The organism is Fictibacillus aquaticus (genome assembly GCF_002245695.1).
Taxonomy (GTDB): Bacteria; Bacillota; Bacilli; order Bacillales; family Fictibacillaceae; genus Fictibacillus; species Fictibacillus aquaticus.
The window spans coordinates 1-57,671 of sequence record NZ_NOII01000001.1 but is presented as its reverse complement, the minus strand read 5'-3'; the positions used below and the strand labels follow the sequence as shown (position 1 = coordinate 57,671).

Sequence of the window (57,671 nt, the reverse complement as noted above, 5' to 3'; positions counted from 1 at the left end):
ATTTTGAAAAAGAGATACTTTCAGCAAAAATTCATCCTTTAGCTTTGGCATGACAGATGGCTGCTCTAAAAGCCAGACAAGCAATGCTTCATATCCTTTATCCGTTATAGAGTAAATTTTTTTGTCAGGCGCTTCTACTTGATGGACATGCTTTGATAAGGTCAGGCCGTTCTCTTCCATCTTCAGCAGCTCCCTGTAGATCTGTGTATGATGAGCGCTCCAAAAATAAATCATCGTCTCTTTAAACTGCTGGTTCAATTCATAACCTGTCGCGTCATTCTTCGCCAGCAGCCCGAGCAATGCATAACGTAAGGCCATAATGCCCCTTCTTTCTTTGAAAAATGTTCTGTTTTGCATTGTAACATATTTTTCACAATTTCTCAGAGTATATTGCTTGATATATTATTGTCATATTTATTATATTAAACTTATACATATGTGAAAATACACATATAATTTTTTTTAGGAGGAAACCATGAACTGGCTAACGAAATTCAGTTTGAAAAATCCGTTTGCTGTATTTATTATTTCATTTTTGCTTATTGTCGGCGGCCTTTTTTCTTTCAGGTCACTTAAAGTAGACCTGCTGCCAAACGTCGAGTTCCCCCAGCTGACTGTTCAGACTGTCTATCCGGGCGCATCTCCGCAGGACGTCAACAAGCAAGTCACAGAGGAACTTGAAAAACAGTTTAAAGGTCTCGAAGATGTTAAATCGGTCAAAAGCTCTTCCCTTGAAAGCGTGTCGATCATCTCTATGGAGTTCCCGTTCACTGCAAATATGGACGATGTGGAAGATGAAGTAAACGCGCTTGTGAAAGAAGCTAAATTACCTGACACAGCCGATGTGGAAGTGAACCGGTTTTCTTTTGGTTCCGTTCCGATCTATAACATCTCTCTCTTTCCAGCTAAAGGGGATGAGAGCATCCAGCCGTTTGTTGAAGATGAGCTTGTTCCCGAACTGAAAAAGATTCAGGGCATCAATAATGTTTCCGTCGGAGGCATTAAAGAAACGTTCCTTTCTGTTATTGTCGATAAGGAAAAAGCGGCTCAGAACGGCATCACATTGAACGCTGTAAAAGAAGCCATACAAGGACGCGGGCTGTCATTCCCGGCCGGTACAGTAACAAAAGATTCAATCACGGTTCCTGTGAGAGTTGAAGAAAAAGTAGAAACGATCGATGAACTAAAATCGATCACCTTATCTTCTCAAGGCTCACAAGGGCAGATGCCTGCTGCCGAAGGACCGTCATCAGGCTCTGGACAGCCTGGAACTGCACCTGAAGGACCGCCTGCGGGTGCTGCTCCTCAGAGCCCATCACCTAAGAGCATCAAATTAAGTGATGTGGCCACTGTTAAAGAAGCTGAAGATGTTAACGAAATCACGCGATACAACCAGAAGCAGTCGCTCTCAATGGCGGTAACTAAAAAGCAGGATGCCAACACGGTTGAAGTCGCTGAGAAGGTCATCTCAGTTTTGAATAAAGACAAATATGACGAAAAGCTGGACTACGCGATCGGCTTCGGCCAAGCAGAAGGCATCGAGGATTCTGTTAACACTCTGATAAAAGAAGGATTGTTCGGGGCTCTTTTCGCTTCCATCGCTGTCTTGTTATTCTTGCGCAACGTGCGCGCGACGATTATCGCGATCATTTCAATCCCGCTTTCCTTATTGATCGCAGCGATCTTCCTTGCACGTCTTGATATCACGCTGAACATCATGACGCTCGGCGGAATGGCTGTAGCTGTTGGCCGTGTTGTCGATGACTCTATCGTCGTTATCGAGAACATCTTCCGCCGTATCAGAAAAGCTGAAGGTGGGTTTGACCGCAACGAGCTGGTAATCGACTCCACTCAGGAGATTTTAAAAGCGATCGTTTCTTCGACTCTCACGACCGTTGTCGTGTTCCTGCCGCTCGGGCTTGTAGGCGGAATCACCGGAGAATTCTTCCTTCCGTTTGCATTGACGATCGTGTTCTCTCTGCTCGCATCATTGCTAGTAGCCGTAACGATTGTGCCGATTCTTGCAAAATTCGCGTTTAAGACCGTTAAGCCTGAAAACAATGACGGACTGCTTCAGCGCTGGTATGAAAGAGCGATCTCTGCTTCTTTAAACCATAAGCTGCTGGTGCTCATCGTTTCGTTTGCTCTTCTCGGAGGTTCATTCTTCCTGGCTTCCGGTCTTGGCATGGTCTTCCTTCCGAATGAGGAACAAAAAACCTTGACCGCGAACATCGAGCTTCCAGCGAGCACGAACGTGGACAAAACAAACAAAATCGCACTTGAAGTGGAAGAAATGTTTGCCTCACGGGATTCGATCAAGGACGTTACGGCAGGCATCGGAAGCCGCGATTTCCAGACTGGATTAAAACGTGAGAATGTCGCCAACTATTTCATCAACCTTAAAAAAGGAACAAAAATTGAAGATGAAATAAAAGAACTTGAAAGTGAGATCAAGAATATCGTCAGCGCTGAGGAAAAGGATGCTGTGATCTCGCTGCAGGAACTTTCGTCCGGAGGGCCTCCTTCCAACAACGAAGTAACTATTGACCTGTACTCCAACGACCTCGATGCCCTTCAAAAGGCTGCTTCTGAAGTGGAAGACTACATGAAATCCAACGATGATTTAAAGGCAGTCACGAATAATTTCGAGGATAAACAGACTCAGTGGGCTGTTTCGATCGATACGAAAAAAGCAGCTGAAAAAGGTGTATCTGGTTTTGCACTGCTAGGCGCTGTTAGTGACGCGACTAAACCTGTTGATGCCGGAAGCCTTGAGATGGAAGGCAAAGAAAAGAAGCTGCGCCTTTCTTATGACCGCGAGATCACCTCGCTCGACGAGATCAAAGACATGACCGTTTTTGGCGCTGCTGGCCCTGTGAAAATCTCCGATGTGGCTGATGTTGAGGAAAAAGCAGCGGTTACAAGTGTTCAGAAACTTGACGGAAAAATTTACGCGCAAGTTTCGGCACAAGTGAAAGGAAACAACGTTCAAAAAGTAACGTCAGAAGTCATCGATGATGTAAAGAAAAAGGTTGACCTTCCTGATTCTGTTTCACTTGAAGGCGGAGGAGGAAGCGAAGAAACGATGGATACCTTTATGGACCTCGGACTCGCAATGCTTGTTGCAGTCGGGCTCGTCTATCTGACGATGCTTATCACGTTCGGAGCAGCTCGTATTCCGTTTATCATCCTGTCGTCACTGCTCTTCGTTCCTGTCGGAGCCATCGGCGGACTTTACCTGATCAATGAGCCGCTCTCTGTCAGCGCGATGATCGGTGTGCTCATGCTGATCGGAATCGTGACAACAAATGCAATCGTGCTTGTTGACCGCATCGGTCAAAACCGTGATATTAAAGGGATGCCAATCCGGGAAGCATTGCTTGAAGCAGGAAAGACACGGCTTCGCCCGATCCTGATGACAGCTTTTGCGACCATCGCTGCCCTCATCCCGCTCGCACTGACAACTTCATCGGGCACCCTTATCTCAAAAGGGCTCGCAGTAGTTGTAATCGGCGGACTGACAACCTCTACCCTGCTCACACTGATCATCGTTCCAGTCCTTTACGAGCTCTTCTATAGAAGACAAGTAAAGCGGGAGCTAAAAGCAAAATAAAGAAATAAACCCAGAACATCGTGATGATTTCACGATGTTCTGTTTTTTTGCTGATAACCTGCTTTCTTCCTTTAAAGAGCGTTTATCTAGGCATTTGGAAGGGTAGAAGTGACTAAGACGACTTTTTAGGAGGATTTTACCGTGAAAAACATCTCTTCAAGAAGCTATTCTGCTAATGGAAAAATTACCGCAGCAAAAGCCATGTCCATCTTGAAAACCGCACATAAATATAAAAACAAGGTCTTTATATCCAGAGAAGGAATGACACTGCCTGCCCAGCAGCTGGCGAGCCTCGTTTCTTTCTTCCTGACTCTTAAAGAGGGCGAATCGTTTCTTGTGATTGCAGAAGGCCGCGATGCGGATGCTTTTCTGGATCATCTGCATCATCAATTCCAATAATCAGCATAAAAAAACGCGCTGCCTCATTGCTGGGCAGCGCGTTTTAAAGACCAAGCTTTTTTTGCATTCTTTTTTTAAACAAAATCGGAACCCCTACCAGAACGAGCAGAACGCCTACTCCCGCCCAGATGGCTCCTTTGTTCCCGCTTGTTACAGACGTTCCGAAATACGTGTAAGCAAGTGTTCCCGGTATGATTCCAATCGCTGTTGCCAGCGCGTAATCTCGGAATTTCACTTTGGATACTGATGTCAGGTAGCTTACAAGATCATAGTTTAATACTGGCAGAAGCCTGAGCAGCAGAACATAGAGAAACCCTTCTTTTTTAATGTTCTCTCTCACTTTTCCGTATCTTCCCTCCCACTGATCAGCTTTCTTAAAAGAGCCGAACTTAGAAACCGCAATATACGTCATGAGCCCTCCTGCCAATGATCCGCAGTACGTATAAACACTGCCCCACCCAAACCCGAACGCGAGTCCTGCAGTCATGGCAAAAACAGATGAAGGGAACAGAACGAACGGCCTGAATGCATACAGAAGAATAAAAACTGCCGGCGCGGACCATCCCCATGAAAGGATCCACTCTTTAAACGTTTTCGGGGATATATGAAAATATTTTGTATGTATGAAATACAAGGCGCACCCTGCAGCGATAAGCAGCAGTGCCGCGAGCAGTCTTTTGTACTTTCTTTCCATTTGCTCAGCTCCAAGTCTTTTATGTGAAAACGGTTATAGATGACATTTTCCCTTCTTTTCAACATATCCATACATTGAGATATGCTCAAGGAGGCTGCCAAAATGAAAGTGATCTGCCGTACCCCGCTTTTTGCAGGAAATGCCGGAGATGTCGTTCGTTTTTTTGAGAAGTATGAAGAACGGGTTTATGTAAAAAAAGGCGGACATACCGCCAACGGAAAAAGCTTGCTCGGACTTATAGCTCTCTCCTGCTATCCAGACAGCGAGCTTGATGTTATTTGTGAACCCCACAATCCCTCATTTTATGAGGAACTGTTCACGATCGGCATCTTTCAGCGCCTGCCACAATAGTTTATCTTTATGATTTTGTTTCGTCCAGCCTTTTTTCCAGATTTTGTACGCGGTTTTTAAGCGGCTGCAGTACACTGTTTACCATCTGGCGGTGTATGTTCAGTATTTGCTGAGCATACTGTCCGCCGGGAACAGCCCATTTGCCATTCAGCTGCTTCCACGAAGGAGCGCTGCCTCTGGCTACATAGCGGAATCTCGGATCAACGAGTGGATACCCTGCCGGCAGAGGCTTTACGTTTGCATAGGCGTAAAGATGCTGTATATGAGCAAGAACACCTTCTTCTGGGTTTTTAAACGAAGCGGATTTTCCGTTCTCATAGGCACCGAGGCCTGCGTAGTTATGCTGGCCAGGCTTCACGCTTCCTTCAAACTTGAAATAGCCTGTCTCCTGTATCGCCTGCGCGAAAGCAACATCAGCACGTATGCCGTACACAGTTGCAATCTGCGTGTAAAGGCTGGCGAGCTTTGGAGCATCAGGGTTTACACTCCTTGCGAACCTGTCCATTTCATCTGCAGAAAGAACAGCAGTCCCTTCGATTGTAAAGCCGTCAGCCGGCTGCGGTTTTGGCTCTGGCTTCGGTTCTGGCTTTGACGGCTCGTTTTCGGCCTTGGTCAATATATAAGCATCCTGCACACCGGCTGCGCGGACTGCCTTCAGTTGCTCTTCTGCATAAACCCGTTCTGCAAATGCTCCCGCCTGGACGCGGTACAGTGTTTTTGCTCCTTCCTTAACGGTATCAACGAAGGAGCTTATTTTTTTGGCAGAAAGCATCTGTACTCTTTCTTCTCCATTGCTTTTTTCTTCAAAGGAACCAGCGATGACGAGATAGACGGTCTTGTGTTCTCTTTTGGGAAGCTTAAGTGCCTTAGCCGTCCCCTCTGCTGCAGCTTTTGCTATCTCGAGCTGAAAGTTTTCATTCTTTAATAATGCAAGGTTTTTTTCGTTGTCCAAAAACAATACTTCTAGCAGCACCGCTGGCATCACCGTTTCTCTTAATACATGAAAATCAGCCCGCTTCTTTCCTCTGTCTGCTGCCCCATATTTCTTTATTACCTCAGCCGCTTGTGCATGCACAGCATTTTGGAAGGCAATCGTTTCTTTTGAAACGCCGCCATTATACACATAGCTTTCAAAGCCCTCTCCTCCTCCGCTGTTTTGGTGAACAGAGAGATAGAAGTCTGTTTTCGCTTTGTTTGCTTTGTCCGTCCTTTCTTGCAGCTCCACTGTCACGTCGCTGCTTCTTGTCATCAGTACTTCTGCTTCAAAGTTTTTCTCTAAATAGTTTTTTATTTTTATTGCGATTGACAGGTTGAAGTTTTTTTCAAGCGCATTCTTGTTTACAGCACCTGGATCGCTTCCTCCATGGCCCGCATCAATCATAATTTTTTTCAAGTGCACGGCACCTCATTTCCAATTTCAGCAGTGAATACCGCTTACTTCTATTAAAGTGCAATTCGCGTTATACTAAAAGGGACAAGCACCCGTTTTTTAGAAAATGGGCATCTTTTAATTCAATGAGGCTGATACATATGGAATCTGTATTGCTTGGAAGCGTCCTTTCTGCTCTCGCCACAGGATTTGGAGCCCTTCCTGTTTTAGTCATGAAAAATGCGACCCACAAATGGCGCGACATCCTGCTTGCCTTTGCGGCCGGCATCATGGTGGCAGCGTCTACTTTCAGTTTGATTCCTCAAGCGCTGGACATGTCCGGCATCGGTGTCCTCACTGCTGGAATCGCACTTGGAACGCTCACGCTTCTTTTCTTAGAGCGGTTTGTTCCGCATCTGGATCTTGATCATTCTAAAACCTTTCAAGGAATCGATGCGAAAGCAATATTGATCATCGCGGCGATCACGCTGCACAACCTGCCTGAAGGTCTGGCAGTAGGAGTAAGCTACGCGACTGAGGATAGTTCGCTCGGCGGGCTGATTGCATTTTCCATCGGACTGCAAAATGCACCTGAAGGGCTGCTAGTCGCACTGTTTCTCGTTAACCAGAAAATGAACCGGATGAAAGCCTTTTTTATCGCCACCATGACAGGCGCCGTTGAGATCATCACATCACTCGGCGGCTACATGCTCACGTCTTATGTGAAAAATCTTGTCCCGTACGGCCTTTCGTTCGCCGCGGGTGCCATGCTCTTTATCGTATATAAAGAGCTGATTCCGGAAAGCCACGGCGACGGGCATGCCCGCTCCGCTACCCTTTCCTTCATCACCGGGCTTCTCGTCATGATTTACCTGATTCAGATCTTCGGATGATGCAGAACGGCATCAGAAAAATGAGGTTCAGCGTTTATTCGCTGAACCTCATTTCTGTTATGTGTGCGGTTTTTATAGCCGCACGCTGTCCCGAAGCTGTCACGATACGGATTTCTTTTTTAATTTCGTCGAGATAGTGGACGAAACCTTCTGTATAGCAGATCACACCGCCCGTATAATAGCCGAAGCGCAGTTCCCTGTTTTCCGCCATCGCCTCGCAAAGGAGTTCGTTCCATTCTTCCTGCTCTTGTTCGTCCATATGCGGCTGCTCAGCTCTGCCATCCTCCTCCTCGTGTGTTCTTAACAGCTTGACATGCTCAGGAAGCATCATAGATGTCCATTTAATATTCCCTCTGTCGCGGATCATGTTCTTTAAAAGCCCCCTTTACGCTTTATGGCCGCCAAGCAGGGTGCTCCGGTGGCGGGCCGTTCCGCCTTTCGTATATGATACAGCTCGCAAAAGCGCAGTAGAGCCATGTTTTTGCCTGATTTCATCCATCACGTAGCCGAGCTTCCGCTTTTTAGGCTGATCGAGCGCAAAAAGACTGAGCTGTGTTTCCGTGTCAGGGCATACATTTGATAGAGATATAGAAATCCTTCTGACCGTCTCGCCGCTGAAAAAGCATTCAAACAGTTCGAGACAGACACTGTACAGATCCATAGTAATGTTTGTCGGCTGTTCAATTGTTTTAGACCGGTAAAATCCTCCCCCGCCTTCATCCTTGCTGCGGCCGATCCCGAGGCTGACCGTGCGCCCGGCTTTTCCTGCGCGGCGGGCACGCCGGGCGACCTCCTCACACATTTCCAGGATGACATGTTTCACTTCTTGTGGATCGGTATAGTCACGGAGCAGGATCTGACTTTTGCCGTAGCTGATCTGTCCCTGCATGATTGGTGCCCCGATTTCCGAAAGATCGGCTCCCCATGCATGATAATAAAGCTGGCTTCCCATGATGCCGAATTTTTTTTCAAGCAGGTCAAGCGGATAATGAGCCAAATCCTTTACGTTCGTGATCCCCATCCGGTTCAGCGTCTTCTCGACCCTCGACCCGATGCCCCACATTTTGCTGAGCGGCGAAATGCTCCATATTTTTTTCGGCACATCGTCATATGTCCATTCAGCGATCCCCTTCTTTTTTGCTTCTAGATCAAGGCAGAGCTTTGACATGAGCATGTTCGGACCAATGCCGATCGCGCATGGAAGACCGAATTCCTGCCAGATGTCTTTGCGGATCCGGGCCGCAAGTTCCTGCGGGCTCCCCCATAGCCGTTCGGTTCCATCTGACTGAATGAAGCTTTCATCCACGCTGTAGGTGTGTATCGCTTCTTTCGGAACATACCGGCCCAGAAGCTTTGTAATTTCCATCGAGCGCTCTAAAAAGAAGGCCATCTGCGCGTTGACTACCACGATCCTCGAATCCTTCGGCAGCTCAAACAAGCGGTTTCCTGTCCGAATGCCAAAATCCTTTTTCATCATTGGAGAAGCAGCGAGTACGACACTGCCCTGGCGCCCTGTATCCCCGACCACTGCCAGATGGCATGTGAGCGGGTTTAAACCCAGACGCACTGCCGCACAGCTTGCATAAAAGCTTTTCATATCCAGGCAGAGAATCGAACGCTTTGGCAGTTTTCCGTAATCAACCACACCCTTCACTTCCTTTCACGAAGAGAACATTTGTTCTGTATTATGTATACCCATTCTAACCGAATATATGTTCTTATCACAATGGAAATTTTTTCAGCGTTCGTGTTGACGCAGCGGCTGATCTTTTTTAAAGTAAAGAAAACACTGGAGGCAGCACAAAGGGGGATATGCGGTTGAGCGGAAAATGGACCGAAAAAATGATCACAAAAGCACTCGCTGATTATTTTGGGAGCGAGGAAACCCTCCCTTTCTCGAAAGAAGAATACAAGGAGCTCGCACATAAGGTGCTGCAGGAATGGAACGGCGGAGAAAATGAGGAAGCTTTTTACTCGCTTGTTCATGATGCGGTATACGATATGCTGACCAATTAAAAAGAGGGTGTCCGTAGTATTTAGAGGCACTGAAAAACTTTTTGCTTTCTACGGTTTGCCTTTTTAAAAGGATGTTTTTGTAAACTATGTTGCTATTAGAAATCAGAGAAGAGGTTGATCTCCGTTTCAGGCGCACGCTTTCCGCGGGGCAGGCGGTGAGCCCACTCGTCGCTATGCGCCATTGAGTGGTCTCACCTTCCTGCTTGTCCCGCAGGATAAGGAAAGCAACGGAGCAAGACATCGCACGAAGAAAATGTGCAGTTCATTTTCGAGGAGTCGGCACCTTACACTCCGATCAACTTTATCAATGAAGGATTCAAGAAGATTAAGCGCGCGTAATAAAAGAATTAGCTAAAGCAATTAAGATTGTTCAGAGCAATCCCACTGAACTTTCTAAACAAACAAATCAATCAAAACTATCACCTTTTAAAAAAAGACTTAATAGAAAAGATCCAGGGCTTCACATGTGATTGTGCATGTGAAGCCCTGGATCTTAGCCATTTTTTTATGTTTGGTTTTTATTCATTTGTAATGAGATTTCGTTGTGATTGGAGCGGAAGAGTGCGAGACTCCTCGAAAATGAAATTCACATTTTCTTCGTGCGATGTCTTGCTGCCGAAGCCTTCCTTGTCCTGCAGAACGAGCGGGAAGGTGAGCACACGGGAGCGGAGATCACAGCTACATACTTATTAATAAAGGACTTTTTCAGTGCTCCCCGAGTATTTGGACACTCTCTTTTGACTTATTTTACATCGGCGATAATGACTCGCTGAAATAGTGCTTCCAGCCTTCGAGTATCCCGCCGGCGCATGGCCTTTTAGCTCGGTAGATCAAATCTCCCTGCACCGATTTCAGTTCATCTTGACAGTTGCCGACAATTACTGCGGGATAAGGAAGAGACAGCATATCCAGGTCATTGCCTGAATCGCCGGCTATGAGAATGTCTGCATCCGACCAGTCTTTTTGCTCTATTAAATAAGAAAGCGCATTTCCTTTGCCCGCCCCAAGCGGCAGTACATCAACATCGCGTCCAGAGCTGTAAATAAGATGATGCGGAATCCCTGTAGATCGGAGAGTCTGCTTCAGTTCGTTCACTGCAGCTTCCCCCTCTGCATAATAGGAGACCCTGCATGAAACGGGCAGTTCCTGCTCCTGTAGCCCTTTAATGTTCCGGGCAGCACGGCGGATGTCTTCCGGATTCCAGTCGTCTCCAAGCTTGTTCTTCCACATTAAGCTGACGTCGGGGTCTGAAAAATCATGAATCGCCGCGCCGACATCCGTGATAAGCACTTCAGGAAACGGAAGATTTTCCTGTTCGATCAGCTCGAGTGCAGATTCAAGATGGCGGCCTGTGACATATACGAGCGTGACTGTTTCATCCAGCCGCTCAAAATGGTCTAAAAGGCTTCGGAGTTCCTCGGCTTCTCCGACGAATGTGCCGTCAAGATCAGTAGCTAGTAGATGTGAAACGTTTTTTTGCGGCATGAGAGAGGACCTCCTTGTAGCTTTTCTCAATTTTCTGTGCGATAGCCGGCCAGCGGTATACTTGATCGGCAAACCTTGCTGCCTGCTTGCCAAGGCGGCTCGCGATCAGCTCGTTCTGAAGAAGGATCTCAAGCGTCAGTGCGAGGTCCTCTTCGTCGTTCGGACGAACGAGAAGACCTGTCTCTCCTTCCGCCACTACATCTTGAAGGCCTCCGACTCTTGAAGCGATAACCGGGCAGCCGCAAGCCTGTGCCTCGGCAGCCACCATGCCGAAGGATTCGTAATAAGAAGGGACGACGCTGCACGTTGCCGCACTGAAATAAAGAGCGAGCTCCTCTTGGTTTTTAGGGCCAAGGAACGATACTCTCTGCTCGATCCCTTTCACGAGCGAGCGGTACTCCTCGTTAACGGGAAGGCCGCGGGAATCGATTTGATCCTCGTCACCGCCGATCAGATAGAGCTTTGTGCTGTCAGGAAGATCACCTACCCTGACAAGGTGCCTGAACGCGTTAAGCAGCGTTTTTACACCTTTTGTTTCTTCCAGCCTTCCAGCATAAACGATGGAAGGTCCGTGAAGCCCGAGCTGGCTGCGGACGCTTTTATGCGGATATGGCTTGAAAAGGGAAGAAACGCCGATCGGGATGATGTCGACTGGCGCAGGCTGTTTTACAAACTCATGGATTAGGCTTTTTTCGTTTTGTGTCGTAGCGATCACGCGGTTCGCTGACCGTAAAATCCCTTTTTCATAAGACAGCCTCCTCTCATCTGCAACCCCCGTCGCTTTTTGGCGGGCGATGCCAAGGGAATGAGAAGTATGAATGAACGGAATATCGTATTTTCTTCTAAACTGCCGTGCCAGTATCCCTGAGATCCAATAATGGGAATGAATCAGATCATACTGATCAAGAGGAAGAATCTCTTCCATTTCTTTAAAAAATGCGGGCATCATCTCAAACAGTTCATTTTTTGAGACAAAGCCCTTATAGCCTGCTGCTATGCGGATAACTCGGGACCTTTCTCCGAAGGCCTCAACCTGAGGGACGTTCTTATCGCACCAATGTGTGGCCACATCAACTGTCCATCCCCTGTTTTCGAGCGACAAAGCAAGCTGATGGACATAATTGTTCTGTCCGCCAGCTTGGCTTCCGCCAAGTTTTGCTAGAGGGTCACCGTGATCGGATATCATAAGCACATATTTTTTCATCGCTGTATTACCTCTTTTCTCTCTGTCGGTTATATATGCTCTATTCCCTTTTAGTTAGCTGCACAAACTATAAACAGGTCTAAAGACTCATCGTCTTAGGACTTTTTGCCTTTGCTCGCTGCAAAGAATCCGCCGACCGTCTGCCTTGAATCATAAATTGACACATAGGCAGAAGGGTCTATTCTGCCGATTTCATTCAGCATCTTATCCAGCCATTTGCGCTTAGCATGGACATTGATCACTTTCTTGGGTCCTGAAAGCCCTTCTGCAGGAATGACAGTAACTCCAAGACCGCGCTCTCTTGCCATGGTTATCATTTTATCTGTTTCGGTTTTGGAGATTACCTGAACGAGAACGTTTCCGAGAGCTGCTTTCCCTTCAAGCCAGCCGCCGACATAATTTCCGAAAGCAAAACCGAGACAGTAGGCTAATATCGGCAAGGGAGAATCAAGGCTGTTCATTACTTTGCTGAGCACGACAACAAAAATCAGCACTTCGAAAAATCCGATGACTGCTGCCAAAAACTTCTTGCCCCGGACGAGCAATATAGTCCGAAAGGTTGCAAGACTCATGTCGCAGACTCTAGATAGAAAGATGGCAAGAAGCCAGATCATATCTTTCACAAGACCACCTCCATAAAAACATACGTACCCTGCAGCATTTAATGAAAACCTTTAAATCACAAAAAGATTCAATAAACTAATTATCTTCTTACCCGACAATAAAAAAAGCGGTACGTGAAAATTCACGTTTCCGCTCTTTGGGTTAACATAATATATTTATGGTCTACTTTTGTTTGAATGCTTTTCCGCCAAGCAGCTCCACAACAGAAGGCATCAGCTGATACATTCTGCTGCCAAAACCCATCCATTTGGGCAGATTGATCTCCCGCACCGGCCGATGAATAGCTTTGATGATTTCAGCAGAAACGGTCTCCGGCTTTAGCATGTATTTAGCGACATTTTTCACATAGCTGCCTGAAGAATCAGCGATGGAAAAAAAGTCCGTCGCGATCGGCCCGGGATTCACAGCCGTAACAGCAATGCCATGATCACCCACTTCCATCCGAAGACCGTTTGTAAAGCCAAGAACAGCATGTTTCGTGGCTGCATATACAGTAGATTTAGCGGTCGAAACCTTTCCTGCCTGTGAAGCGATATTGATTATATGGCCGCACCCCTTTTTCAGCATAAGCGGCAGCACTTCCTGTGTGCAGGCCATCAGGCCAAGAACGTTAGTCTGAAACATTCCTTCTACATTGCTCCATGAAGCATCTTTAAACTCTTCAAACACACCGAAACCGGCATTATTGATCAGTACATCCGGCAAAGGAATCTCCTGAAGAATATGCCCAAACACTTCCTTTACCTGTTCACGGTCAGAAACATCCAATTCATAAATGAAGCAATCAGTGCCTGTTCGTTCTTTCACACGCTGCTTCACCTGCTCAAGCTGGCTGATCCTCCGCGCGAGCAATACAGGCACCGCTCCATAGCTGGCACAGTCCAGCGCGATCTGTGCTCCAAGTCCGCCCGAAGCGCCTGTAATGATAACATGCTTTCCGCTCAAGCTTTTTTTCATCATAATGCCACCTCTGCAAAATAACGTGATGCATTCTGGCTGCCGCTCTCTTGAACCACCATTTCCCTCTCCTCCAGCAGGTCCAGATGTCCGATCACTTCTGACAGAACAAGCCCCGCTTCTTTTTTATACAGCCTTGGAAACAATCTTTCAGCGACTGAAAAAGCAGTGCCTGGCTGCTTCTTAAGAATATCAAGAATATGTGCTGCACGTGTATCATGGTCACGAAGTCTCTCGCCGACCAGTGAAGATGCATCAGAAAATGGCTCACCATGACCTGGATACACCTTTATGATATTCAATGCCGCAAGCTCTCCGAGTGTATTTCTGTATTGCAGAAGTGTTTTCATCCTTTTCTTTCCGTCATATTCCGGCTCGATCAAAGCGTTGGATGAAATTCGAGGAAGCAGGACGTCCCCCCCGATCAGCGTGCGAGCACCCTCATGGAACAAAGCAATATGATCAGGGGAGTGACCGGGTACATGCACCGCTTTCCAGTCCGGCAGAAGGCAAGCATCCAGATTTTCTTTAATCATGATATCTGGATAAAATGAAGGACAATAGCTCCGGTAAGCAATGAGCTTCTTGAGTTCTTTTTCAACGAGAGCTTCTGGCACTCCATTTTCGTTGTAAAAGTTCCTGTAAAAGGCTATACGGCTGTCGTGAAAGTTTCGGTCATCACTGAAAAATGGCACACTTTCATGAAAGGCAGCGATTTTTATGCCGTATTCCTGCTGCAGCCAAAGCGCTAGACCGGCATGATCAGGATGGTAATGCGTCAGGATTGCTGCAGTTATTTGCGGCATTGTGAAACCGGCTTCTTCAACCCCTTTGATCAGCGCCTCTTTCGCTTCATCAGTGTGGGGACCGCAGTCAACAAGAACAGGATTTTTTCCAGCAACTAAATAAGCGTTCACACTGCCTACTGCAAAAGGCGTCGGCAGTTCAATCTTTATGATGTTCTTCATCTGTTATGTACTCCTTTTTTATGCAGGCCAAGACTATTTTTAAAAATCAGTCAATTATCTGTTCTTCAAAAGTATACCATTAATGAAGAGAAAAACGCATAAAAGGCTCCTGCAAGCTGCAGGAGCCTTTTATGTTCATCTTATCGGTCCGTTTCGCGAAATGAAATGCTTTTAAAAGCTCCGTTTTTACTCACCGTGATGACAATAATAACGCCCATTTCCCTTCCGTCCTTTCTAAGCCAGAGCTTGAACGTCTGGAGATCGGCATTGCCGTTGACAGGTGTTTTTCCGACATAAAGGTAATCGACGATGTTCCAGGTCGGGTAGCGCTTTCCTGTTTCGAACACTGCCAGCCTGCCCCATTTGGCATACTCTGGTTCAACATAGTCAGGGGGGTTGGCTGCGGGAACGCTTTCAGCTGAAATCGATCGCGGGGAAACAGATAAGGTAAAGCATAATATGGTTAAAATCAGCCACCATTTTTTCATTGCAGTCTACACCTCTCTTTTGTATAGATTGCGCATTTTGTCTGTTAATCAAACTTCTTGTCCATCAAATCAAATTGACATTAACTGGCATCGCCTTTATCATAAAAGAAAGAAGTTGACCAACAGGGAGGTTATGCTTTTGTCTTCTTACACAGCAGCAACCAGCCGGATTCTCGAACTGCAAAAACAGTTTGAAGATTTTACAAAACGGTCTCTTACGGAAAAAGAACTTCGATTCATTGAATGGATGGCTGAACGAGGAGCACTTATTGAACAGCCGTCAACTTTAAAAAAGCGCTAGCAGGCTCTCCCTCCTTTAGAAGGAAAGGGAGAGTCTTTTCCGTCATTTTGGGGTAAAGTGAAATCAAGATACTTTCGTCAGGAGTGATGTTAATGACACTCATCTTCTCGCATCGGGGGGCATCAAGAGAAGCTCCCGAAAATACAATGTCTGCTTTTTACAAGGCTCTGCAATACGGTGTGGACGGAATTGAGATTGATGTGCAGCTGTCGAAGGACGGTGTGCCTGTGATTATCCATGATGAATCATTAAAACGGACAACCGGAGCAAAAGGGAACGTATCGGATTATATGGCGGATGATTTGAGAAAGCTTGACGCAGGCAGCTGGTTTCACCATGATTATGCCTTAGAGCGCATCCCGTTATTGGAAGAATTTCTAGCGTGGGCTGCTCATACTTCTCTGCAGCTGAACATTGAGCTCAAAAACAACATCATCCCTTATGAAGGAATCGAGCACAAAGTCTATGCTCTTGCCAGACAGTATAATATGACAGACAGGATTGTGTTTTCGTCTTTCAACCACTACAGCATCAGGGCACTGCGGCTGCTCGACCCTGACATTGACCTCGCACCGCTGTACTCTTCCGGGCTTTATGAGCCTTGGAACTATGTTAGGTATCTAGGCGCCAGAAGTGCTCATCCTCATTACAAAACGCTGTTTCCGGAAATTATGCAAGGCTATAAGATCGCCGGGATTACCCTAAGGCCGTACACCGTCAACAGCAAGCGGTGGCTGTCTTATTTCTTTAAATGGCAAGCTGATGCCGTTATCACAGACGATCCGGGCTTAGCATGCTCTCTTCGTGACAGTCTGCAAAAAGAATCTCGAATACTTTACTGAGGTGCATATCCTTTTAACAGTGCCAGACGTTATGTTACCTTTAAAGAAAATCAGCTCAGAAACAAGGAGTGGACCACTTGGCAGCATTATTATTTGAACCTTACAGCATCAAAAACGTCACTTTACCCAACCGTATTGTCATGTCACCCATGTGCATGTATTCATGTTCAGCAGAGGATGGAGTAGCGACCGGCTGGCACGTTACGCATTATCATTCCAGAGCAGTAGGACAGACAGGGCTTATCATGCTGGAAGCCTCAGCCGTGACAGAGCAAGGCAGAATTTCTAAAAATGACCTGGGCATCTGGAATGACTCGCATATCACCGGTCTTAAGCGGATCAGCGATGCTATTCACAGTGCGGGTTCGAAATCAGCGATCCAGATCGCCCATGCCGGCAGAAAGGCAATGATCGACGGTCCAATCATCGCACCGTCACCAATCGCGTTCGATGAGCAGATGAAGAAACCTGAGGAAATGACGATCGAACAGATCAATGAGACGATTTCGGCTTTTCAAGCAGGCGCACGCCGGGCAAAAGAGGCAGGCTTTGATGTGATCGAAATTCACGGAGCACATGGATATTTGATCAATGAATTTCTTTCCCCGCTCACGAACAGGCGGAGCGACTCTTACGGAGGCAGCCAGCAGAAAAGATACCGATTCCTGCAGGAAATTATCGCGGCAGTTCGGCAAGTTTGGAACGGACCGCTTTTCGTCAGAATCTCTGCTCATGATTATCATCCTGACGGCAACAGTGTTGAAGATTACACCACGTTCGCAAAATGGATGAAGGAGGACGGAGTTGACCTGATCGACTGCAGCTCTGGTGCGGTTGTTCCGGCAAAAATCCCTGTTTTCCCTGGATATCAAGTGAAATTTTCTGAAAAAATTAGGTCAGAGGCGGATATCCCAACAGGGGCAGTGGGATTGATCACAACTGGCATTCAAGCTGAAGAGATCATACAGAACGGCCGTGCTGATCTTGTTTTCATCGGCCGCGAGCTGCTGCGTAACCCGTACTGGCCAAGAGAAGCTGCAAAAGAACTCAGAACTGAAATAGCCGCTCCTAAGCAATATGAACGCGGATGGTAACAATATATAAAAAAGCCCGGAGCAATCCGAGGACATTGAAACCGGTTGAAATTAACCGGTTTTTTTATATGAATCAAAACAAGGGCCATGATGTTTGATTTTCATGAGGAGCCCTTATTTTAAACATGCCTTACTTCTTTACACCAAACTTGTGAGTTAATGACTTTCTCAATTTCTTCGGACAATATCCAGTTTTTGCGTATGATCATACGAACTAAATCTTGAAACTTGAAAAATCATTGGCTATATATGTATTCCTGAAAATAGGCTGTGCTTCATCCAGTAAAATTTGGCTTTCTTCTTTATGATAACGCGCAGAAATATGGGTCAGAATAAGCATTTTTGCATTTGCATCACGTGCTGTATGGGCTGCGTGCATCGCTGTGCTGTGCCCGAACTTTTCCGCATGGTCTTTGAGCTGGGAAGAAAATGTCGACTCATGCACGAGAACATCTGCATCTTTGGCTAATTCTACAGCCGCTTCACAAGGTGATGTGTCTCCCAGGATGGCCGCTGTTTTTCCTTTTTCAGGCTTATGCAGATAATGAGCACTTTTTAGCACTTCTCCGCTCTCAAGCGTTACATCTCTGCCGTTTTTCAGCTCATTGTATAGCGGTCCAGGGAGAACTCCTTTTTTCTTCAGCAAGTCAGCCTTTAAACGAGGCGGCCGGCTCTTTTCCTCGATTCTAAAACCATAGGAAGGCACTGTATGGTTCAATTTTTTCACTAGTACGCGTGAATGTTCGAATTCATACCAGCACCCATCCTCGATCGTTTCAATATGCAGGGGATATGAAAGAAAAGTGCCGCTTGTCTCAAGCGATGCAGATACAAAACGGTCTAATCCATCAGGACCGTATAAAGTAAGATCATCTTCGCTCTGCATGAAAGATCGGCTTCCAAGCAGACCAGGAAGACCGAAGATATGGTCCCCATGCAGGTGGGTGACCCATATCTTTTTTATTTTCCCAAGCTTGAGCGATGAATGAAGAAACTGGTGCTGAGTGGCTTCTCCGCAGTCGAACAGCCAGATGCCTCCGCTTTTTTCCATCCTTAAAGCAACAGCACTCGTGTTCCGTTCTTTAAATGGCATACCTGCACCAGTTCCTAAAAAATACAGTTCCATAACTACCTCCGTTTAAGATGGTCAGGCGATTTTGAATGCGGAATAAGCTTATACAGTGCCAGGCTCAGCATCAGCCAGAGCAATCCTGCAGAAAATCCTGCCAATATATCACTCGGATAATGCACCCCAAGATACACCCTGCTGAACCCGACTAAAAAGACAAATACCCCCGTTACGATCAAGATAATTTTCGTCTTCGACCTTGATGCACCGATAACCCTGGATAATATTATAAAAAGCAGGAAAAAAAACGCCAAAGAAATCATCGCATGCCCGCTTGGGAAGCTGAAGCCTGGTGCTTCTATTACTGGCTGAAAGGCGGGGCGATCGCGCTCAAAAACGCTTTTCAGCCAGCTGTTCATATATCTGACCCCGATTAAAGACGCAGCAAGCAAGATTGGTTCTGCCACCCTCTTTTTCACTATTACACACCAAAGAGAAAAAACAGCGAGCAAGAAAAATTCTGAGGGACGTGATGCGCTGTTTGAAATAAGAATGAATACATCGTCAAGAAACGGAGTCTGAAGACGAGATGCAGCATGTACCAGCATGAGGTCATACTTTCTCAAAAAAGCGGATTCATAATATATTGCCAGCAGCATGAACAGACATAACAAGACAGCTGCAGCCAATAATGGCAGAGCATACTTCCTTATTGCCAAGATCATATCCCCCTTCGATTACCTTCTGTCTTTCCTCCGGTATATTGAACCGCTGCCATGCTTTTTTCTAATCTCTTCCATGACTTCATAAAGCTTAATGTCCTTTTCTTCCCTTTCGAGAGAGAAAAGGTCAAGCTGGCGGTACGCTTCTGAGATGGGCAGCACTTCAGCAGCTGAAACGCCGAGAAGACGCACAGGTTCATGACACCAGTTTTCTTTAAAAAGCCGGACAGCCTCTGCTTCAATATCTTTTGCAGACGTAACAGGGTTCAGGAGCTTTCGGCTTCTTGTGACGGTTTTACGGTCACTGTATCGTATCGTCACCTGAATCGCAATGGCTACCAGCTCTTTCTTCCGCAGTCTGTCCGCCACTTTTGCCGAAAGACTTTTCAGCACAGGGAGAAGTTCATTTTCATGTCCGCCGTCTTCTGCAAGGGTGGTCGAACTCCCTACAGACTGATGATCATTTGCTGAGTCCGGATCCACAAGGCGCCTGTCCACCCCGTTCGCACGTTCCACCATTTTGATCCCGTTAATGCCAAACCTCTGCTTCATGGCATATAAGTCCGCTCTCGCTAGATCACCAATTGTTACGATGCCATATCCGTTCAGTTTCTCCTCGGTTTTTTTCCCGATTCCGTGCATCTCACCCGCCTTCAGGGGCCAGAGCATTTCTGGCAAGTCGCGTTTTCGCAATACCGTGATACCCATAGGCTTCTTCATATCTGAAGCTGTTTTCGCTAGAAATTTATTGGGTGCTATGCCGATACTGGACGGAAGCTGAAGATCATCGATGAGTGCTGCTTGAATCTTGCGCGCAAGGTCCACTGGATGAACGCTGCTTCCTGTTATATCCATATATCCTTCATCGATGGAAACCGGTTCAACAAGAGAGCAGTACGTTCTCAACACATCAAACATACGGGAAGAGTAGTCACGATAACGGTCGAACGACGGCGGCAGTACGATCAGTGACGGGCATAGTTTCTTAGCCTGCCAAAGCGGCATAGTGGCCTTGATCCCAAAAGTTCTCGCTTCATAGCTGCACGTTACGATGATGCCTTTTCGTTCTTCTACGTTTCCTGCGATCGCCAGCGGCTTTCCTTTAAGATCTGGATTCAGCGCCGTTTCAACCGAAGCGTAAAAGCTGTTCATATCTACATGCAGGATGATCCTGCTTTGATTTCGTTTCCCGGCCATTCATGGTAAGCTCCTTTTAATACTTCATCATTATTATATGATACTATCACTTCTGCCATTTCAAAATAAACGAAAACAGTAAGTCCATCCTATAGAAACAAACAAAAAAGAGGCAAGATGGTTATCTTGCCTCCTCGAGAGATTTTGTTGTGCTGATGACCCAGTCAACATAGTCACTTCCATGAAAATGGTCGTTCAATTCTTTGTGAAACCTGACCAGTTCTACAAGAAATGTCTTTTTGGATTCATCCTCCATCTGCGTTTTCATAAAATCGTACAGTTTGCATTGAAAATTCGTGGACTGCTTTTGCTTATCTATGCCCTCATCTGTCAGTTTGACATAAGAGACACGGCGGTCCGAATTTTTCTTCAAAATGTCAACTAAACCTTTTTCACGCAGCCTTTTTATAACCTGCATGACTGTGGAAACATCCCATAAGCCAATTTGGGCGATCCGGGTGACCGTTGCTTCTTGTTCGAAATGAACGATCCATAAAATATGCTGTTCCGCTTGGGTGAGGCCGATTGATTTGGCTGACTTTTGCCAATCTTCTTCCAGCACTTTGTACACTCCCCGCATATAATTGACCATCATATGCATATTGGCAAGCTCATTCATCAATTTTCCTCCGAACGTTTGGCTTGTGGTGCTTTATGTATTTTATTTCATATTAAAAATATCTTACATAATATGTAAAGTTAATGTCAACCTAAAATAATAATCCGATTACCTTTAGGCAAAAAGAACCAGGTGCCGTCAGCAATAAAAAAAGCCGAAAACGGCCTTTATTATTTAGACTTTTAAACTTACTGCAGTTTATTTTCCTTGCTGGTTCGTGCATAAGCGCCGAGGCTATTACGGGAAGACCTCTCAATGCGCAAAACGCTGAGGAGGCTCCCGAACCTCGCGCTAAACTGTACACCTTCAGCGGAAGTCAGCACGGCAGTTTAACTTTTATTTTGATTCTGCTGTTTCCTGAATGACCGCTACAACGATTTCTGCCGTTTTAACAAGCTCTGAAACAGGCATTCTTTCGTTTGTTGTGTGGATTTCTTCGTATCCTACAGCTAAGTTAACCGTAGGGATGCCATGTCCGGCGATGACGTTCGCATCGCTCCCTCCGCCGCTTTGAAGCAGCTTGTGCGGACGTCCGATTCTAGCCGCTGCTTTCTTGGCCAGCTCCACAACGTGATCTCCGTCGCCGAACTTAAATCCAGGATACATGACCACGACTTCTACGTCTGCACGTCCGCCGTACTCTGCTGCCGCGGATTCAAACGCTTCCTTCATCTTTGCTGCCTGAACTTCCATCTTTTCATTGATGAGGGACCGGGCTTCAGCCAAAATCTTCACATGGTCGCAAACGATGTTTGTCTGGCTTCCTCCTTCAAATCGGCCGATGTTCGCCGTCGTCTCCTCATCGATGCGCCCGAGCGGCATGCGCGATATCGCTTTCGCTGCGATCGTGATTGCTGATACGCCTTTCTCCGGTGCCACGCCAGCATGGGCAGTCTTACCGTATATATCAACAAAAAGCTTAGCCTGTGTCGGAGCAGCCACGATAATGTCACCGACAGGTCCGTCACTGTCAAGCGCATAACCATACTTCGCTGTAATTTTGGATGGATCAAGGACCTTTGCACCGACTAGGCCTGATTCTTCACCAACTGTGATAATAAACTGAATATCTCCATGCTCAATGTTCTGTTCTTTTAGGATGCGGATCGCTTCAAACATGGCTGCAAGTCCTGCTTTATCATCCGCGCCAAGAATTGTCGTGCCATCTGTCACGACATAGCCGTCTTTAATAGAGGGCTTTATCCCTTTCCCAGGCACAACTGTATCCATATGCGAAGTAAAATAGATCGGATCTACTCCCTCTTTGTTCCCTTTCAGTGTGCAGATCAGATTGCCGGCGCTGTGGTCCGTCTTAGAAGCTGCATCATCTTCATACACTTCGACACCGAGATCCGTAAATTTTTTTGTTAATACCTTTGAAATCTCTTCCTCAAACATTGTTTCTGAATCAATCTGAACAAGCTCTAAAAACTCATCAAGCAGACGCTGTTCGTTTACCATGCCTCTACATCTCCAGTTCTAAAGTGGAATATTCCCGTGTTTTTTGAAGGGACGCTGCTCTTTCTTCGTGCGCAGCATATCCAGTGCCTGAATGCATTTTATCCTTGTTTCGCGCGGATCGATGACGTCATCGACCATGCCTCTGGCAGCCGCAACATAAGGGTTCGCAAACTTTGTACGGTATTCCTCGATCTTTGCAGCCCGAAGCTCCTCGGGATCTGCGCTCGCACTGATCTCGCGGGCAAAAATAATGTTCGCTGCCCCTTGCGGCCCCATGACGGCGATTTCTGCATTCGGCCAGGCGAAAACAAGATCGGCTCCTATTGACTTGCTGTTCAGCGCTACATAAGCACCGCCGTAAGCTTTTCTTGTTATTATGGTAATTTTCGGGACCGTTGCTTCGGAATAGGCGTACAATATTTTCGCGCCATGTCTTATAATCCCGCCATGCTCTTGTTTAACACCGGGAAAAAAGCCCGTCACATCTTCAAAAGTAATGATCGGAATATTGAATGAATCACAGAATCGGATAAACCGGGATGCCTTATCCGAAGAATCAATATCCAGACCTCCAGCCATCACTTTCGGCTGGTTGCAAACTAATCCTACCACTTCTCCCTTAATGCGTGCAAAGCCGACGACAATATTTTTGGCAAACTGGGCGTGGACTTCCATAAAGCTGCCTTCGTCTGCCACTTGCCCGATCACCTTTCGGACATCATAAGGCCTAGTGGAGTCAAAAGGTACGAGATCGGCGAGATCCGGCCTGTCGTCTCCCTTCTCTTGTCCAATGTATTCTGCGACAGGAGGCTTTTCTTCATTGTTCTGCGGCAGGAAGGAGATTAGACGGCGTACCTGATCGAGCACTTCTGCCTCCGTTTCACCCGTAAAGTGGGCATTGCCGCTTTTCGAGCTGTGCACGTGTGCTCCGCCTAGATCTTCAGAAGATATCTTCTCCCCTGTAACAGTTTCAATCACTTTAGGTCCGGTGATGAACATCTGGCTCGTCTTTTCCACCATGAACACAAAATCGGTTATAGCTGGCGAGTACACTGCACCTCCCGCACACGGCCCCATGATCACAGATATTTGCGGGATCACGCCCGAATAGATGGCGTTCCGGTAAAAGATATGGCCGTATCCATCAAGTGACACGACACCTTCCTGGATTCTTGCTCCTCCAGAATCGTTCAAACCGATAAACGGCGTGCCGTTCTTGGCTGCTAGGTCCATAACTGCGCTGATTTTCTGGGCATGCATCTCTCCAAGCGCACCGCCAAATACAGTAAAGTCTTGTGCGAAAAGATAAACAGGACGGCCGCCGATCTTGCCGTATCCTGTTACAACCCCTTCTCCAGGCGCTTCCATGCCCGCAAGGCCGAAATCAACACAACGGTGTTCAATAAAAGGATTCAGTTCCACAAACGTCCCTTCATCAAGAAGATAAGAGATGCGTTCTCTTGCCGTCCACTTGCCTCTTTCATGCTGCTTATCAATGCGGTCGTCTCCGCCGCCAAGCTCAATTTTCGTTTTCTTGTCATACAGTTCATTGATTTTATCAAACATGTCCATGCCTCAGCTGTCCCCTTTCTTTTTCTCGCACAGCTCAAACAAGACTTTTCTTGTGGAAGAAGGATGCAAAAAAGCAATGTCCGCTCCGCCTGCTCCTTTGACTGCCTTATCATGGATCATTTGCACACCGTTCTCTTTCAGCTCGTCAATCCTCTTATTGATGTCTGTCACGCCGAGCGCCACATGATGGATGCCTTCTCCGCGTTTTTCAATAAATTTGGCGACCGCACTTGAGCTGTCTGTAGGCTCAAGAAGTTCGATCTTTGATTCGCCGATTTTCAGGAACGCTACTTTCACGCCTTGTTCTGCGACTTCCTCCACTGCTTCAAGCTTCAAGCCAAGAACGTTCACGTAAAAAGGAAGAGCTTCATCCAGCGAGGTCACAGCGATGCCGATATGATCGATGCGTTCAGGACGTTCTGTCATCGGTACATTAATAGCCGTTCCGTCCCTTTCTGCTACTGCTTTTTCAATAAATTTGGCTGTATCCACAGTCGGTGTACCTGGCGTGAAGATTTTTCTGATTCCTTTTGATTCAAGGAACGGTATGTCTTCCCATGGAATGACACCCCCGCCGACAACAATGATATCTTCTGCACCCCTCTCACCGAGAAGCCTCGTGATTTCTGGAAACAGTTCATTGTGCGCGCCAGACAGGCACGAAAGCCCGATCGCGTCTACATCCTCCTGTATAGCAGAAGCAACAATCTGCTCCGGTGTCTGACGCAGCCCCGTGTAGATGACTTCCATCCCATAGTCCCTCAGTGCCTGTGCGACGACGAGTGCTCCTCTGTCATGGCCGTCCAAGCCTGGCTTAGCTATTAACACACGTATTGTTTTGCTCATGTTTTCTCCCCGCTCTCTCTAAATTCCTCGGTATTCGCCGAACTCTTCACGCAATATGCCGCAGATTTCTCCTACCGTGCAGTACGATTTAACACATTCTAAAATGACTGGCATTAAGTTTCGCTCGCTGCGGGCAGTCTGCCTCAATTTTTCCAACTGAGCGCTCGCTCGGTCATGGTCCCTTCCAGCACGCAATGCTTCAAGCTTTGTCTTCTGTTTCTCGCCAAGAGACGGATCTACTCTGAGCAATTCAGGCTGCACCTCGTTCTCAAGCATGAACGAATTCATCCCGACGATAACCTGACTGCCTTTCTCGATCTCTTTTTGCGTCTCGTACGATGTATGATGGATCTCCCGCTGCATATATCCTTGCTCGACTGCAGAAACGGCTCCCCCAAGCTCTTTGATCTTCTGGATATACTCCAGCGCCTTTTCCTCAAGTGAGTCTGTAAGGCTTTCCACATAATAGGAACCTGCCAGCGGATCGACCGTGTCCGCCACTCCGCTTTCATGAGCGATGATCTGCTGAGTTCGGAGCGCGATACGGGCTGAATCTTCGGTAGGCAGTGCCAGTGCTTCGTCCCTTGAATTGGTGTGAAGACTCTGTGTTCCGCCTAGTACTGCTGCCAGCGCCTGCAAGGTAACCCTGACGATGTTGTTGTCAGGCTGCTGTGCTGTCAATGTAGATCCGCCTGTCTGAGTATGAAAACGGAGCTGCCAGCTTTTTGGATTTTTTGCACCGTATGTCTCTTTCATGAAACGGGCCCAGATCCTTCTTGCTGCCCTGAACTTTGCCGCTTCTTCAAAAAAATCGTTATGCGCATTAAAGAAAAATGCGAGCCTTGGTGCGAACTCATCGATATTCAGTCCTGCTTCGATCGCCGCATCCACATACGCAAGGCCGTTCGCGATTGTAAATGCGAGCTCCTGTACGGCGTTTGAGCCTGCTTCACGAATATGATAGCCAGATATAGAAATCGTGTTCCACTTTGGCACAAAGTCCTTGCAGTAGGCAAAGATATCTGTAATCAGGCGCATGGACGGCTTTGGCGGAAATATGTATGTTCCTCGTGCGATATATTCTTTTAAAATGTCATTCTGTATCGTTCCAGAGATTTTTTCTGACGGCACTCCCTGCTTTTCAGCTACCGCGATGTACATCGCCAGCAGTACTGCTGCAGGTGCGTTTATCGTCATCGATGTGCTGACGCGGTCGAGCGGGATGTCTTTTAAAAGCGCCTCCATATCTTCTAGAGAATCGATGGCAACACCTACTTTTCCGACCTCACCCTTTGCCATGGCGTGATCAGAGTCATATCCGATCTGTGTCGGCAGATCAAACGCCACCGAGAGGCCAGTCTGCCCTTGCTGAAGCAAATACCGAAAACGATGGTTCGTTTCTTCCGCTGAGCCGAAGCCTGCGTATTGGCGCATCGTCCAGTGGCGTGCACGGTACATCGTCGGCTGTATGCCGCGAGTGAAAGGATACTCTCCTGGCAGACCGAGTTTATCATACTCATATCCATCCTCAGACGGTCCGTACAGCCGTTCAATATGTATATCAGAACTAGTCGTGAATTCCTTTTTTCTTTCAGGGAACTTCTCCATCAACGCTTCTGTTTTTCTTTTCCATTCCTCATAACGCTGCTGCATGTTTATTAGCGCCTCCTGTTCTAGAATCTCCCATTAGCTTGACTGTATAGAAACAGTCGTCCTTATAGCCGTTGCTGCAAAGATAAGCAACACTATAAAATTCGTCATGAAAGCGCTTTTTCCTGCTGATATTCTTATTTTTTCGACAAATCCTGTTGCGCCTTGTTCTTGTACGGAACGAGAAAACCCGTTAAAATGGAGAAAAAAGGCCGGTTGCTGTATGAAAGGATGTTTATGCATGTCACCAAAGCTAATTAAAGCGGTCGTTTATGTTATGATCGCATCTCTTGTCATCACTTCATTGCTGACAGGTCTGTCATTATTCATGTAAAAATTAAACTATTAAAAGAGGCCCGGAATCATCGATTCCGGGCCTCTTACTACTGTCTTTTTATTTGCTGCAAAATTTCTTTATAGCCAGCCTCAGACTTGATAACGACTACAGCTGCCCCATCCGGGAGGTGTTTATATACATACTGAACATCGTCCTCCTTCATCCGTATACAGCCGTTGGATACATATTTTCCGATCGAAGACGGATTGTTGTTTCCGTGAATGCCATATTGCCGCCCATCAGTGTTTCGTGCATCAAATCCGATCCACCTAGTACCGAGAGGGTTTTTTTCATCTCCGCCCGGGATGTCGTCTTTTCTGTAATAAGGATCCACAGCCTTCACTGTAACACGGAACGTTCCTACGGGCGTAAGGTCATCTGTCTTGCCTGTCGCCACAGGAAAGATTCTCGAAACTTGTCCTCCCTCTATCAGTGCCATCGTGTTTGTTGCTTTATTGACGATAACAAAAGGGTCTCCAAGCTCAGCAGCGTTTCCCATCGGCCAGACAGGTGATAATGCGATCTGCAGCAGGACTGCCGCTTTGAAAATTAGCATAAAGGTTCACCGCTTTTTTTCTTTTAGTATTTCACTTGCTGCTGACCGCATTCTTACACATCGCTTTTTTTAAACTTCTTTTTAATCTCTAAGTACTGCTCTACCTCATTCAGCAAATAAAACAGCTTGGACCGGGTCTCAAATTCGTCCCGCGTTTTCGGGAGCGGCATTTCGCGGAACTCCAGGCGCAGCTGTTCGAGCTTATCCAAAAATAGAACAGCTGTATTTCCGGGATGTACTCTTTCACTTAAATTTTCACAGAACCGCCCGAGTTTCTCTCCTTGAATATAGGATTTATCAATGGATGAGATGATCGGCAGCATCTGCTCAATGATCTCAAATTGCTTTTCTCTCATTTTAAAATAATGGTAGTATTCGTTCTCATGCCGTGCAAAATGGTTCTCGACATCACGAAATGCCAAGCTTTTTGCCTTCGTGATCAGCGCAGCGCATTCTGTGATCTCTTTGCCGTCCCAGCGATGAGAATCGTGCTGGAGATAAAGATAAAATTCATGGAAGATGGCCTTAAACTTTTCTTCTACCTGTTCCTGCAGCTTTTTCAGCTCCCTTTCCATGCTCGGCATATAAAGGTTCGCTAACAATGCGGTACCAACACCGATAGCAATCAGCGCGAGTTCATTCCATACAATACTCCATGACAGCTTCTGAACACTATAAAGATGAAGGATGATGACCGAACTTGTAATGATGCCTTCCTTTGCATTTAATGAAACAGCTGAAGGTATAAACAAAACAAGCAAAAGGGCGAGCGACAGCGGGTTATATCCGAAAAACGGAAATATAGCCGCTGCAAATACAATACCAGTCACACATGCTAATATACGCTCCCACGATGATATGAGGGAGCGTTTTTTTGTAACCTTGATGCACAAGATTGTCAGGATGCCAGCCGAACTGTAAAACTCCAGCCCAAGCATCTGTGCGATCCATATGGCCGCTGCAGCCCCGGCAGCCGTCTTAAGCGTTCTGTAGCCAATCGTAAATCGCTGCATAAAAATAAACCTCTTTTCTTTCTTATGTACAGTTTTCCCTAAAAAACGTCTGTTAAAAAACAAAAGACCCCTCGAAAGGGGCTTTTTACACTATAACACTTTTTGCAAGAATGTTTTTGCTCTTTCGGACTTTGGCGCAGTGAAAAATGCTTGTGGCGAGGCATCTTCCACGAGGACACCCTCATCAAGGAACAGCACCCGGTCTGCAACTTCTCTGGCAAATCCCATTTCATGTGTGACGATCGCCATTGTCATGCCGCTTTGTGCAAGTGATTTCATAACATCAAGAACTTCTTTTACCATTTCTGGGTCAAGAGCACTGGTCGGTTCATCGAACAGCATCACCTCAGGATTCATAGCCAAAGCACGTGCGATTGCTACCCGCTGCTTCTGACCTCCTGACAAGCGTCCTGGGTACTCTTCTGCTTTTTCAGAAAGCCCCACTTTGCTTAAAAGCTCTTTTGCCGAACTTTCGGCTTCAGTCTTGGAAATGCCATTGACCGTTTTAGGTGCATACGTAACGTTTTCCAGCACTGTCATATGTGGGAACAGGTGAAAATGCTGGAAAACCATGCCAATCTTTGTTCTGATTTTTTGGATATCGGCTTTTTTCCCTGTTACTTCTTGTTCCTTAAACCAAACTTCTCCAGAAGTTGCTGTTTCAAGGTTATTGACACAGCGGAGAAGCGTTGATTTACCTGACCCTGACGGTCCGATGATCGCTACTACTTCCCCCTGCTTTATATTAAGAGAAATATCTTTCAGTACTTCATTTTTGCCAAATTGTTTGCAAAGGTTTTTTATTTTAATCACCGCGGCTCATTCTCCTTTCAAGCTTGCGTCCTAATACTGTAAGGCCCATGACCATCACATAGTAGATCAGACCCGCGATAATGAGCGGTTCAAAGTAACGGTACGTATCAGCACCGACGATTTGCGCCCGGCGCATAATATCCATCGCGCCGATCACGGCGATGATCGCTGATTCCTTCGTCAAAGTAATAAATTCGTTCATCAGTGCAGGCAGGATGTTCTTTAAAGCCTGCGGAAGGATAATCTGGCGCATCATGCTGCTGTATGGAATACCAAGTGCCAGAGAGGCTTCCCGCTGCCCTTTGTCGACTGCGCTGATTCCGGCGCGGATAATTTCTGAAATGTAGGCAGCCGAGTTCAATCCGAATGTGAGCACACCAGCTAAAAAGGCACTGATCTCATAATCTGTCAGCTGCGGTGTTGCAAAATAGATAATCAACAGCTGCAAGATAAGCGGCGTGCCTCTGAAAATCGACGTATAAGCATCCGCAAACCATCTGAGCGGCGCCGTTTTACTGATTTTCATGAGTGCAAGCAAAGAACCGAGCAGGAATCCAAGGACGATGGAAACAGCGACAAACTTAAGTGTTGTGATTACACCGTATAGGATAAAATCAAGCGAAGACCAGACGACAGAAAAATCAATCGCTGCTGCATCCTTTTTTTCATTCTCGCTTTTCTCGATTTTGAACCACTTTTTTACATATTTGTCGAGTTCGCCGTTCTCTTTCATCTTATCAATTTCACTATTAAACTTCTCTGTCAGATCACTGCCTTTAGGAAGCGCGACTGCAGAACCGGCAGATCCTGTATCCGGGATGACGAATGCTTTCAGCTTGCTGTTCTGGTTTAAATACTCAACCGCTACACCGTCTTCAATGATCGCTGCATCTATCCGTTTCGTTTGAAGCTCTTGGACGAGGTCAGGAATCTTGTTCCGCTTTTCAACTTTAACGTTTTTTACTTTTTTCTTGATTTTTATTGCTTCTTTTTCCTGAATTGAACCAAGCTGTACGCCAAGTTTTTTTCCTTTCAGGTCTTCGATGCTTTTAATATTTTCGTCTTTCGTAACAATCAGCTGCTGGGCGCTGTAATAGACCTTCGTAAAATCAACTTTTTCTTTTCGCTCTTTGTTAGGCGTCATGCCCGCCATGACAAAATCAACTCTGCCCGAATCCAGTGCAGGGATCAGCCCGTTAAAATCCATATCCTTGATCACAAGATTATAGCCGAGTTCATCCGCTATGTGTCTTGCAAGGTCAATATCAAAGCCTATAATTTCATTGCTTTTAGCAGTATCGATATATTCATACGGAGCATAGTCCGCCGAAGTGCCCATCACGAGCGTCTTGTTATGCTTTTCTTTGGCAGATGCATTAGGCGCCTCCGAAAGAAATCCCTGTGCAAACCAGCCTGTCAGCATGACTGCCGTCAGCACGAGCAGCATCCACTTGTTGTTCTTAATCATGTGACAACCCCTTCTCTTTATATTTAGATAATTAAAAATAGTATGATTAATAATTCGCTCCTTGGCAACCTCCAAAGAAGAATTCATATTTATTCACTATCTTGGATTTTAACACACTTCAAATGAATATTTATAAATATTAATTATTCTGAATAATCATTAGTCCAAGAGCACGGATAAAGAGGCTCACGCCCGCCCCGCGGAAAGCGTGGACGTGAAACGGAGATCAACTGCTTTTCTGACTTCTTTATAGCAACAAAGTTTGTGAAAACAGCCTTTGATTAGAACGAGCCAGTTATTTGTTCATGTGCAATAAAAAAACAGCCTGTATAAAGGCTGTATGTGTCTTAGCAATACTCTTTGAAAGCTGCACGAAGCTTGTTAACGACTTCCATCGGATCGGAACCTTCGATCTCATGCCGCTCGACCATCATTTTCATTTCTCCGTCTTTAAGAAGAGCAAAGGATGGCGAGGACGGAGGATAACCAGTGAAATAGCTGCGTGCTGTTTCAGTTGCCTCTTTATCCTGTCCAGCAAACACTGTTACAAGATGATCGGGTGCAATATCTCCTTTAGGTGCGAACGATGCTGCAGGCCGGGCGATGCCTCCCGCACATCCGCATACGGAATTAATCATCACGAGTGTCGTTCCTGGCTTTTTTAGCGCTGTATCCACATCTTCAGGTGTGATCAGCTGCTCATAGCCTGCTTCCACCATTTCCTTGCGTGCCATTTCTGCGACATCGTTGAACAAGTTAAATTGATTGAACTGAAAATTCATATCGTCACGTCCCTTCTTTGTTATTGTACTCAAAAACAATAGGAAGCAAAAGAAAAAGCGCCGAATTGAATTCGGCGCTTTTTCTATAGGGGGGTAGGGGGTATTCTATATTCTGAATGTACCCCGTGAAATCCCTTTTAAACCTGTTTTAATAAAAAATTATGCTTCTTGCTGTTTTCACAATCTTTATAGAACAATTCAGAGCGAGCCGAAAATTAATAAAGAGGTGTGTTTTCTTTAGTCATGCCTTCCAGCCGCTGCTTAACGGAAGCAAGGAACCTTCCGCATACAAGGCCGTCAAGAACACGGTGGTCAAGTGATAAACAAAGGTTCACCATATCTCTTACGGCGATCATGCCATCAATGATGACGGGACGCTTCACGATCGATTCAACAGACATGATGGCTGCCTGCGGATAATTAATGATCGGGGTAGACATGATGGAGCCGAAAGAACCGGTATTGTTTACTGTGAACGTGCCGCCTTTCATGTCATCGCCTGACAATTTGCCGCTTCTTACTTTGCCTGCGAGCTCGTTCACTTCACGCGCGATGCCTTTTACGCTTTTTTCGTCCGCATGTTTAATGACTGGCACATACAGCGCGTCATCTGTGGCAACCGCAATTGAAATGTTTATGTCTTTTTTCTGGATGATCTTGTCTCCTGCCCACATGGAATTGATCTGCGGGTATTCTTTTAGAGATTCAGTTACTGCTTTAATAAAGAATGGAAGGAACGTAATGTTATAGCCTTCCTTCGCCTTAAAGTCTCCCTTTACAGAATTGCGGAAGTTCACAAGATTTGTCACATCTACTTCTACCATCGTCCATGCGTGAGGTGCTTCGTGCTTAGACCTTACCATGTTGGCAGCGATTGCTTTGCGCACACCGCTCACCGGAATTTCGATGTCACCGTGTGCTGCCTGTACCTGGACTGGCTGGAGTTTAGTTTCTGCAGCTGCTGCAGGTGCCGGTGATGCGGCTGGTGCAGACGCGGCATCTTTTCTGTCCTGCTGAGGCTTGCTCGCTGCCTGCGGTCTTTCACCTGAATCGATAAGCTTTTGGATATCTTTTCTCGTGATGCGTCCACCAAGACCTGTTCCTGACACCCCGTTTAAGTCGATGCCATGTTCGCCGGCAAGTCTTACAACAGCAGGAGAATAGCGGCCTTTTGCAGCATTGGCAGTATCCGCCGCAGGGACTTGCTTGCTTTCCTGCACTGGAACTTCTGCAGCAGGTTCTGCAGCATCTGCTTTGCCGCTGTCGCCGCTGCTTTCTGTATCAATATGGCAGATCAGTTCTCCTACAGCGAGCGTGTCGCCTTCCTGTGCCACCAGTTCTTTAATGATACCGCTGAAAGAAGAAGGAATTTCAGCGTTCACCTTATCGGTCATCACTTCTGCAAGCGGGTCGTATTTATTCACATGATCACCAGGGCCTACAAGCCATTTGCTGATCGTGCCCTCTGTCACGCTCTCTCCGAGCTGGGGCATTGTAATTTTTTTAACAGCCATGGGTTTTCTCCTCTCCAGCACTTAATATTGTGCAAGTTCACGCATTGCTTTTTCGATTTTATCTGGATTGACCATGAAATGCTTTTCCATTGTCGGTGCATAAGGCATAGCTGGAACATCCGGTCCTGCCACACGCTGTATCGGTGCATCAAGGTCGAACAGGCAGTTCTCCGCGATGATGGCAGCGACCTCGCTCATGATACTGCCTTCTTTGTTGTCTTCTGTGACAAGAAGTACTTTGCCTGTCTTGGATGCTGCTTCGATAATCGCATCTTTATCGAGCGGGTATACAGTGCGAAGATCCAGAACGTGTGCAGAGAAGCCGTCTTTTTCTAGACGCTCGGCTGCCTGAAGAGCAAAATGGACGCAAAGTCCGTATGTGATGACCGTGATATCTTCTCCTTCGCGCTTCACATCCGCTTTTCCGATCGGAAGTACATACTCTTCATCAGGGACTTCGCCTTTGATCAGGCGGTATGCCCGTTTATGCTCAAAGAACAATACAGGATCTTCATCTCGGATTGCCGCTTTCAGCAGACCTTTAACATCATAAGGAGTAGATGGCATGACGATCTTCAGCCCAGGTGTGTTTGCAAACAGAGCTTCAACAGACTGAGAGTGGTAAAGCGCTCCATGAACACCGCCGCCGTAAGGAGCACGGATCGTGATCGGGCATGTCCAGTCATTATTGGAACGATAGCGGATTTTTGCTGCTTCTGACACGATCTGGTTAACGGCAGGCATGATGAAGTCGGCAAACTGCATTTCTGCAATAGGACGCATCCCGTACATGGCAGCCCCGATTCCTACTCCGGCAATAGCCGATTCAGTAAGCGGCGAGTCGATCACACGCTCTTCCCCGAATTCTTCGATCAATCCTGCAGTCGCTCTGAACACACCGCCGCGGACACCAACATCTTCACCCACTACAAAAACTTTACTGTCACGCTGCATCTCTTCGCGTATAGCCTGTGTGACGGCATCGATATATGAAATGATAGCCATGATTTCTCCCCCTTACTCTGCATAAACGAAGCGCAATGCTGATTCTGGATCTGCGTATGGTGCATTTTCCGCATACTCTGTCGCTTCGTCGACTTCTCTTTTGATTTCATCATTGATTACTTTTTCAGCGTCCTCTGTCAAGATGCCCAATTCTCTTAAATAAGCACCAAACGTGTGTACAGGATCCTTCGCTTTTGCTTCTTCAACTTCTTCACGCGTTCTGTATGCTCTGTCATCATCATCTGATGAGTGAGGCGTCAGACGGTAAGAGACGGTTTCTACAAGAGTCGGACCTTCTCCGCGGCGTCCGCGGTCAGCAGCTTCCTTCACCGCTTCATAAACGGCAAGCGGATCGTTGCCATCAACTGTCACACCTGGAATGCCATAGCCGATAGCGCGGTCGGAAACATTTTTGCACGCCAATTGCTTGGAGATCGGAACAGAGATGGCGTATTTATTATTCTCGCACATAAAAATAACCGGCAGTTTATGTACAGATGCGAAGTTCACACCTTCATGAAAATCTCCTTGGTTTGAAGATCCTTCACCGAACGTCGTAAACGTAACCAGGTCCTTGCCTTCCATCCTGCCGCCAAGGGCAACACCGACAGCATGAGGAACCTGTGTCGTAACAGGAGATGAACCCGTAACGATACGAAGTTTTTTAGAGCCGAAATGACCAGGCATCTGTCTTCCGCCAGAATTCGGGTCTTCTGCTTTTGCAAAAGCAGACAGCATGAGATCACGTGCGGTCATGCCGAAATGCAGGACCACTCCCATATCCCTGTAGTAAGGGAGGACATAATCTTTTTCTTTATCAAGTGCCATCGCCGCACCTACTTGCGCTGCTTCCTGCCCTTGGCAGGAAATAACAAAAGGAATCTTTCCAGCACGGTTCAACAGCCACATTCTTTCATCCACTCTGCGCGAGAGCAAAATAGTTCTATACATCTGCAGGACATCCTGATCTGTTAATCCTAAACGTTCATGACGGTTTTCAGCCATGTTAACTGCCTCCTTGTATTAAAAATGAATCGCTTTTCCTTCAACGGCGAGTGCTGCTTCTCCGAACACTTCTGATAGGGAAGGGTGCGGGTGTATCGTCTGAGCTATCTCCCATGGCGTTGCATCGAGCACGCGGGCGAGACCTGCTTCAGAGATCATGTCGGTAACGTGCGGTCCGATCATGTGAACACCGAGGAGATCATTCGTCTCCTTATCAGCCACAATTTTCACGAATCCGTCTGACTGTCCGTAGACGAGCGCTTTTCCGATCGCTTTAAATGGAAACTTGCCGATTTTAACAGTGAAGCCTTTTTCTTTCGCCTGTGCTTCTGTCAGGCCGACACTTGCCATTTCAGGTGATGAATAAATGCATTTTGATACATTATCATAATCGATTGTATGTGGTTTCTCGCCTGCAAGATGTTCTACAGCCGTTATTCCCTCATGTGAAGCAACGTGTGCGAGCTGAAGGCCCCCAATCACATCACCGATCGCATAAATATGGCTTTCTTCTGTCTGGTAGTATTCATTTGTCTGAATAAAGCCTTTTTCTATCTTAATGGCAGTGTTCTCTATCCCGATTCCTTCAACATTTGCCTGTCTGCCTACAGAAACAAGAATTTTATCTGCAGTGAACGTTTTCTCGCTGCCTTTATGTTCCGCAGAGATGCTCACTTGTTCGCCTTTACTCAGCGTCTCAGGCAGCACTTTTGCACCTGTAACGATGGTGATGCCTTTTTTCTTCAATATTCTTGCTGCCTCTTTTGAAATCTCTTCGTCCTCTGTCGGAACGATTCGGTCTGCATATTCAACAACCGTTACTTCGACTCCGAGATCGTTCAGCATGGAAGCCCATTCAATCCCGATCACGCCGCCACCAACGATCACGATTGAGTTTGGAAGCTGTTCCATTTCAAGGGCTTCGTCACTTGTTATGACGTGAACTCCATCGATCTCAAGACCCGGAAGTGAACGCGGACGGGAACCTGTCGCGACCACGACATTTTGCGGTATCAGGATCTCGTTCTCCGTTCCATCATTGAACTCAACAGAAATGGTGCCGGGCATCGGCGAGAAGATGGATGGACCCAGAATCCTTCCTGTACCTTCGAAGACTTGAATTTTCCCCTTTTTCATTAACGACTGTACACCCATATGAAGCTGGTTTACGATGCTTTGCTTGCGCTCCTGCATTTTGCCGAAATTTAAAGAAACCGCTTCCACTTCTACGCCGAAATCAGCCGCCTTTTTAGCGGTCGCATAAACTTCTGCACTTCTGAGCAGCGCTTTGGACGGAATACAGCCTTTATGCAGGCATGTCCCGCCAAGCTTTCCTTTTTCCACTATTGCTACTTTTTTGCCCAGCTGGGCAGCACGTATGGCGGCTACATAGCCGCCAGTGCCCCCGCCGAGGATAACTACGTCAAAGTCTGTTGCCATAGTACATTCTCCTCTGCTTTATCTGTCCAGTTGTTCTTTCACGATTGCATCCGGATATCGCTTAGCCTCTTCTTCTCCCATCAGCACTCTGAGACCGCCTTCTGCGAGTGCCTGCAGTTCGTTTTCTCCAGGCTGGATGATGCAGTCAGATATCCATTCAATCCGGTCAGTTATTTTCTTAACAAACTCTTTTCCATAAGCAAGTCCGCCAGTCAGGATAATAGCGTCAACCCTGCCATAAAGAACAGCGCTCGCCGCCCCGATCTCCTTAGCAACCTGATACGCCATCGCTTCATAAAGAAGTGCCGCTTCACTGCTGCCCTCCTCGATCATCTTTTCAACCTCACGGGCATCGTTCGTGCCCAGATAACCGACGAGACCGCCTTGTCCTACAAGCTTTTTCATGACTTCTTCGGCATAATGCTCTCCAGAGAAGCACATGGATACGAGGTCTCCGGCAGGAACGGTTCCTGCTCGTTCAGGTGAAAACGGTCCTTCACCGTGTAAACCGTTGTTCACATCGATAACCCGCCCGCCTTTATGAACGCCGACCGTTATTCCACCGCCCATATGAACGACAATTAAGTTCAGTTCATGGTATGGTGTTCCGAGCGATTTAGCGACCCTGCGTGCCACTGCCTTTTGATTGAGCGCATGAAAGATGCTTTTTCTTTCAATTTCAGGAACACCAGATATCCGGGCGACCGGTTCCATCTCGTCGACAACTACAGGATCGACAATATAGGAAGGAATGTTCAGGTTCCCTGCTATTTCATGCGCGATGATGCCCCCAAGATTAGAAGCATGCTCTCCTGAAAAACCCTCGCGCAAATCTTCAAGCATTTCTTCGTTAACTTCGTACGTGCCGCCTTCGATCGGACGGAGAAGACCGCCTCGTCCGACGACAGCACTGAGTTTGGAAATATTGATGCCTTCTTTGTCCAGAGCTTCTAGAATCGTTTTCTTCCGGAAAGCATACTGATCAATGACATGCTCGAACTCTGAGATCGTTTCAATATCATGGCGAATCGTCGTTTCAAACACTGATCGGTCATTGTCAAATATGCCAATTTTCGTAGAGGTAGATCCCGGGTTTATGACTAAAAGCCGAAATTCTTTATGCTGCACGATTCCATCCTCCTTCTCTGATGTTATCTGACACGCTGGGACAGAATGTGGCGTTCGTTTAGCAAGAACTGGCTTCTTGACTTTCTCATGCGTTCAATTCTTTCTTCTGCCAGACGGTCGGCAGCAAGGTAAGTTGGAATACGGTCGCGTTTGGAAATCTCAATAACTCTCGCGATGTTGTCATAGATTGTTTCCACTTTTCTCATAGCGCGCTCACGGTTATATCCGTTAAGTTCGTCTGCAACGTTAATAACGCCTCCTGCATTGATAACATAATCAGGAGCGTACACGATTCCCATTTCATGAATCAAATCGCCGTGTGAAGTTTCTCTAAGCTGGTTGTTTGCTGCACCTGCAATCACTTTTGCTTTCAGCTGAGGAATCGTTTCGTCGTTGATGATCGCACCAAGTGCACATGGTGCGAAGATGTCGCAGTCCACACTGTAAATTTCAGAAGGTTCGACCGCTTTTGCACCGAATGCTTCCACTGCACGCTGGACCGCTTCTTTATTGATATCTGTTACGATTAGAGAAGCCCCTTCTTCATGCAGATGTTTGCAAAGAGTAAAGGCTACATGTCCTACGCCTTGTACAGCGATGGTCTTTCCTTCAAGAGAGTCTGTACCGAACGCTTCTTTTGCCGCAGCTTTCATACCGCGGTAGACACCGTATGCTGTAACAGGAGATGGGTTCCCAGATGAACCGAACGCTGGTGATACACCTGTAACGAAAGGTGTTTCCTGGTAGATAAGATCCATGTCTTCAACTGTTGTTCCCACATCTTCAGCAGTGATATAACGCCCGTTCAACCCTTGAATATAACGGCCGAACGCGCGGAACATCTCTTCGTTCTTGTCTTTTTTCGGATCGCCGATAATAACCGTCTTTCCTCCGCCAAGGTTCAATCCAGCAGCTGCGTTTTTGTAAGTCATCCCTTTTGCAAGACGGAGAGCATCCTCGATCGCCGCATCTTCAGAATCATAAGTCCACATTCTTGTGCCGCCAAGCGCCGGCCCGAGCGTTGTATCATGGATACAAATAATCGCTTTAAGACCTGATTGTTTATCTTGGCAAATCACCATTTGCTCGTAATCGTAAGTTTCCATATATTTAAAAATTTCCATTTTGTTATCCTCCAATATGATTGATATGTGTTTAGCTTTTCAGCGATCTAACAGCTAGTGCGATCGAGTAAAATTTACTTTCAGCACTGTCAGCCCTGGAAGTCAAGACGACAGGCGCTTTTGCACCAAGTATGACCGCTCCTGCCTTTGCTTTCGCAAAATACATGAGCGATTTATAGAGTACATTGCCCGTTTCAATGGATGGAACAGCTAGAATATCTGCTTTTCCTGCAACCTCTCCATGAATTCCTTTATGTTCAGCCGCATCAAGTGAAATGGCATTGTCAAGTGCAAATGGTCCTTCAACAATACCGCCTGTGATCTGCCCTCTTTTATTCATGACTGCAAGAGCCGCTGCATCTAACGTCGGCTGCATAGCAGGATTGACTGTTTCAACTGCCGCTATGACCGCTACTTTTGGCATCACAGTTCCCACGGATGCAGCAAATGTGATCGCGTTCTGGATAATTTCTGCCTTTTGTGCAAGGTCTGGCGCGATGTTCATCGCAGCATCCGTCACATATATGAGACGGTCATAACCTTGAACTTCAAATGCTGCGATATGAGACAGTATCTTTCCTGTCCTCAGACCTTGTTCTTTATGCAGCACTGCTTTTAAAAGGGATGATGTTGAGACCATGCCCTTCATGACAATATGAGCTTTTTGCTCTTTGACAGCTTGGACCGCAAGCAGTGAGGCTTCATTGTCACCGCAAGGCACAACCGTTATTCCTTCGGTGTCATGCAGTCCTTGTTCGTTGAGAAAAAAACGAATCTTTTCTTCGTTTCCAAAAAGTTTAAATGAAGCGATTTTTTCTTTCGCAGCAAGGGCAACACTTTGGATAACTTCCTCGTCACCGGCTGCAGCCACCGCAATGACCGGCTTACTGTCTGAATGCTGAATCTGTTCTAGAATGTTGTCTAACAGCACGTGTTGATTCGCCTCCTTTGACCCGTATATCATTGTTGCAAGTTCCATGCCAACTTATTTAACGGCAATTAAAAGGTTCAACGAGAGAAAACCATGCAATATTTTTCATCGTGTGCATTTTATTGCGCGCATTTTTTTGCAATCGCAAACATGGCGTTATATATTAATGCCGTATTTTTCGAGCTTGTAATAAAAATTCCTAAGTGAAATATTTAAGATTTTTGCCGCTTTCGTTTTGTTTTGTCCGCAGGACTTTAACGCGCGGATTATGATTTTCTTTTCAAACTCTTCCACCTGAGTACTCAGCGGCTGTGTTTCTTCTTCTAAAACTCCCTGAACATCACTTTTCTCCGCCTCTAGGATGTGAAGATTTTCGCTGCTGATAAAGTGTTCATGGTGTTTCATATGAATGATTGCCCTGCCAAGAACATTTTCAAGTTCACGTACATTCCCAGGCCAGTCGTAATGCATCAGCACATCAATTGCTTCTGACGTCAGTCCTTCAACGTTCCTGCCATAATCCTGATTGAGTTTTTGCAAAAGGTGTCCGGCCAATTGGGGAATATCCCCTTTTCTTTCACGAAGTGACGGGATAAAAATCGGCATCCTGTTCAACCGGTAATAAAGATCTTGCCGGAATGAGCCCTCGGCAATCTTCGTCTCAAGATTGACGTTCGTAGCCCCGATGACCCGGACATCAACCGGAATGGACTTTGTATCCCCTACACGGCGGATTTCTTTTTCCTGAAGCACCCGCAAAAGCTTTGCCTGTGTTGTCAGCGCAAGTTCGCCAATTTCATCCAGAAAAATACTTCCGCCGTTCGCTTCTTCAAACAGCCCTCTTTTTCCGCCGCGGACAGCACCTGAAAAAGCCCCTTCTACATAACCGAAAAGCTCGCTCTCGAGCAGCGACTCTGAGATAGCCGCACAATTCACCCTCACAAATTTGCAGTACTTCCGATCACTGGCATTATGTATTGCATGAGCGAACAACTCTTTTCCAGTGCCAGACTCGCCTCTTAAAAGAACGGTCGCTGGAGTGGAAGCCGCAAGCTTTGCCTGCTCGATCGCAAATTCCATCTCCTGGGAAGACCAGACAATATCTTCAAACGAATACTTCGCTTCCAGAGTCCTGATAATCTGTCTTGCCCTGCTGAGCTGCTCTGTGAGTGACTGAATTTCCGAAACATCATGAATGACACCGACGCTCCCCTTAAGCTGGCCGTCGACTAAAATCGGCGCAACGTTCACAATTACGTCTCTTTTTTTAGGACCTACTTTTAGACGGGCTCCCCTGACTGGTTTTCTGGTTTTCAGCACCTGCATATGCATGCTGTCGCCTTCGGTAATATCAATCGTTGCCGGCTTACCGATTATTTTATCGGCAGTAAATCCCGTGAGCCTTGTATAGGCAGGATTTATCATAAGACCATTGCCTTTTTCATCGACGACTGAAATTGCTTCTTCAGACGATTGGATGATAGAGTGGAGCATGCTTTGAATGCTTTTTAAGTTCGTTACTTCTTCTGCCAGATCAACAATTTCTGTAATGTCCTTAAAAACAGCGAACGCACCTAGAGTGTTTCCTTCATCATCTATGATCGGCAGCCGAGTCGTGTAAATTTTTGTTCCGTTTGGCAGCAGCTGCTCACGGTTAATTTCTTCTACGCCTGATCTTAAAATTCTCGGAAGCTGACTGTTCGGCATAACTTCAAGGATATCAAAACCTATTGCCTTTCCCCTCGGAATTCCCGTCATTTTCTCCGCACTTCTGTTAAAAAGGGTGATTTTGCGTTTTTCATCTATCGCAATCATGCCATCATGAGTGCTGTCAAGAATAATATCTCTTGTTAAAAGCTGGTTCCTCAATGCCGGCATATGCGTTTCGTTGTGAAGCATTTCATCAAAGAGAGCCTGTACATATGAAGCAGGGAGAATACCCGCTTCTCCTTCAACCGTCTCCGCCAGTTCGTATGCTTTCTTTTTGTAATCAGGAGAATAAACAATATACTCAAATTCTCTGAGGTTAATATCAGCTTCTTTTATTACCGGAATTCCGTAATAGTGTTCCCTGCGGATTTCATCAGACATGACCGCCGCAGGAAAAATTATCTCAGAACGCTGAAACAGCAGAATAAGGCTGTGTATATCTTGTAAATCCCCAAGCAAAACCGCATTTTGCATGGTTCCCGCTCCGATCATTGCAATTTTTTTCATATATTATAATTCAAATGATAAATCAGTATGAAAGCATTTGCAAGACGGAATTTTATCGACAATATTTCTAGAAACAAGTAAACTGAGGTGGTAAGGAGAGATCACATATGCAGCGTTTTATTGCTTTACTAATTGTTTTAATACCAGGATTGCTGGCTGTTTTTGGGATCAAATGGATGCGCGATACTTTGTTCGGCGTACTTCAGGCACCTTTCCCAAACCTCCCTTTGCAGTTTGCCGCCGGCTTTTTCAGCCTCATAATCGGCCTGGCGTTTGTAGGAGGATTTATCTTTTACCGAGATAAAAAACGCAGTAAGCTTCAGCCTAAATTTCAGCAGCAAAAGAAGCCGGATTAAACACCATCCGCCTTTTATCTGCAGCAAAAAGCCAGCAGACATTTATTGTCTGCTGGCTCTTATTGTTTTCAGCCTGCTTTATGTTCGATTCGAAGCTTATCAGCTACCATCGCGATGAACTCTGAATTGGTCGGTTTAGCTTTGGACATCGATACAGTGTATCCAAACAGCGAAGAGATGCTGTCAATGTTGCCGCGGCTCCATGCTACTTCTATCGCATGCCGGATTGCACGCTCCACACGGCTGCTCGTTGTGTTAAATTTCTTTGCAATATCCGGGTAAAGGACCTTCGTAATGGAACCAAGCAGTTCGATATCATTATAGACCATTGAAATCGCTTCTCTTAAGTACATGTACCCTTTAATATGTGCTGGTACGCCGATTTCATGAATGATGCTTGTAATGCTGGCATCCAGGTTTCTCGGCTGTTTAATTGAAGAAAGATGCGATCTTGCCTGCGAGGAGGAACGGCTGTGCGAAGATGACTCGCTGCCGCAGATCTGACGGATCTGGTTTGCAAGGTTTTCCATATCAAACGGTTTCAAAATAAAGTAGGAAGCACCAAGATCAACCGCTTTCTTAGTTACATCTTCCTGCCCAAAGGCTGTAAGCATGATCACATTAGGCTGAGGCAAATCGTCGCTGCTCCTGATTTTATCAAGAACCGCAAGCCCATCCAAATGAGGCATGATGATATCTAAAACGAGCACATCGGGGTTTCTGCCTTCAAGTACAGAAAGGCACTCCTGCCCATTATAAGCAATGCCGATCACTTCCATGTCATCCTGGCTCGAAAGATACTCTTTCAACAGCCCTACTAGTTCCCGGTTATCATCTGCAAGACACACTTTAATCTTTTTCATTATTATTCCTCCCCATCCAACAATTTCTTGTTTTCCCCTTTTACGATTTCAACAATTAAACGTAAATCCCTCTAAAATCCATTAAATTTTTTTATTTTATTTTGATTTTCTTATATTTGCTTTAATTATCTTCATTTTACTTCGAATTTCGACAGATAAACCAAAATTCGAACGAATGCTTGTCGAATTTTCTTTATTTCTTCTTCATTGTACATAATTTTCTAACAAAAGTCACTTCAGTTTTTATCACAAGCTGCTGTTTAATAATCAAAAATTTGCTTTGTGCCTTGGATTAAGTGCTGTACATATATCTTTTTGCGGCAGATCAGTTATACTTTTTAAACACAAAAAAAGCAGGGCATTCAGCTCGCCTGCTTTTTTTGTCCATATATATCAATTCCAGCTTCATCCAGCATCCATTCGATATGAACACCGTAGCCTGAAGTAGAATCATTTACAAAAACATGTGTTACCGCTCCGATCAATTTTCCATCCTGGATTATCGGACTGCCGCTCATTCCTTGGACAATGCCTCCAGTCAGCTTCAGAAGCTTCGGGTCAGTTATCTTAATGACCATTCCTTTTGTTGCCGGAAATTTCTGCGGAACAGAACTGATAATCTTCACATCGAATTCCTGAACTTTATCACCGTTTACAACGGTCAAGATCTTTGCCGGCCCTTCCTTCACCTGATCAGAAAAAGCGACTGGCAGTGGTTTTTCCCATCCGCCGTTATCCATTTTTTCGTTCAGGCGTCCAAAGATTCCAAAAGGGCTGTTTCTCGTGATATTCCCTAATGAATGCTGATCACTGGAAAACCTGGCCAGTTTTTCCCCTGGGTGGCCGTTGGATCCCTTTTCAATCGACGTTACCGTAGATCTGAGTATTTCGCCGTTATTTACAATGATAGGCTTTTTTGTGTCCATGTCTGAAATAACGTGTCCAAGCGCACCATATTTGTATGAGTTTGGTTCATAAAAAGTGAGCGTGCCGACTCCTGCAGCGGAATCCCTGATATAAAGACCGATGCGGTAAGATTGGTCTTGTTTATCCTGCAGCGGCACCAGCGATTTATGATGAGTTTTCTTATTCCTTATCAGCGTTACCTCAAGCGGTGTTTTGCTGTCGCTGTAGCTTTTGACAAAAGGAGTGACATCCGCCATTTTTTCAATGCTGCTTCCATTAATCTTAGTGATGATATCTCCGACTTGAATACCAGCTAATTCCCCCGGCGATTTTTTCCCATTAGCCGTTTCCACCAAATGGTGCCCTACGACGAGCACTCCAAGTGTGTTCAGCTTCACGCCAATTGATTGCCCTCCCGGCACTACACGAATATCGCTGATCACTTTGACGTTCATTTTTTTCAAAGGGAAGCCTGCTGCCTCTAGTGTAGCCACAGAATCACCTTCTCTTATGCCATCAATTGAGATCTTATCGCCTTTCGCCCTGCCAACTGTAAACACTGCTTCATCTGATGATGTGATGCTAGTTCCTGCGGGAACATCCCCTGCCTGCCGTACTTGCCCAGCAAATGCCGTAACGCTTGCTGGCATGCTTACGTACTCACGGACCGGAGGCAGGAAACCGGCGCCGACAATACATCCAAGCAGCACAACGCCTAGAAAGCGCCTTGCGATATCTAAATACATTTTTCACTCTCCTCGCTCCTGGTCCCACACCTCCACCATGGCTGTACCATTAATCTTGCCTTCAAAGAGTGAGATTATAACTGCGGCAAATACAAAAAGCTATCCTGTTTTGGATAGCTTTAACATGTTTTTTATGATGTCTGCTTGAATTGTAAAGCAAGATCGAGAAGTTCTTTCGCATGCTGTTTTGTAATATCCGTCACTTCGACACCAGAAATCATGCGGCCAATTTCCTGAATTTTGTCAGAAGAATCCAGTGCAGTCACTTTTGTCACAGTCCGCTTTCCATCTGTATCTTTCGCAATGTGCAGATGTGTATCTGCCATAGCAGCGACCTGAGGGAGATGTGTGATGCATAAAACCTGTGAATCCGATGAAACACGGTATATTTTCTCGGCGATCGCCTGAGCGACTCGGCCGCTCACTCCTGTGTCGACTTCATCAAAAATGATGGACGTTACGCCTTCATGTTTAGTAAAGATGCTTTTCAGTCCAAGAATCACACGCGAAAGTTCACCGCCGGAAGCTGTCTTGGCCAGCGGCTTCATCGGCTCTCCTGGATTTGGCGCGATATAAAACTCGACTTCATCTGTGCCATATGGACCAAAATACTTTTCCACAGAGATACCTTGAGTTTCCACCATTACATCAAACTGTGTTTTTTCCATATAAAGCTCTTTTAATTCCTTCTGGATCGCTTCTTTCAGCACAGCTGCGTTTTTCTTACGCATCTGTGACAATTTCTCCGACTGCTTCATCAGCTTTTCTTTCACTTTTTCAAACGACTTTTTAAGGGCGTCTATATTTTCATCTTTATTTTGGATCACAAAAAGTTCTTTTCTTATTTTCTCCGCATAAGCGAGAATCTCTTCAACTGAATGTCCATATTTTCGCTTCAGCTTGCTGATCTCGTTCAGCCTGTCTTCGATTTCATTCAAGCGCCCTGAGTCATACTCAAGCGATTCGAACGAATCACGAATCTGATACGTCAGATCTTCAAGAGCATAAAAACAGCTTGCAAGGCTTTCTTCCTTCTTCCTCAGATCTTCATCGATCATTGAGACAGCGGAAAGTTCAGCCAGTGCGTTTGATACAAGATCAAGACCGCGCCCATCACCGTATAGATTTTCGTAAGAATCGTGAAGATGTTTATATAGCTTTTCAAAATTAGACAATTTGTTTTTCTCTTCTTGAAGATCATTGTCTTCATTTTCCTGCAGGCCTGCAGCGTCGATTTCCTGCAGCTGATAGTCGAGCAAATCAAGCCGCTGAGCGATTTGCTGCTCATCTTCGGTCAGCTTTTTCAGCTGTTTCTGAATGTCTTTATATTCGCTGTATGTCTCTTGATAGCCAGAAAGAAGCATGCTGAACTCTTTGCCAGCAAACGAGTCAAGAAGTAACAGATGCTTGTCCGGCTGAAGAAGGTATTGCGTTTCATGCTGTCCGTGTATGTCTATGAGTGTCTGGCCGATTTCTTTTAAGATAGAAAGAGTGACGAGCTTGCCGTTCACACGGCAGATGCTTTTTCCATTTTCGTTGATCTCCCGCCTTAAAACAGCCATATCATCTGATACAGAAATGCCGAACTCCTCACATTTCGTTTTGAGAGCGTGGTTTTCATCAAAATGAAAAAGCCCTTCTATCTCTGCCTTTGCTGTTCCATACCTAACAAACTCAGATGATCCGCGCCCTCCGATCAAAAGTCCGATAGCGTCAATTATGATCGATTTTCCCGCTCCAGTTTCCCCCGTCAGCACGGTCAAACCTTTATTAAAGGAAACACCGAGGGAGTCAATTATCGCAAAATTACGGATGGTCAGTTCCGCAAGCACCATTCATCACACCTTTATTTCAACATTTACAGCATGTCCAAGAAACGCTGTGATACTTCAGGGCTGACATCTTTTGAACGGCAGATGATCAGGATGGTGTCATCACCGCAGATTGTACCCATGATTTCTTCCCAATCGAGCTTATCGATCAGCGCTCCAATGGCGTTGGCGTTCCCCGGAAGCGTCTTCATGACGATCAGGTGGTCGGCCTGGTCAATCGTAATAAAGCTGTCGATCAATGTTCTTCTAAGCTTCTGCAAAGGATTGAACCGCTGGTCAGCTGGCAGGCTGTATTTATATCTGCCGTCGTTCATCGGTACCTTCACAAGATGCAGTTCTTTAATATCGCGTGAAACAGTAGCCTGAGTCACATTGAAACCTGCGTTTCTCAATGAATCAACAAGATCGTCCTGTGTTTCAATATTATGGCTCGCGATAATTTCCCTGATTTTAATATGTCGATGTCCTTTATTCATACGTGCACCTCTTACATTCCATCTGCTTTTGACTTTATCTTATAATATTGCAGACATAATGTACATTTATTTAAGAATTGGATATTTCATATAGAAATTATTTGTAATAAAAAAGTAGGCTTATTTAGCTTACTAAAAAAACTTTACTGACAGTTTTGGGTGCTGGTGATTTCCGCTCCAGGGTGCTGAGCTTTCCGCGGGGCGTGCGGTGAGCCCCTTTGCCGCTACGCGCCCCAAAGGGTCTCACCTTCCCGCTCGTCCCGCTGGAGTCTCGCACCCTTCCGCTCCAATCACAACAAATATTGTTCACATCAGAATAGAAAAAATCAAGGGCTTCACGTGTATAATCACATGTGACGCCCTTGATTTTTCTTATTAAAAGTCTTTTTGCCTTCAACGATTTGTTTTTAGAAAGTCCGGCCAGATTGCCTCTGTAGAATCCGAAACATAGACCATGAGAAATGTTCATCTTTAATTGCTAGCTGAATCTTTCATTGAGTTCGCTTAAACTTCTTGAATCCTTTATTAGAATAAGTTGATCGGAGTGTAAGGTGCCGACTCCTGCAGGATAAGTGGGACAAGTGAGACCTCTTAGGGCGCGTAGCGGCAAGAGGGCTCACCGCCCACCCTGCGGAAAGCGTGCACCTGAAACGGAGATCAACTTCTTCACTGAATTCTATTACAAGCTAGAGATACTTATAAAAAACAAACAGGTTTATTGCAAAAGCTTTTTGAATGTTCTAATCTAATGTCCGCTCTTTTTTCAAATGAAGATGAGCTTCTTTCACAACTTCTGATGCTCGATCTATGCTGAACGATTTCTCTGCCGGACCGTTAAGTAGGTGCAGAAGGAACTCAATATTTCCATCGCCGCCTGTTATCGGAGAGAATGAAAGGTCAAGAGGCGTATAGCCTTCTTTTACTGAGAAATCAAGCATCTCCGTTATGACGCGTTCATGAACAGCAGGATCGCGGACAATCCCTTTTTTCCCGACTTCCTCACGTCCCGCTTCAAACTGCGGTTTTATAAGAACAACAGCCTGTCCGCCAGGCTTGAGAATCGATTTTAATACTGGCAATATCAGCCGAAGAGAGATAAAGGAAACATCTGCTGTCGCAACGTCAGGCATGCCTTCTTGAAGCATATCTGGTGTAACATGGCGAAAGTTAGTACGCTCCATCACGCCGACTCTTTCATCGTTGCGAAGTTTCCATGCTAGCTGGTTGTATCCCACGTCCAAGGCGTACACATACTTTGCACCGTTTTGAAGAGCACAGTCGGTAAATCCGCCCGTGGATGCCCCGATATCCAAAACAATTTTTCCAGTCACATCAAGGCTGAACACTTTTAATGCTTTTTCAAGCTTCAGGCCGCCTCTTCCAACATACGGCAATAAAGATCCTTTAACAGTTAAATCTGCATCATTTTCAATTTTCATGCCTGGCTTGTCGATTCTTTCTGTACCTGTAAAAACGAGTCCTGCCATGATTGACCGCTTCGCTTTTTCACGCGTTTCGATGAGCCCTCTTTCTACTAAGAGCACATCGACTCTTTCTTTTTTCATGTAAGCATTCCTTTTTTGCTGTTTCGTCTTTCCACAAGTGCCTTTGTCCGTTTAACGACATCTTCTTCTGTAAGGCCGATCTCCTCAAGAAGCTTTGTCACGCTGCCGTGCTCGATGAACCGGTCAGGGATCCCCATCCTGTCGACTGGAATATGAAAGGCTTGTTCATCAGCAAGGTGTTCAAGCACAGCGCTGCCAAATCCGCCTTGAAGCGCCGCTTCCTCTATCGTGAGAATCGGAATGTTTTCTTCGATCAGGCTGTTAAGCATCTCTGTATCAAGCGGCTTGATAAACCTTGCATTGATCACTCTCACCGAAATGCCTTGCTTCGCCAGTACTTCCCAAGCTTTGAGAGCCATCGGGATCGTTGTGCCAAAGGTTAAGATCGCTGCATCCGTTCCTTCTTTCAATACTTCCCATGAACCAATCGGAATTTTTTCAAATTCTTCATCAAGTGGAACTCCAAAGCCGTTGCCTCTCGCGAAACGGACTGCTATCGGCCCATCGCTGTACTGTATGCCGGTATACACCATGTTACGCAGCTCGTTTTCGTCTTTGCCCATCATGAGGACCATGTTCGGGATATGCCTTAAAAAGGCGATATCGAACACGCCTTGATGCGTTTCTCCGTCTGCTCCTACTAAGCCCGATCGGTCGATCGTAAACAGGACGTTCAAGTTTTGGCGTGCCACGTCGTGCACGACTTGGTCGTACCCTCGCTGTAAAAACGTAGAATAAATCGAAAGGACTGGTTTCATGTTCTGAGTAGCCATTCCAGCAGCCATTGTCGCCGCATGCTGTTCAGCGATGCCGACATCAAACAAGCGGTCAGGGAATTTTTTACCGTATGGAACAAGCTTTGACCCGACAGTCATCGCGGGAGTAATGACCGCGATCCGCTCATCTTTCTCAGAAAGCTCAGCCAAGGTATCGCTCACGATGCCGGAATATGACGGACCCCCTTTTTCCTGAGGGATAAGTTCACCCGATTCCATCTTGTACGGACCTACCCCATGCCAGTTATCGTTTGTATCGAGTTCCGCAGGGCTGTAGCCTTTACCTTTTTTCGTGATCACGTGAACGATCACAGGTCCCTTTGTTTTCTTGGCATATGAAAGATTCTCAAGCAAATCGTCTACATCATGGCCATCAACAGGACCAAGGTACGTATATCCAAGTTCTTCAAAGAACATGCCAGACACGAGCAGATACTTCAAACTGTCTTTCAGACGCTCGGCAGTAGCGGCGAGCTTCCCTCCAAAAGCAGGAATCTTACGGATAAGTGACTCTAATTCATCCTTCGCCTTGTTATATTTCCTAGCTGTTCGCATCCGGCCAAGGACGTTGTGCAGAGCGCCGACGTTAGGAGCGATGGACATCTCATTATCGTTAAGGATAACGATTAAATCTTTTTTCTCATGCCCGATATGATTGAGAGCCTCAAGCGCCATTCCGCCCGTTAACGCTCCATCTCCAATTACGGCGATCACTTTCTCGCTGCTCTTTTTTAAATCCCGTGCAATCGCCATCCCCATAGCGGCTGACAAGGATGTAGAGCTGTGACCGGTTTCCCAAACATCATGCTCGCTCTCGCACCGTTTCGGAAAGCCGCAAAGCCCTTTGTACTGTCTGAGTGTATCGAACTGGCTCGCGCGGCCTGTCAGAATTTTATGAACATAAGCCTGGTGGCCGACATCCCAAATAAACTTGTCTGATGGACTGTCAAACAGCTTATGAAGGACAAGCGTAAGTTCCACAACCCCTAAGTTTGGCCCAAGATGGCCCCCGTTTACACTTAATTTATTAATTAAAAACTCACGGATTTCAGCTGCCAGCTTCTCCAGCTCTTCTTTGCCGAGTGTTTTTAAGAATTGAGGATTTTGAATTTCTTCCAAATTCATGGAATGCCTCTCTTTCCGAGCTACATCTATTTTCTCTTTTTATTTTTAAAAACGTGTTATGTTTAATTTTTCCTCTTATAAATATAATAAACGTTCACTCTGAAATATGATTAAAACAGAGGCCGAAACCTCCAAAGTATCCAGGACTTTGTCTTCAGGAGGCGTAAGGCATCGAGTGAAAAAATAGCCGCTAGCACCAGAGTGATAACGGCAATACTCGTACTCCATTATATCGGATTTCTGAACAATCAGTTGATTCCTGCTCCAAGACAGGTTCGAGTGCGACGAAATATGTATGAGGAAGCAGACAGCATATAATGATGCTTTAAAAACATCTTATATATTATCATAAAACGAAATCACCGGGCAATATGCTAATGATTCCTGCTGATGATGTAGTCGGCCAGCTGTTCAAGAACCGCTGTTTCGTGCTGAAGCTTAGCAAGCTCATGTTTGGCTGCAGCTACATGTCTGAAGAGCTCTTCTTTAGCGCCGTCTAGCCCCAATAGTGCCGGATACGTTGTTTTATTGTTAGACACATCGCTTCCCACTGGCTTGCCAAGTGTCTGCTGATCTCCAGTGATGTCTAAAATATCATCCTGTATCTGAAAAGCTATGCCGATATGCTTTGCATACCGCTTTAACGATTCAAGCTCATGAGCAGAAGCTCCAGCGAGGATACCGCCTGCTACAACAGAACATTGCAGCAGCTGTCCCGTCTTTTTATCGTGAATGGCTTCCAGCTGATCTTTTGTCAGCTCAGCGCCTTCTGCTTCCATATCCTCTGCCTGACCCGCAACCATGCCCGCTGGACCTGCGCTTTTCGACAGCAGCGAAGCCACTTGCATTTTTTCCTCTGCATTCAGTCTGCTGTCATCAAGGATGAAGGAAAAGCTCATCGTGAGCAGTGCGTCCCCCGCAAGGATCGCAATAGCCTCACCAAAAACTTTATGATTAGTCGGCTTTCCCCTCCTGATATCATCATCGTCCATGCTCGGCAAATCATCATGTATAAGAGAATATGTATGCAGTGCTTCAATTGCGCAAGCCGTATCTAATCCTTTTTCGCTTTTTGCCCCAAACGCCTCCATCACTGCGAGAAGCAAAACAGGACGGAGCCGCTTTCCCCCAGCTTCGATGGAATAGGAGATCGATTTGCAAAGCGTTTCGGGAATCATCTGATCGGCTGTCAATTCTTTCAGCCTGCGTTCGATCTGCTGTTTTTTTTCAGTGATGAAATCAGAAAGAGAATTCACGTAAGATCTTCCTCCTGTACGGCAAATGGCCTTGCTTCACCATCTTCATTCATGATCAGGTCCATTTTCTTTTCGACATTCTGAAGCTTTGCATGACAAAGCTTTGAGTACTTCATGCCCTGCTGATACAGATCGATGCTCTCCTCGAGCGGGACATCTCCTTGTTCGAGCTTTTCTACGATTTCTTCGAGCCTTTCCATCGCTTCTTCAAACGTGAGGTGTTTTTCTTTATCGCTCATTATTCGTCTCCTCCAGTTCTGTAACAGCTGCCGTAATTTTTCCGTCTTTGACATTAATTTTTAACGTATCGCCTTTTTTAAGCTGCTTGACTGATTTGATCAGCTTCTTTTTTTCATAAACCAAACTGTATCCTCTCTCCATAACGGCGAGAGGACTGAGTGCGTTCAGGCGGGAAATTTTCTGCGCAAAATCTTTTTTCTGTAAATCCAGAGATCGGTAAAATTCCTTTAAAAGCTGTTTTTCTAGATCTGCGTTTCTTTTTTTTGCTTTTTCGAGCTGTCCTTCTGGCGAAAAATACTTAAGCTGCCTGAGTGCTGAAGCAAGAGAGACGCTTTTCTGTTCTTTTGTCTGCAGCGTCCTTTTTTTCAGTGCATCCATCATGCGGTCAAGCTGCTGCTCTTTTTGTTTTACAAGCTGAGCCGGATAGCGGAAAGCATATGACTTGTTCAGCCGCTCCACCCTTTGCCGGCGGCTTTGCATGTATTCGTTCATGACTCTTTTAAGTCTATATTCCCGCTGAGTCAGCCTGTCTCTTAGTTCATCGTTGTGAGGAACCGCCATTTCAGCTGCAGCCGTCGGAGTCGGCGCTCTTAAATCAGCTACAAAATCGGCGATTGTAAAATCTGTTTCATGTCCTACTGCAGAAATGACTGGAATACCAGATTGAAAAATTGCCCTTGCCACGGTTTCCTCGTTGAACGCCCACAGTTCTTCAATAGACCCTCCGCCCCTGCCGACGATCAATACTTGGTGACGGCCGAGATCGTTCGCTTGATAAATCGCATTTGCGATGCTTGGAGCGGCTCCCGGACCTTGGACAAGTACGGGGAAAAGAGTGATACGCGCCTGCGGGAACCTTCGTTTGATCGTCGTCATAATATCTCTGACCGCTGCTCCTGTCGGGGAAGTGATCACTCCGATCTCGGAAGGGGAGCGTGGAATGGCTTTTTTGTTTTCTTCCTTAAACAAGCCTTCAAGCTCAAGCTTCTTCTTGAGCTCTTCATAAGCTAGAAATAAATTTCCCACTCCGTCTTGCTGCATCGTCCTGGCATAAAGCTGATAGCTCCCCATCGGCTCATACACACTCATCTCGCCTTGTATGAGGACTTTCATTCCGTCTGCAGGCTTAAACGGGAGAAAACGGTTATTGCCGGCGAACATTACTGCGTTCACCTTGCTGTTCTCATCCTTTAACGTAAAATAAAGGTGGCCTCTCGAATGCAGCTTAACATTCGAGAGCTCCCCCTTCACCCAGACATCCTGAAGATTTTTGTCACCTTCAAACAGGCGCTTAATGTATCTTGTAACAGAGCTTATCGGAACATAACGGTCTTGCATTTATACCGCTCCTTTAAAAGCTTTTCTCCTTTTAGCCGAGAGGACCGTGTTGTTCATGAGCATCGTGATCGTCATAGGACCTACTCCGCCTGGAACGGGGGTGATCATACCGGCAACTTCTTTTACCGCTTCAAAATCGACGTCGCCGCATAGTTTGCCGTCCACCTTATTCATTCCTACATCGATCACGATGGCACCCTCTTTTACCATTTCCTTTGATACGAGCTTGGCGCGGCCCGCAGCGGCGATCAGGATGTCAGCCTGCTTTGTATGTGCTGCCAAGTTTTCTGTTTTTGAATGGCAGTATGTTACAGTAGCATCCTCTGACAGCAAAAGCTGTCCTACAGGCTTTCCGACAATATTGCTCCTTCCGACGACAACTACTTGTTTTCCTCTGATAGAGATATCTTTCGTTTTTAGCATTTCAAGAATTCCAAGAGGTGTACACGGTACGAATGTCGGCTCTCCGGTAGCAAGTTTTCCTGCGTTAAGGGGATGAAAGCCGTCAACATCTTTATGAGGCGCGATCGCTTCGATCACTTTCCGCTCTGAAATATGAGACGGAAGAGGAAGCTGGACTAATATGCCATCCACATCATGATCCCGGTTGAACGTTTCAATTGCGGAAAGCAGCTCGTCCTCTGAGATGGTATCGGGCAATTCAGTCAGAATGGAATGCATGCCGAGCTCTTTGCACGTCCTTTGCTTTGAAAGCACATAAGAACGTGATGCCGGGTGGTCTCCGACAAGGATAACCGCAAGTCCTGGCGTGATCCCGTCTTCTTTCAGCATCTTGATCTCAGCAGAAAGTTCTTCTCGTTTTTGACCTGAAATTTCTTTTCCGTTTAACAGTTCCATTCTCTGTTTCCCCCTTGAAAAGTCATTTTCTTGTCTTTACTAAAGCTTGATCTTTCCTAATACACCGTTAACAAACTTGCCGGCCGCTTCACCGCCGAATACTTTTGCGATCTCAATCGCCTCATTCAATGTAACGTTCGCAGGAATGTCTTCCATCTCGCGCATCTCGAAAACTGCCATCCTTAACACAACACGCTCAACATTGGCAACACGCGCCAGGCTCCAGTTTTCAAGATACTGATTGAGAAAAGCATCAATCTCTGTCTTTTTCTCGATCGTTCCCTCCACAAGACTCGTTAAAAACGGGTCGCCTTGCTCGCCTTCAAGCACATGCTCCATCGCTTCATCTGGATCGGTGCCGCTCACCTCTACCTGAAATAGCGTCTGGAAAGCCTTTTCTCTGGCAATTCTTCGTTTCATATGCGGTTACTTCCTTTCTTAACTCGAACATTTTATATTTAGCATCATACCACAGGTAAGAATGGCGAAACAATCCGAACATTCAAGGTTGTTCGGATAAAAATCATTCACATTTTTCGGAAAACATAAAAAAGCTGACCTGAAGAACATTAAATGTCTTCAGGTCAGCTCCCGGATTATTCTGCGTAAGGAATTTCAGGCTGCTTTTCTTTGTTTTCAAATTGTACGCCGACAACAAATACATTGATGTCGCTCGCCTCAAGTGCTGTCATATTCAGCAGGGCCTGACGGATGCTGTCTTGAATATTCTGTGCCACATCCGGAATCGAGATGCCGTATTTCATCAATACGTACACATCGATGGATATGCCCTCTTCAGTTAATTCTACTTTTACGCCTTTGCCGTGAGATTTGCGGCCAAGCTTCTCGACTACACCTGAAGCAAAGTTTCCTCTCATGGACGCGACACCCTCTACATCAGATGCAGCGATTCCAGCGATAACCTCGATCACTTCCGGGGAGATCTCAACTTTTCCCAGACCGGAAGAATGTTCTTCCATTTCAAATGTCATTTCATTCATCATCTCTTGCCTCCAGTCACTTTGATATCTTTTTTTCAGTCAAATCGTGTAATTCAAGAAATTTAGTATTAAAATCTCCGCTTATAAATGTTTCGTTATCCATAAGCCGCAGATGGAATGGAATCGTCGTATGAACCCCTTCGACCACAAACTCCATCAGTGCGCGTTTCATTCTGCTGATGGCTTCCTGCCTTGTATGGCCATAGGTGATGACCTTCGCGATCATTGAATCATAATACGGCGGAATCACGTATCCAGGATAAGCCGCAGAATCTACACGGACACCAAATCCTCCAGGAGGAAGGTACATCTCGATTTTACCGGCGGACGGCATAAAATTCTTGTCAGGGTTTTCAGCATTAATGCGGCATTCGATAGACCATCCGCTAAACGTGATGTCTTCTTGTGCGTATTTCAGCTTTTCTCCTGACGCCACCTTAATCTGCTCTTTGATGAGATCTACTCCAGTCACCATTTCCGTTACAGGATGCTCAACCTGAATACGGGTATTCATCTCCATAAAATAAAAATCGCCTGTATTATGGTCAAAGATGAATTCGACTGTTCCTGCACCTGAATAATTGACTGCTTTTGCAGCACGAACCGCTGCTTCTCCCATTTCAGCACGTTTTTCAGGTGAGATTGCCGGAGAAGGTGTTTCCTCCAACAATTTTTGCAGCCTTCTTTGAATGCTGCAATCCCTTTCACCGAGATGGATCACGTTTCCATAGTTGTCAGCCAGCACTTGTATCTCTACGTGCCTGAAATCTTCAATAAACTTTTCGATATAGACACCAGGGTTGCCGAACGCGGTTGCCGCTTCCTGCTGAGTGATGGAGATTCCTTTTAAAAGCTCTGTTTCACTGCGGGCGACACGGATACCTTTACCCCCGCCACCGGCAGTCGCTTTAATAATAACAGGATACCCAATTTCATTTGCCAGTTCAACGCCAGCCTCTGGATTTGGTATGATTCCTTTGGATCCCGGGACAATCGGAACTTTCGCTTCTTCCATTGTCTTTCGGGCAACGTCTTTAATTCCCATCTTGTTGATGGCTTCCGGGCTCGGCCCTACAAAGATGACATTGCACTCTCTGCAGATCTCCGCAAAGTCTGCATTTTCTGCTAAAAAGCCGTAGCCTGGATGTATTGCATCTGATCCAGTCAACGTAGCAACACTCATGATATTGGTGAAATTAAGATAGCTTTCTTTTGACAGTACGGGTCCGATGCAATATGCCTCATCAGCAAGCCTTACATGCAGCGCATCTTTGTCCGCTTCTGAATATACAGCAACGGTCTCAATATTCAATTCTCGGCAAGCACGGATGATGCGGACCGCGATTTCTCCTCTGTTGGCGACAAGCAGTTTTTTTATCATAAGCGCACCGCCTATTCTGATTTGACGAGGAACAAAGGCTGGCCGTATTCGACTAACTGGCCGTTCTCAACGAGAACTTCAACGATTTCCCCGTTCACTTCAGATTCAATTTCATTAAACAGCTTCATCGCTTCAATGATGCAGACGATCGAATCTTTTGATACTTTGTCTCCGCTTTTAACAAACGACGGCTGATCTGGTGCAGATGCAGAATAAAATGTTCCGACCATCGGCGAGACAATCTTATGTAAGTTTTCGTCAGCTGCTTTCGGCTGCTCCTGTGCTGGCGCCTGAGGTGCTGCTGCCGGTGCACTTTGTACAGGGGCTTGTGGCTGAATAGCAGCAGGTGCAGGCTGATATGCCGCAGCCGGTGCAGACACATCGGCAAGCTGGCTTTCACCGACTCCGTTTTTCTTCAGCACGATTTTTGCTCCGTCATTTTCATACTTGAATTCATTAATAGAAGACTTGTCGATAAGTTTGATCAATTCTCTGATTTCTTGTATTTTCAGCATATGTTTCTTCTCCTTTATCAAGCCGGTTTTATTAGCACCTTCTATTGTGACTAGGTCTTAACCAATGTAAATATACCATAAAGTGATGCAAAAGAACAGCTGCCACAACTTGTGCCTGTCACCTACATAGTACAGGAAAACGAATCGCAATGTAAGCGTTTCAAGCAAAATCCCCGCACTGTAAAAGCACACCTTTAAGATGAGCAAGATGAACAAGCGGCATTCATGTACTTCAACATATCGCAGCCAGCAAAAAAAATAAAGCCGAGTGATTCCATGGTCTCTGAAAAACCTTTTGTATCATGCTGAGTTGTCACTTAAAAAAGGCTGTTTCCATAAACTGTAGGACTATTAGAAATCAGAGAAGCAGTTGATCTCCGTTTCAGGCGCACGCTTTCCGCGGGGCGTGGCGAAAAGCAGAAACGGCTCGTTCAGCCCCGACAAAGGGAAAGGGGCTTGTAAGTCGCTCTTTGACTTATTGGACACTTGCCCTTTTGACCTCGAGGGGCTAGCCGTTTTCTGCTGGACAAGTGAGCCCCTTTGCCGCTGCGCGCCCTAAAGGGTCTCACCTGTCCCACTCGTCCCGCTGGAGTCGGCACCTTACACTCCGATCAACTTATCAATGATGTATTCAAAGATGGTTAAGCAAAGCGAAGAATGAAACATTCCT

The 57,671-nt window shown here is 46.0% G+C and carries 56 protein-coding genes (1 of these 56 running past the window's edge); 10 read left to right on the top strand and 46 right to left on the bottom strand.

What is annotated here, in order from left to right; all coding sequences use genetic code 11:
• Positions 1–318: the 5' portion of a PadR family transcriptional regulator gene (locus CGZ90_RS00270; RefSeq protein ID WP_094250339.1), read on the bottom strand. Its footprint begins 237 nt before the window's first position; only the first 318 of its 555 coding nucleotides appear in the window; it begins with the start codon at positions 316–318; its stop codon lies beyond the left edge, outside the window.
• Between the two features lie 157 nt (positions 319–475).
• Here CGZ90_RS00270 and CGZ90_RS00265 point away from each other — a divergent pair, with 157 nt between their 5' ends.
• Positions 476–3,613: an efflux RND transporter permease subunit gene (locus CGZ90_RS00265; protein ID WP_094250338.1), complete on the top strand. Its 3,138-nt coding sequence runs from the start codon at positions 476–478 to the stop codon at positions 3,611–3,613.
• Positions 3,614–3,754: 141 nt separating this feature from the next.
• Positions 3,755–4,012, top strand: a complete 258-nt coding sequence (locus tag CGZ90_RS00260; protein ID WP_094250337.1) for an HPr family phosphocarrier protein — start codon at positions 3,755–3,757, stop codon at positions 4,010–4,012.
• Positions 4,013–4,055: 43 nt separating this feature from the next.
• Here the strand turns inward: CGZ90_RS00260 and CGZ90_RS00255 are convergent, their stop codons facing one another.
• A complete protein-coding gene (locus tag CGZ90_RS00255; protein WP_094250336.1) occupies positions 4,056–4,706 on the bottom strand; it encodes a TVP38/TMEM64 family protein in 651 nt (216 codons plus the stop codon).
• Between the two features lie 102 nt (positions 4,707–4,808).
• Between CGZ90_RS00255 and CGZ90_RS00250 the strand changes: the two genes are divergently transcribed.
• The gene (locus tag CGZ90_RS00250) at positions 4,809–5,057 is read left to right on the top strand and encodes an HPr family phosphocarrier protein (protein WP_165766717.1); all 249 of its coding nucleotides are present in this window, start codon (positions 4,809–4,811) and stop codon (positions 5,055–5,057) included.
• Positions 5,058–5,064: 7 nt separating this feature from the next.
• Here the strand turns inward: CGZ90_RS00250 and CGZ90_RS00245 are convergent, their stop codons facing one another.
• The gene (locus CGZ90_RS00245; RefSeq protein WP_094250334.1) at positions 5,065–6,450 is read right to left on the bottom strand and encodes an N-acetylmuramoyl-L-alanine amidase; all 1,386 of its coding nucleotides are present in this window, start codon (positions 6,448–6,450) and stop codon (positions 5,065–5,067) included.
• A gap of 137 nt (positions 6,451–6,587) precedes the next feature.
• Here CGZ90_RS00245 and CGZ90_RS00240 point away from each other — a divergent pair, with 137 nt between their 5' ends.
• Positions 6,588–7,319 (top strand): ZIP family metal transporter, encoded by a 732-nt coding sequence (locus tag CGZ90_RS00240; RefSeq protein ID WP_094250333.1) that lies wholly within the window; start codon positions 6,588–6,590, stop codon positions 7,317–7,319.
• 34 nt (positions 7,320–7,353) lie between these two features.
• Here the strand turns inward: CGZ90_RS00240 and CGZ90_RS00235 are convergent, their stop codons facing one another.
• Both CGZ90_RS00235 and CGZ90_RS00230 read right to left on the bottom strand, forming a co-directional pair.
• Positions 7,354–7,686, bottom strand: a complete 333-nt coding sequence (locus CGZ90_RS00235) for a YolD-like family protein (RefSeq protein ID WP_094250332.1) — start codon at positions 7,684–7,686, stop codon at positions 7,354–7,356.
• 18 nt (positions 7,687–7,704) lie between these two features.
• A complete protein-coding gene (locus CGZ90_RS00230; protein ID WP_094250331.1) occupies positions 7,705–8,964 on the bottom strand; it encodes a Y-family DNA polymerase in 1,260 nt (419 codons plus the stop codon).
• 173 nt (positions 8,965–9,137) lie between these two features.
• Here CGZ90_RS00230 and CGZ90_RS00225 point away from each other — a divergent pair, with 173 nt between their 5' ends.
• Complete coding sequence (locus CGZ90_RS00225; protein ID WP_165766716.1) at positions 9,138–9,335, top strand: YqzH family protein; 198 nt, start codon at positions 9,138–9,140, stop codon at positions 9,333–9,335.
• A 747-nt stretch (positions 9,336–10,082) separates the two neighbouring features.
• On the opposite strand, the gene CGZ90_RS00220 is transcribed toward CGZ90_RS00225, so the two are convergent.
• The 6 genes from CGZ90_RS00220 to CGZ90_RS00195 form a co-directional block, all read right to left on the bottom strand.
• A complete protein-coding gene (locus CGZ90_RS00220) occupies positions 10,083–10,820 on the bottom strand; it encodes an HAD-IIB family hydrolase (RefSeq protein ID WP_094250329.1) in 738 nt (245 codons plus the stop codon).
• On the bottom strand, positions 10,783–12,024 hold the full coding sequence (locus CGZ90_RS00215) for a glycosyltransferase (protein ID WP_094250328.1): 1,242 nt from the start codon (positions 12,022–12,024) through the stop codon (positions 10,783–10,785). The genes CGZ90_RS00220 and CGZ90_RS00215 overlap by 38 nt, the downstream gene beginning before the upstream one ends.
• Before the next feature lie 95 nt (positions 12,025–12,119).
• Complete coding sequence (locus tag CGZ90_RS00210; protein ID WP_240515368.1) at positions 12,120–12,638, bottom strand: DUF2179 domain-containing protein; 519 nt, start codon at positions 12,636–12,638, stop codon at positions 12,120–12,122.
• 172 nt (positions 12,639–12,810) lie between these two features.
• Entirely contained in the window at positions 12,811–13,605 is a 795-nt protein-coding gene (locus CGZ90_RS00205) for an SDR family NAD(P)-dependent oxidoreductase (RefSeq protein WP_094250326.1), read from the bottom strand.
• On the bottom strand, positions 13,605–14,573 hold the full coding sequence (locus CGZ90_RS00200; RefSeq protein WP_094250325.1) for an MBL fold metallo-hydrolase: 969 nt from the start codon (positions 14,571–14,573) through the stop codon (positions 13,605–13,607). The genes CGZ90_RS00205 and CGZ90_RS00200 overlap by 1 nt, the downstream gene beginning before the upstream one ends.
• A gap of 140 nt (positions 14,574–14,713) precedes the next feature.
• Positions 14,714–15,061 carry a DUF3889 domain-containing protein gene (locus CGZ90_RS00195; RefSeq protein ID WP_094250324.1) on the bottom strand — a complete coding sequence of 116 codons (348 nt, stop codon included), beginning with the start codon at positions 15,059–15,061 and terminating at the stop codon, positions 14,714–14,716.
• 139 nt (positions 15,062–15,200) lie between these two features.
• Between CGZ90_RS00195 and CGZ90_RS20530 the strand changes: the two genes are divergently transcribed.
• The 3 genes from CGZ90_RS20530 (at position 15,201) to namA (ending at position 17,298) form a co-directional block, all read left to right on the top strand.
• Complete coding sequence (locus CGZ90_RS20530) at positions 15,201–15,362, top strand: hypothetical protein (RefSeq protein WP_165766715.1); 162 nt, start codon at positions 15,201–15,203, stop codon at positions 15,360–15,362.
• A 92-nt stretch (positions 15,363–15,454) separates the two neighbouring features.
• Positions 15,455–16,204 (top strand): glycerophosphodiester phosphodiesterase, encoded by a 750-nt coding sequence (locus CGZ90_RS00190; RefSeq protein ID WP_094250323.1) that lies wholly within the window; start codon positions 15,455–15,457, stop codon positions 16,202–16,204.
• Between the two features lie 77 nt (positions 16,205–16,281).
• On the top strand, positions 16,282–17,298 hold the full coding sequence (namA, locus tag CGZ90_RS00185; protein ID WP_094250322.1) for an NADPH dehydrogenase NamA: 1,017 nt from the start codon (positions 16,282–16,284) through the stop codon (positions 17,296–17,298).
• A 214-nt stretch (positions 17,299–17,512) separates the two neighbouring features.
• On the opposite strand, the gene rnz is transcribed toward namA, so the two are convergent.
• The 8 genes from rnz to CGZ90_RS00145 form a co-directional block, all read right to left on the bottom strand.
• Complete coding sequence (rnz, locus tag CGZ90_RS00180; protein ID WP_094250321.1) at positions 17,513–18,424, bottom strand: ribonuclease Z; 912 nt, start codon at positions 18,422–18,424, stop codon at positions 17,513–17,515.
• Positions 18,425–18,426: 2 nt separating this feature from the next.
• The gene (locus CGZ90_RS00175; protein WP_165766714.1) at positions 18,427–19,086 is read right to left on the bottom strand and encodes a phosphatase PAP2 family protein; all 660 of its coding nucleotides are present in this window, start codon (positions 19,084–19,086) and stop codon (positions 18,427–18,429) included.
• An 18-nt stretch (positions 19,087–19,104) separates the two neighbouring features.
• The gene (locus tag CGZ90_RS00170; RefSeq protein ID WP_094250319.1) at positions 19,105–20,286 is read right to left on the bottom strand and encodes a DNA polymerase IV; all 1,182 of its coding nucleotides are present in this window, start codon (positions 20,284–20,286) and stop codon (positions 19,105–19,107) included.
• Positions 20,287–20,407: 121 nt separating this feature from the next.
• Positions 20,408–20,905 carry a MarR family transcriptional regulator gene (locus CGZ90_RS00165; protein ID WP_094250318.1) on the bottom strand — a complete coding sequence of 166 codons (498 nt, stop codon included), beginning with the start codon at positions 20,903–20,905 and terminating at the stop codon, positions 20,408–20,410.
• Positions 20,906–21,241: 336 nt separating this feature from the next.
• Positions 21,242–22,366, bottom strand: coding sequence for a tripeptidase T (locus CGZ90_RS00160; RefSeq protein ID WP_094250317.1), 1,125 nt, complete (start codon positions 22,364–22,366; stop codon positions 21,242–21,244).
• An 18-nt stretch (positions 22,367–22,384) separates the two neighbouring features.
• On the bottom strand, positions 22,385–23,938 hold the full coding sequence (locus tag CGZ90_RS00155; protein WP_094250316.1) for an acyl-CoA carboxylase subunit beta: 1,554 nt from the start codon (positions 23,936–23,938) through the stop codon (positions 22,385–22,387).
• Between the two features lie 3 nt (positions 23,939–23,941).
• Positions 23,942–24,784, bottom strand: coding sequence for a methylmalonyl-CoA epimerase (mce, locus tag CGZ90_RS00150; protein WP_094250315.1), 843 nt, complete (start codon positions 24,782–24,784; stop codon positions 23,942–23,944).
• Between the two features lie 18 nt (positions 24,785–24,802).
• A complete protein-coding gene (locus CGZ90_RS00145; protein ID WP_094250314.1) occupies positions 24,803–26,437 on the bottom strand; it encodes an acyl-CoA mutase large subunit family protein in 1,635 nt (544 codons plus the stop codon).
• A gap of 238 nt (positions 26,438–26,675) precedes the next feature.
• Here CGZ90_RS00145 and prli42 point away from each other — a divergent pair, with 238 nt between their 5' ends.
• Positions 26,676–26,768, top strand: a complete 93-nt coding sequence (prli42, locus tag CGZ90_RS20525) for a stressosome-associated protein Prli42 (protein WP_165766713.1) — start codon at positions 26,676–26,678, stop codon at positions 26,766–26,768.
• Between the two features lie 49 nt (positions 26,769–26,817).
• On the opposite strand, the gene CGZ90_RS00140 is transcribed toward prli42, so the two are convergent.
• From CGZ90_RS00140 to CGZ90_RS00080, 13 genes are all read right to left on the bottom strand, one after another.
• Positions 26,818–27,327 (bottom strand): L,D-transpeptidase, encoded by a 510-nt coding sequence (locus tag CGZ90_RS00140; protein ID WP_094250313.1) that lies wholly within the window; start codon positions 27,325–27,327, stop codon positions 26,818–26,820.
• 53 nt (positions 27,328–27,380) lie between these two features.
• Entirely contained in the window at positions 27,381–28,340 is a 960-nt protein-coding gene (locus CGZ90_RS00135) for an aromatic acid exporter family protein (protein WP_094250312.1), read from the bottom strand.
• 90 nt (positions 28,341–28,430) lie between these two features.
• On the bottom strand, positions 28,431–29,153 hold the full coding sequence (locus CGZ90_RS00130; RefSeq protein WP_094250311.1) for an amino acid ABC transporter ATP-binding protein: 723 nt from the start codon (positions 29,151–29,153) through the stop codon (positions 28,431–28,433).
• Complete coding sequence (locus CGZ90_RS21175) at positions 29,146–30,621, bottom strand: ABC transporter substrate-binding protein/permease (RefSeq protein ID WP_094250310.1); 1,476 nt, start codon at positions 30,619–30,621, stop codon at positions 29,146–29,148. The genes CGZ90_RS00130 and CGZ90_RS21175 overlap by 8 nt, the downstream gene beginning before the upstream one ends.
• Positions 30,622–30,968: 347 nt before the next feature.
• On the bottom strand, positions 30,969–31,403 hold the full coding sequence (locus CGZ90_RS00120; RefSeq protein WP_094250309.1) for a BrxA/BrxB family bacilliredoxin: 435 nt from the start codon (positions 31,401–31,403) through the stop codon (positions 30,969–30,971).
• Positions 31,404–31,618: 215 nt separating this feature from the next.
• Positions 31,619–32,917, bottom strand: coding sequence for a dihydrolipoamide acetyltransferase family protein (locus tag CGZ90_RS00115; protein ID WP_094250308.1), 1,299 nt, complete (start codon positions 32,915–32,917; stop codon positions 31,619–31,621).
• A 21-nt stretch (positions 32,918–32,938) separates the two neighbouring features.
• Positions 32,939–33,922, bottom strand: a complete 984-nt coding sequence (locus tag CGZ90_RS00110; RefSeq protein ID WP_094250307.1) for an alpha-ketoacid dehydrogenase subunit beta — start codon at positions 33,920–33,922, stop codon at positions 32,939–32,941.
• Between the two features lie 12 nt (positions 33,923–33,934).
• Positions 33,935–34,927, bottom strand: coding sequence for a thiamine pyrophosphate-dependent dehydrogenase E1 component subunit alpha (locus CGZ90_RS00105; RefSeq protein WP_094250306.1), 993 nt, complete (start codon positions 34,925–34,927; stop codon positions 33,935–33,937).
• A gap of 18 nt (positions 34,928–34,945) precedes the next feature.
• On the bottom strand, positions 34,946–36,367 hold the full coding sequence (gene lpdA / locus CGZ90_RS00100; protein ID WP_094250305.1) for a dihydrolipoyl dehydrogenase: 1,422 nt from the start codon (positions 36,365–36,367) through the stop codon (positions 34,946–34,948).
• Positions 36,368–36,385: 18 nt separating this feature from the next.
• Entirely contained in the window at positions 36,386–37,495 is a 1,110-nt protein-coding gene (gene buk / locus CGZ90_RS00095; protein ID WP_094250304.1) for a butyrate kinase, read from the bottom strand.
• 23 nt (positions 37,496–37,518) lie between these two features.
• On the bottom strand, positions 37,519–38,619 hold the full coding sequence (gene bcd / locus CGZ90_RS00090; RefSeq protein WP_094250303.1) for a branched-chain amino acid dehydrogenase: 1,101 nt from the start codon (positions 38,617–38,619) through the stop codon (positions 37,519–37,521).
• A 31-nt stretch (positions 38,620–38,650) separates the two neighbouring features.
• Positions 38,651–39,550, bottom strand: coding sequence for a phosphate butyryltransferase (gene yqiS, locus CGZ90_RS00085; RefSeq protein ID WP_133063528.1), 900 nt, complete (start codon positions 39,548–39,550; stop codon positions 38,651–38,653).
• Positions 39,551–39,706: 156 nt separating this feature from the next.
• Positions 39,707–41,734 carry a sigma 54-interacting transcriptional regulator gene (locus CGZ90_RS00080; RefSeq protein ID WP_240515314.1) on the bottom strand — a complete coding sequence of 676 codons (2,028 nt, stop codon included), beginning with the start codon at positions 41,732–41,734 and terminating at the stop codon, positions 39,707–39,709.
• Between the two features lie 140 nt (positions 41,735–41,874).
• On the opposite strand from CGZ90_RS00080, the gene CGZ90_RS00075 reads away from it, so the two are divergent.
• Positions 41,875–42,123 carry a DUF2627 domain-containing protein gene (locus CGZ90_RS00075; RefSeq protein WP_094250300.1) on the top strand — a complete coding sequence of 83 codons (249 nt, stop codon included), beginning with the start codon at positions 41,875–41,877 and terminating at the stop codon, positions 42,121–42,123.
• A 68-nt stretch (positions 42,124–42,191) separates the two neighbouring features.
• Here the strand turns inward: CGZ90_RS00075 and spo0A are convergent, their stop codons facing one another.
• From spo0A to accB, 14 genes are all read right to left on the bottom strand, one after another.
• Positions 42,192–42,986, bottom strand: a complete 795-nt coding sequence (gene spo0A / locus CGZ90_RS00070; protein ID WP_094250299.1) for a sporulation transcription factor Spo0A — start codon at positions 42,984–42,986, stop codon at positions 42,192–42,194.
• Between the two features lie 362 nt (positions 42,987–43,348).
• Complete coding sequence (gene spoIVB / locus CGZ90_RS00065) at positions 43,349–44,638, bottom strand: SpoIVB peptidase (protein ID WP_094250298.1); 1,290 nt, start codon at positions 44,636–44,638, stop codon at positions 43,349–43,351.
• Between the two features lie 131 nt (positions 44,639–44,769).
• Positions 44,770–46,470 carry a DNA repair protein RecN gene (gene recN / locus CGZ90_RS00060; protein WP_094251733.1) on the bottom strand — a complete coding sequence of 567 codons (1,701 nt, stop codon included), beginning with the start codon at positions 46,468–46,470 and terminating at the stop codon, positions 44,770–44,772.
• 26 nt (positions 46,471–46,496) lie between these two features.
• Entirely contained in the window at positions 46,497–46,946 is a 450-nt protein-coding gene (ahrC, locus tag CGZ90_RS00055; protein WP_094250297.1) for a transcriptional regulator AhrC/ArgR, read from the bottom strand.
• 740 nt (positions 46,947–47,686) lie between these two features.
• Positions 47,687–48,511 carry a TlyA family RNA methyltransferase gene (locus CGZ90_RS00050; RefSeq protein ID WP_094250296.1) on the bottom strand — a complete coding sequence of 275 codons (825 nt, stop codon included), beginning with the start codon at positions 48,509–48,511 and terminating at the stop codon, positions 47,687–47,689.
• Positions 48,508–50,412: a 1-deoxy-D-xylulose-5-phosphate synthase gene (gene dxs, locus CGZ90_RS00045; protein ID WP_094250295.1), complete on the bottom strand. Its 1,905-nt coding sequence runs from the start codon at positions 50,410–50,412 to the stop codon at positions 48,508–48,510. The genes CGZ90_RS00050 and dxs overlap by 4 nt, the downstream gene beginning before the upstream one ends.
• 374 nt (positions 50,413–50,786) lie before the next feature.
• Positions 50,787–51,668, bottom strand: a complete 882-nt coding sequence (locus CGZ90_RS00040) for a polyprenyl synthetase family protein (RefSeq protein ID WP_240515313.1) — start codon at positions 51,666–51,668, stop codon at positions 50,787–50,789.
• Positions 51,665–51,907, bottom strand: coding sequence for an exodeoxyribonuclease VII small subunit (locus CGZ90_RS00035; RefSeq protein WP_094250294.1), 243 nt, complete (start codon positions 51,905–51,907; stop codon positions 51,665–51,667). Before CGZ90_RS00035 ends, CGZ90_RS00040 begins: the two co-directional genes overlap by 4 nt.
• Positions 51,897–53,246 carry an exodeoxyribonuclease VII large subunit gene (gene xseA, locus CGZ90_RS00030; RefSeq protein ID WP_094250293.1) on the bottom strand — a complete coding sequence of 450 codons (1,350 nt, stop codon included), beginning with the start codon at positions 53,244–53,246 and terminating at the stop codon, positions 51,897–51,899. Before xseA ends, CGZ90_RS00035 begins: the two co-directional genes overlap by 11 nt.
• On the bottom strand, positions 53,247–54,104 hold the full coding sequence (folD, locus tag CGZ90_RS00025) for a bifunctional methylenetetrahydrofolate dehydrogenase/methenyltetrahydrofolate cyclohydrolase FolD (protein WP_094250292.1): 858 nt from the start codon (positions 54,102–54,104) through the stop codon (positions 53,247–53,249). It abuts the gene before it with no gap.
• 39 nt (positions 54,105–54,143) lie between these two features.
• Positions 54,144–54,524, bottom strand: a complete 381-nt coding sequence (gene nusB, locus CGZ90_RS00020) for a transcription antitermination factor NusB (RefSeq protein WP_094250291.1) — start codon at positions 54,522–54,524, stop codon at positions 54,144–54,146.
• Between the two features lie 176 nt (positions 54,525–54,700).
• Positions 54,701–55,105 carry an Asp23/Gls24 family envelope stress response protein gene (locus tag CGZ90_RS00015; RefSeq protein WP_094251731.1) on the bottom strand — a complete coding sequence of 135 codons (405 nt, stop codon included), beginning with the start codon at positions 55,103–55,105 and terminating at the stop codon, positions 54,701–54,703.
• 16 nt (positions 55,106–55,121) lie between these two features.
• Positions 55,122–56,486 carry an acetyl-CoA carboxylase biotin carboxylase subunit gene (gene accC / locus CGZ90_RS00010; RefSeq protein ID WP_094250290.1) on the bottom strand — a complete coding sequence of 455 codons (1,365 nt, stop codon included), beginning with the start codon at positions 56,484–56,486 and terminating at the stop codon, positions 55,122–55,124.
• Between the two features lie 11 nt (positions 56,487–56,497).
• Entirely contained in the window at positions 56,498–57,001 is a 504-nt protein-coding gene (accB, locus tag CGZ90_RS00005; RefSeq protein ID WP_094250289.1) for an acetyl-CoA carboxylase biotin carboxyl carrier protein, read from the bottom strand.
• Positions 57,002–57,671: the final 670 nt, after the last annotated feature.

Coding starts and splice junctions, on each gene's coding strand:
- CGZ90_RS00265 (WP_094250338.1), top strand. CDS start 476: ATGAACTGGCTAACGAAATTCAGTTTGAAAAATCCGTTTGCTGTATTT.
- CGZ90_RS00255 (WP_094250336.1), bottom strand. CDS start 4,706: ATGGAAAGAAAGTACAAAAGACTGCTCGCGGCACTGCTGCTTATCGCT.
- CGZ90_RS00250 (WP_165766717.1), top strand. CDS start 4,809: ATGAAAGTGATCTGCCGTACCCCGCTTTTTGCAGGAAATGCCGGAGAT.
- CGZ90_RS00240 (WP_094250333.1), top strand. CDS start 6,588: ATGGAATCTGTATTGCTTGGAAGCGTCCTTTCTGCTCTCGCCACAGGA.
- CGZ90_RS00235 (WP_094250332.1), bottom strand. CDS start 7,686: ATGATCCGCGACAGAGGGAATATTAAATGGACATCTATGATGCTTCCT.
- CGZ90_RS00220 (WP_094250329.1), bottom strand. CDS start 10,820: ATGCCGCAAAAAAACGTTTCACATCTACTAGCTACTGATCTTGACGGC.
- CGZ90_RS00215 (WP_094250328.1), bottom strand. CDS start 12,024: ATGAAAAAATATGTGCTTATGATATCCGATCACGGTGACCCTCTAGCA.
- CGZ90_RS00210 (WP_240515368.1), bottom strand. CDS start 12,638: ATGATCTGGCTTCTTGCCATCTTTCTATCTAGAGTCTGCGACATGAGT.
- CGZ90_RS00205 (WP_094250326.1), bottom strand. CDS start 13,605: ATGAAAAAAAGCTTGAGCGGAAAGCATGTTATCATTACAGGCGCTTCG.
- CGZ90_RS00200 (WP_094250325.1), bottom strand. CDS start 14,573: ATGAAGAACATCATAAAGATTGAACTGCCGACGCCTTTTGCAGTAGGC.
- CGZ90_RS00195 (WP_094250324.1), bottom strand. CDS start 15,061: ATGAAAAAATGGTGGCTGATTTTAACCATATTATGCTTTACCTTATCT.
- CGZ90_RS00190 (WP_094250323.1), top strand. CDS start 15,455: ATGACACTCATCTTCTCGCATCGGGGGGCATCAAGAGAAGCTCCCGAA.
- rnz (WP_094250321.1), bottom strand. CDS start 18,424: ATGGAACTGTATTTTTTAGGAACTGGTGCAGGTATGCCATTTAAAGAA.
- CGZ90_RS00170 (WP_094250319.1), bottom strand. CDS start 20,286: ATGGCCGGGAAACGAAATCAAAGCAGGATCATCCTGCATGTAGATATG.
- CGZ90_RS00165 (WP_094250318.1), bottom strand. CDS start 20,905: ATGAATGAGCTTGCCAATATGCATATGATGGTCAATTATATGCGGGGA.
- CGZ90_RS00160 (WP_094250317.1), bottom strand. CDS start 22,366: ATGGTAAACGAACAGCGTCTGCTTGATGAGTTTTTAGAGCTTGTTCAG.
- CGZ90_RS00155 (WP_094250316.1), bottom strand. CDS start 23,938: ATGGACATGTTTGATAAAATCAATGAACTGTATGACAAGAAAACGAAA.
- mce (WP_094250315.1), bottom strand. CDS start 24,784: ATGAGCAAAACAATACGTGTGTTAATAGCTAAGCCAGGCTTGGACGGC.
- CGZ90_RS00145 (WP_094250314.1), bottom strand. CDS start 26,437: ATGCAGCAGCGTTATGAGGAATGGAAAAGAAAAACAGAAGCGTTGATG.
- prli42 (WP_165766713.1), top strand. CDS start 26,676: ATGTCACCAAAGCTAATTAAAGCGGTCGTTTATGTTATGATCGCATCT.
- CGZ90_RS00140 (WP_094250313.1), bottom strand. CDS start 27,327: ATGCTAATTTTCAAAGCGGCAGTCCTGCTGCAGATCGCATTATCACCT.
- CGZ90_RS00135 (WP_094250312.1), bottom strand. CDS start 28,340: ATGCAGCGATTTACGATTGGCTACAGAACGCTTAAGACGGCTGCCGGG.
- CGZ90_RS21175 (WP_094250310.1), bottom strand. CDS start 30,621: ATGATTAAGAACAACAAGTGGATGCTGCTCGTGCTGACGGCAGTCATG.
- CGZ90_RS00120 (WP_094250309.1), bottom strand. CDS start 31,403: ATGAATTTTCAGTTCAATCAATTTAACTTGTTCAACGATGTCGCAGAA.
- CGZ90_RS00115 (WP_094250308.1), bottom strand. CDS start 32,917: ATGGCTGTTAAAAAAATTACAATGCCCCAGCTCGGAGAGAGCGTGACA.
- CGZ90_RS00110 (WP_094250307.1), bottom strand. CDS start 33,922: ATGGCTATCATTTCATATATCGATGCCGTCACACAGGCTATACGCGAA.
- CGZ90_RS00105 (WP_094250306.1), bottom strand. CDS start 34,927: ATGGCTGAAAACCGTCATGAACGTTTAGGATTAACAGATCAGGATGTC.
- lpdA (WP_094250305.1), bottom strand. CDS start 36,367: ATGGCAACAGACTTTGACGTAGTTATCCTCGGCGGGGGCACTGGCGGC.
- bcd (WP_094250303.1), bottom strand. CDS start 38,619: ATGGAAATTTTTAAATATATGGAAACTTACGATTACGAGCAAATGGTG.
- CGZ90_RS00080 (WP_240515314.1), bottom strand. CDS start 41,734: ATGCAAAATGCGGTTTTGCTTGGGGATTTACAAGATATACACAGCCTT.
- CGZ90_RS00075 (WP_094250300.1), top strand. CDS start 41,875: ATGCAGCGTTTTATTGCTTTACTAATTGTTTTAATACCAGGATTGCTG.
- spo0A (WP_094250299.1), bottom strand. CDS start 42,986: ATGAAAAAGATTAAAGTGTGTCTTGCAGATGATAACCGGGAACTAGTA.
- spoIVB (WP_094250298.1), bottom strand. CDS start 44,638: ATGTATTTAGATATCGCAAGGCGCTTTCTAGGCGTTGTGCTGCTTGGA.
- ahrC (WP_094250297.1), bottom strand. CDS start 46,946: ATGAATAAAGGACATCGACATATTAAAATCAGGGAAATTATCGCGAGC.
- CGZ90_RS00050 (WP_094250296.1), bottom strand. CDS start 48,511: ATGAAAAAAGAAAGAGTCGATGTGCTCTTAGTAGAAAGAGGGCTCATC.
- dxs (WP_094250295.1), bottom strand. CDS start 50,412: ATGAATTTGGAAGAAATTCAAAATCCTCAATTCTTAAAAACACTCGGC.
- CGZ90_RS00035 (WP_094250294.1), bottom strand. CDS start 51,907: ATGAGCGATAAAGAAAAACACCTCACGTTTGAAGAAGCGATGGAAAGG.
- xseA (WP_094250293.1), bottom strand. CDS start 53,246: ATGCAAGACCGTTATGTTCCGATAAGCTCTGTTACAAGATACATTAAG.
- folD (WP_094250292.1), bottom strand. CDS start 54,104: ATGGAACTGTTAAACGGAAAAGAAATTTCAGGTCAAAAACGAGAAGAA.
- nusB (WP_094250291.1), bottom strand. CDS start 54,524: ATGAAACGAAGAATTGCCAGAGAAAAGGCTTTCCAGACGCTATTTCAG.
- CGZ90_RS00015 (WP_094251731.1), bottom strand. CDS start 55,105: ATGAATGAAATGACATTTGAAATGGAAGAACATTCTTCCGGTCTGGGA.
- accC (WP_094250290.1), bottom strand. CDS start 56,486: ATGATAAAAAAACTGCTTGTCGCCAACAGAGGAGAAATCGCGGTCCGC.
- accB (WP_094250289.1), bottom strand. CDS start 57,001: ATGCTGAAAATACAAGAAATCAGAGAATTGATCAAACTTATCGACAAG.